Raw genomic sequence first — 57,671 nt, 5'->3', positions numbered from 1 at the left:
GCCATATTCGTGATGAACACGGCAATCACAACTCTGAGCTCTCAGAAGATAAACGCCCTCCAGCTGTATTAAAAGTGTTTTGCCCTGAGTGGCAGAGCGAGCCAGAAAAAGACTGGCTACACAAAAATCACTCTGGCACGGCCGCCGTTTACCGGAGCCCTACCATTATATGGCTTACGCAAAAAGTGCTAAGAGAGAAAGGCGGGTTGTATTTACCGGATTGTGCTCGCCATTTGATCGAAAGCGTTTACAGCCAGGCTGCGCTAAACACCAGACCAGTAGATCTGGATTGCTATCACAGCGAGTATCAGGCGCAAACACAAGCGATGGAAAATCAGGCAACGCTTCAGAAACTGGATTGGCAAAGAGGGTATTGCCGGCAGGCGGGTAACGTGTGGATGGGGGAAGAGCTTGAGATCAGCACGCGATACAGCGACAGAGTTAGTATTCAGGTGGTGGTATTAAAGCTAAACCAAGCTGGAGATATGACCTTTTATGCTGAAGGCCGCGCCGAAAAACACCTGCTACAGCATAGTGAAATACGTGTAGATCAAAGAAGTATAGCTGAAAAGCTGGCCCCAATTCCGAATGAATACAGTGAGCAACTGGAGAGGTTGCAGGAGCGCTATCCTTCACTCAAATATAAGCAATGCTGGTTGCAAGGAAGTGATGAACGATTTTTATATGATGCATTTAAAGGGCTAACAGAGGTTGGTGAATAGCCTATTTTAGGGGCTTACCCCCATTTCAATTAGGGAAAATGGTATGAATAATTTAGTACAGGACCCTTGGCTATATTATCGGTTCAGGGATAACTCTATCAGGCAATTGCCTTTGTCGGCGATAGCAAACCCCGATGTGGTTGACTTTGCTTTGCCACGCGCCGATTTTTACGGGGCAGCTTATCAGTTTGCCATTGGTTTATTGCAAACCTGTTGCTCTCCCGAGGAAGGAGAAGACTGGTACAACTGGTATGAATCACCTCCTTCAGAGCAGGCGCTGTCAGAGTCGTTCAGTAAAGCAGCACACGCATTTAATTTGTTTGGTGATGGCCCGCTGTTTATGCAGGACTTAGATCCGTTACAAAGTGCGGGCACGCAGAACGTCAACACCTTGTTGATTGAAACTCCGGGTGACAACACGCTTAAAAATAATGTAGATCATTTTATAAAACGTGGCCAGGTTGAAGCAATGAGCCCAGAAATGGCGGCGCTTGCATTGTTCACCTTGCAAATTAATGCACCAGCTGGGGGCGTTGGTTACAGAACGGGGTTACGCGGTGGTGGGCCACTTACAACCTTGATATTACCCAATGAAGAGTCGGCCAGCTTGTGGCATAAACTTTGGTTGAATGTTTGTATTGCGCCTCAGGTGAGCGATGCACAGTTGCAATCAGGGGCCATTTTTCCTTGGCTTACAGATACCAAAGTCAGTAAAGAGAAAGGCACAGAAGTGCTCTTTAAAGATGCCCATTTTCTTACACATTTTTGGGCAATGCCGAGGCGCATACGGTTACGGCCAGAGGAGTCGGCGGGCACTTGCTCACTGACTGGCCATCAATGTGAGGTGTTCGTTAAGTCTTTTGCCACTACGAACTATGGCAACAACTATGCAGGGAGTTGGTGGCACCCGCTCACGCATTATCGCAGTAACCCTAAAAAACCACATGAAGATAATCTCTCCAGTAAAGGGCAGCCCGGTGGCATTCAGTATAAGCAATGGCACGCCTTGTGTTTCGCCAATGAAAGCGAAGGCAACCATCCAGCCAAAGTGATAGACGAGTTTTACGATATCAAAATGGACTATATTGATCAGCAACCGAGGCTCTGGGCATTTGGTTTTGATATGGACAATATGAAAGCCAGAGGCTGGTATGACAGTCAGTTCCCGGTGTTTTTACTGGATGAGACTAAACGCGCAGGCGTGGTCCATGACCTTAATCAGGCCATTCAGATTGCCATGGAATTTAGCAGCATGATGCGTACCTTGATTAAAGAAGCGCTGTTCGACAGGCCAAAAGATGTAAAGGCAGATCTGGCCCAGCATACGCTGAGTTACTGGCAGCGCAGCGAGCGCGACTTCTTTATTGCAGCTCAGGCTATTTGTGTTGAAGGAGAGCTACGAAGTGAAGACGCAAAGCGCTGGTTCTATCGTGCCCTCAATACCGCGTTAGATATTTTTGACGAGGTGGTATTGAGCACTTCCATGGATAACAAAGCCATTGCCAGAAAAGTAGCAGCAAGACAGAAGCTGACCGCCTGGTTACATGGGAAGAAAATAAGTAAAGACTTTAAACGGCGTTACAACCTAAAGACACAAGACAAGGAGGCACAAGCCAATGACGCTTAATTACAAACCGAAAAGTCAGCTGTTCAATACAATTAGCTGGGATGCATTTCAAACAGTGTTTCGCTGGTGGCTTGCTATGTCGGATGACGAAGCAACTCAGGCTGAGTTAAACATTAGGCCTGCGCCAACAGTATTTCGTGCTCAGCTTAAGCGTGCTTCCAGGTTGGACGACGTTTATCTCACTCAGGGCTTTTCGGCACTATGGCAGGCGCTACCCGCCGAGATACACAATCATAAAAAGGACTGGGTGATGCCCTGCTTTGCTGTAATAGCCAAAAGCCTCAGTATGGTGCGAAGCCATCATGAGCGTGGCACCTTTGCCAGAGACTTAGGGCATGTGGAAGAGGGTGCAGATAAGCCTGTAGTCAGTGAGTTGCGATTTCAGAACCTTCAGGCTGCAAAAAACGAGCAGGAATTTGTTACACAATTGAGCCGTCTTTTGGCCCAGTTGAACAATAAAACAAACATTTTAAGCCTGGCAGACGACATTGCCTGCTGGTTTGAAGAACACAATTATCAGGCGCCCAGACGGGCAGACAAGCGGATCGCCGTACGCTGGGCGATGGACTATTACAAAGATGTAGCGAACAAGGCATAAATAAGGAAAATACCATGAGCAAATTTATTCAGATCCACACTCTTACTTCATACGCACCCGCAAACCTGAACAGGGAAGAAACCGGTAGACCGAAAACTGCCAAGTTTGGTGGTTTCGAACGCCTGAGAGTCAGTTCGCAAAGTTCAAAGCGCAATTGGCGGGTGAGTGACGTATTTCAAACGAGCTTAGCTGATCACATTGGTACCCGAACTAAAAAGTTGGGTGTTGAGGTTTTTAACTACCTAACCGAAAAAGAAGTAAAAGAGAAAGACGCTAAAGCTTGGGCAATTGAGATTGCGGGCGTTTTTGGCAAAGGTAAAAAAGACTCGCTGGAGATTGAGCAGCTGGCGCACATTAGCCCCAGCGAAAAAACAGCGGTATTTGCATTGGCAGGTCAACTAGCAGCAGAAAATCGCGGACCGCAAAAAGACGAGTTGCAACTCCTTAAAGCAGAAAACCAAGCCGCAGATATTGCTTTGTTTGGCCGCATGTTGGCATCGAGCCCAGAGTTTAACGTTGAAGCTGCTTGTCAGGTTGCGCACGCAATCAGTGTTGAAAATGTCACGGTAGAAAGTGACTACTTTACCGCGGTGGACGACCTCAACGCAGGAAAGGGAGATCAAGGTGCTGCGCATATTGGTGATAGCGGTTTTGCTTCTGCGGTGTTGTACAACTATATCTGCATTGATAAAGAGCAGCTGGTAGATAACCTTTCTGGTGATTTAGAGCTTGCCAACAAAACCATCGCCTCATTGCTGGAGTGTATCGCGAAAATCTCGCCAAAAGGCAAACAAAATAGTTTTGCATCTCATGCTTATGCCTCATACATTCTGGTAGAAAAAGGGGAGCAGCAGCCGCGCTCACTGGCAAGTGCTTTTGTCAGCCCTGTAAAGGCCCTTGACGAGAGTGAGAACGTGACGCAAATCGCAGTTCAGCGTTTAGAAAGTCAAATCAAGAACTTTGATTCTGTTTATGAGTCTTGTGCAGATAGTCGTCAGTCTATCAATGTATTAACTGGTGAAGGCAACTTTAAGTCTTTGCAGGCTTTTGCAGCTGATTAATGAGGTCTCTATGAAAACCAGTAATTATTTGGTGATCAGACTATACGGTCCCTTAGCCAGTTGGGGAGACGCTGCTGTGGGTGGCGACCGGCCCACTCATATCCGTCCAACACGAGGCGCGTTGCTTGGTTTGGTTGCTGCTGCGCTTGGTATTAAGCGTGAAGAAAAAGCCAACTTAAACGCGTTAAACGAAGCGCTAAGCTGCCATGTTAAACAGTACAATGCGGGCAGCTTGCTCAGGGACTTTCATACAGCGCAAGTGCCAAGTGAAGATAAAAAAGTACGGCTATACACACGGCGTGACGAACTGTTCAAGTCGAAAAAAGTAAACACGGTACTATCAAACCGTGATTACCGGGAAAGCGGACTGTGGGTTGTTGCGCTAGAATCGAGCTCTTCAACGTACTCGTTAGAGGTGATCCGCGCTGCATTGTTGCGGCCTAAATATATGTTGTACTTGGGACGTAAATCTTGCCCATTGGCAGCACCGCTGTGCCCGACCTTGGTTGAAAACGTATCGCTAAAAGCGGCATTAGATCACGAGTTCCCACCAATACTAGGTACTGAGCAGGCCGATTCCATTTGGCTTAAACCGGATAAAACCGTGAGTTACTACTGGCAGGGTGACAGGGCAGATCTCATCGCCGAGCAGGCAGAGCGAATTCATACTCTGACTGTACGGGATAATCCGATAGACAGAAAAGAATGGCTGTTTGACTTGCGCACTGAGCATCAGCTGGTGGTTGAATATCAAAGGTAAGGAGGAGCCAGTGTTTTTAAGTCAGATAAAGTTGTTGGGTAATGCCATGGCCAGAGAGGAGCGTCAAAAACTCGCTGTGAATGGTTGCTACGCCAGCCATCAGTTACTCTGGAAGCTGTTTGCCGGTGAACAAAAGCGCAGTTTTTTATATTGTACCGTCAATGATGCGCTCGATCAGTTTATAGTGCTCTCGGCACAGGAGCCGAAAAACTACAATGATATATTTGCTATCCAAACCAAGCAATTCAACCCTGTATTACATCAAGGGCAAAAGCTCGGCTATCAAATTACGATTAATCCGACGGTGTGTAAAAACAACCGTCGCCATGATGTGGTGATGAACACACAGCAAAGTTTATTGCTAAGCGAGCTTGAAAAGTTAGGGGTTGCTCCTCAAGTGAGCAAAAAATCTCGGCTTAAAAGCCAATTGTTGGATTTCGCTGATGATGGTGTTGTTGCTAATTGGAAAGCGGAATTGCAACTTACCGAGCAAATAGCACGCAGCGAGTTGCTGGCAATGTGGTTAAGGTTTAAAACTGATTTAGTGTTGTGCCAGTGGTGGAGTGAGCGGTTGTTGAGTCTGGGTGCCAAAGCTGAGTTAGCTGATTGCGATATCTATGCTTATCAACAGCACCAGGTTGCAAAAGGGAAAAACCAGATCCGCTTTTCTACTGTCGATATAGCCGGTCAGCTTGAAGTGACAGATCCCGAAAAGTTTACCGAGGCATTATTCAACGGCATCGGTCGTTCCAAAGCTTTTGGCTGCGGGCTGATGTTGATTAAACCGTTGTAACCAAATTTGTAAGGCGGGGCGACTCGCCTTTTTCTTAGCTAATTTTTTATTCAATTTAGGAGTGCAGGGAATGGCATTTCTTCCTTTAAAGCCTATTCCAATCAAAGATCGTAACTCAATGATTTTCATCGGTATGGGGCGTATTGATGTGCGCGATGGCGCGTTTGCTGTGATTGATGAAGTAAACGGTGAGCGGATGCTCATTCCGGTGGGCTCTGTGGTGTGCATTATGCTGGAACCGGGTACCCGGGTGAGCCATGCGGCGGTCAAGTTGGCTGCGACCACGGGCACTTTGCTTATCTGGGTGGGCGAAGCGGGAGTACGGCTTTATTCGGCAGGTCAGCCCGGTGGTGCACGCTCCGATAAGCTGCTCTATCAGGCCAAGCTGGCGCTTGATGAAAACCTGCGGCTCAAAGTGGTGCGCAAAATGTTTGAACTACGCTTTGGCGAACCGGCACCTGAACGACGTTCGGTTGATCAGCTGCGGGGCATTGAAGGCACGCGTGTACGCAAAACCTATGAATTGCTTGCCAAGCAGTACCCGGTCAGCTGGCAGGGCCGACGCTACGATCCCAAAGACTGGGCGAAGGGTGATGTGATTAATCAGTGTATCAGCGCCGCTACGTCTTGCCTGTATGGTGTTACCGAAGCCGCTGTTTTGGCCGCTGGCTATGCCCCGGCTATTGGCTTTTTACACACGGGTAAACCATTATCCTTTGTATATGATATTGCAGACATTATTAAATTCGATACCGTTGTACCTGTGGCGTTTAAAATTGCCAAACGGCGGCCGCAATCCCCCGATCGGGAGGTACGAATTGCTTGCCGCGAAGCGTTCCGTAAAGACAAGGTATTACCACGTCTCATCCCGCTGATTGAAGAAGTATTGGCCGCAGGGGAGGTAACACCGCCCGAACCCTATGCCGATGCACAACCGCCCGCTATCCCGGAACCCGAATCCATTGGCGATGAAGGTCATCGCAGCGGAGGCCCACTATGAGTATGTGTATGGTTGTGACGGAGGCTGTACCGCCAAGATTGAGAGGTCGTCTGGCAGTATGGCTGCTGGAGATCCGTGCAGGCGTGTACGTAGGTGACGTAAGTAAACGCATTCGCGAAATGATCTGGTTTCAGGTAAGTGAGCTGGCGGAAGACGGCAATGCGGTTATGGCATGGGCAACCAACACCGAGTCGGGTTTTGATTTTATTACCTATGGTGAAAATGCTCGAATGCCGGTGGATTTTCAGGGGCTAAGGCTGGTGAAGTACACCCCAAGAGCCGATGACAATCAGGGAGGGGGTTAGCGAATTATTTCGCCATTCTATCTGTGATTTACTGCTCTTTAACAAGTTGGATATTGAGATTTAAAGGCTCAATAATAGATATGTTTGTACCCAAAAGTTTCGGTAGATTTTAAAGTGTGTTTTTTCTTTATAAAAAACAAGTATATAATTTTAGAGTGTTCCCCGTACGCATGGGGCTAAACCGGTAGCAACGCCAGAGAGCGTTGGCATCCATTGGTGTTCCCCGTACGCATGGGGCTAAACCGTCTGTTCAGTATTATCCGGGTAAACACCCCTGGTGTTCCCCGTACGCATGGGGCTAAACCGAGCGCACACTGCAATAGGTATTTCACACCAGAGTGTTCCCCGTACGCATGGGGCTAAACCGTGACCTGAACCCCCGCCTGTTTGTTGTTTTCGGTGTTCCCCGTACGCATGGGGCTAAACCGCGCCCCCCTTTTGGGAGTGCCTGCGCCAAGTAGTGTTCCCCGTACGCATGGGGCTAAACCGCTTTACCCTGCTGTTGCAACTGATGATGCAACGTGTTCCCCGTACGCATGGGGCTAAACCGTGCAGCGTTTTTATGTAGACGCATTATATTTGGTGTTCCCCGTACGCATGGGGCTAAACCGACGAGACCACCGAGGCATTCGATTGTATTTCAGTGTTCCCCGTACGCATGGGGCTAAACCGCGACTGCGCTGTCGGGTTGTTGCTGATGGGCCGTGTTCCCCGTACGCATGGGGCTAAACCGCGAGCAGTTAGCTGATGAATTAGAGGTATTAAGTGTTCCCCGTACGCATGGGGCTAAACCGGTGATCGAGAAACTGCTGTTTTGTGTTTACCAGTGTTCCCCGTACGCATGGGGCTAAACCGAGTTGAAATCAATTAAAGAGCGTCTAACTAAGGTGTTCCCCGTACGCATGGGGCTAAACCGATGACGCACTGAGCATTGACTGGTCAGAAACAGTGTTCCCCGTACGCATGGGGCTAAACCGAATTGACCAAACTTAATTTAGATGGGTTAGCAGTGTTCCCCGTACGCATGGGGCTAAACCGCGCAGAGTGACATAGGAATAATTGAGCTGGGCGTGTTCCCCGTACGCACGGGGCTAAACCGAATGCAATAAACAAACGCATTAGGCAGCTGAAGTGTTCCCCGTACGCACGGGGCTAAACCGGGCTTGGTCCGTTTCTGTACTGCGATGCTCTTGTGTTCCCCGTACGCACGGGGCTAAACCGGGCTCAATTTCGGTGGGGGATAAATTTGTACGTGTTCCCCGTACGCACGGGGCTAAACCGAGCATATAAAATCAGGCTTTATGCCAATAAATGTGTTCCCCGTACGCACGGGGCTAAACCGGCCGTGTGGCACTTTTCGTTCATTTCCATTTAGTGTTCCCCGTACGCACGGGGCTAAACCGCTCTCCACTGTAATTGTGATGTCCAGCAGAGCGTGTTCCCCGTACGCACGGGGCTAAACCGTCTGGTAACAGGCTGAATTTAATGATTTTTACGTGTTCCCCGTACGCACGGGGCTAAACCGTCCATTAGATGGGCGTTTGGCGACCCTTACACGTGTTCCCCGTACGCACGGGGCTAAACCGTGTGCCAAAAATACCCCGTAATTGTATTACGGGTGTTCCCCGTACGCACGGGGCTAAACCGAGTACGCCGCCATTCAGCACTTTGGTGGTAAAGTGTTCCCCGTACGCACGGGGCTAAACCGGGACAACGGGCTATTATAAATGGGTTTCCTGTGTGTTCCCCGTACGCACGGGGCTAAACCGAAATAATATTGACAGTTATATTTAATTAGGCTGTGTTCCCCGTACGCACGGGGCTAAACCGTATCTTACGTTTAAATTGCCTACCGAACCTTAGTGTTCCCCGTACGCACGGGGCTAAACCGCCCCAGTAATTAACTAGGGCTAGTATAGCGTAGTGTTCCCCGTACGCACGGGGCTAAACCTGAGTTATTCACGTCTGAATCATGTGCTGTAATTCGTCCATGAAGCAGCATCCTTCACGCATCCATGCGCTCACCTCAGCAGGCTGCGAAACGGTGATGACTCCAGACTTCCTGTCTTTCGCCCTTCGGGTCAGCAGAGCTGTTCAAAAATATTCCAGATATTTTTGTCGGTCCTACTTCGCCCCCGTACGCACGGGGCTAAACCTGAGCTATTCAGTTCTGAATCATGTGCTGTAATTCGTCCGTGAAGCAGCATCCTTCACGCATCCATGTGCTCGCCTTAGCAGGCTGCAAGACAGTGGTGACTCCAGGTTTCCATTCGGGCCAGTGGAGCTGTTCACAATATTCCAGATATTTTTGCCCTTGCCTGTACTCTCGGAATTAAGCTGCTTCGATCCCCCTCTGCTGGTTATTTATCTACATGACCTAAATCACGCTCAGGATCTAATAAGTCTCTTACTCTTCTTTTTAGCACTTTGGCTTCTGGGAAACCATCATCAGCTTTGCGGCACCAAATTAACGTATCATTGTAGTAGATTTCGAATACACCTTTACTGGCTGGTGCAAGTGCAACTTGTTGTAGGTCATCGGAGAAAGTTGAAAGCAACTCTTGTGCAAGCCATGAGGCTCTCAGCATCCACTGGCATAACACGCAATAACGAATAGTGATGATGGGTTTTTGCATAGGATAGATTGTTACAATTTGAGAAACGAGTGTTGATTCTAGCATTGGGGTTTATAAAGTGGCTAGATAAGGAGAAAAAAACGGGGGTCACCCCCCGAAATTATCCAGGGAGACCTCAATGTTAAGGTCAGATTTTAGATTACGGGTTATTTACAAACTAACAACCTATTTGTGGCAAGTTGAGTGGTAATGGTGATAACATTTATGAATTCTGTGACCGGTTTGTATATTTAATGAGTTTTTCTCGTAAACTGTTAATCCATTCTTGCCTATATTTAAATTCTGATTGGATTGCCTGACGATGAGATAAAGTCAAATTTGGATGCCAAATTGAAAAAATAAGCACAACTCTGTCCCTATCTCCGCCGTTATGCGCCATATGCAAATATGAATCATCGAAAACAGTTAATTCGTTTTCTTGCCATAGCGTTCGTTCTCCGTTGACCTCCAAGTAACAATTTGGGGGAATATCTATCGCTAAATGTACGGTAAGGCTGTGGTTTGATAAGCCGTAATGAGGGGGGATCGTTTGGCCTTTGGCGAGTTTGGAGAAAAAGACCTCATAAGGTGCGTCAGTTAACCCATAGCATGGCACGCTTTTTAAGGCATTTATTAAAACGGGGAAGTGTGTAGTAACAGATGTATCTTCAAGCCCTTCTTTAAATAAGGAAAGAGCCTGCCACCTATCATTATTAGCAAGAGTGGGGAATGCAGTTTCATATTCCTTGCCCGACAAATAAGGAGCTAAGTGTGAAGCTGCAGAATCAAAATTGTGATAGAACTCATTAATGATCTCAGGAATAGCAGCTTTAAACGCTTGCACCCAGTCAAGTGTCTCAGCTTGCCATATTGGCATTGCGTTGAGCTCTGACACATAAAAAAGGTGGGGAGCCTGAGCTGTTTTAAAAGGTTTGCTACTATATTGAACCCAGCGTGCTGTTTCGATATTTTTTGCGTTGGCTAAATTTCGCTCCATACATCGCCAAGCTTGTTGAAAGCGTTCAAGTGTTTGTGAAGCTGTTGTGCTTGCAAGCTGGAGCTGTTTAAAATTGCCAGTCAACATTTCACAAAGCGCGTAGCAAACTAACGCGATTTCCTCGTTACCTGTATTTTCGAGCAAATGACCAAGATAAAGGTAAATCAAATAGTTGTTGGGTGCTAGCTTCAAGCAGTGGATATAGGCTTGTTCGCTCGCTAAAAAAGCACCTATTTGTTCTAAAATCACCGCGATGCGGTAGCTGAGTTCGGCGTTATCAGGGTGGGTGAGTCGTAGATTGGATAATAGTATTGGCCAGTTACTTTTAGGCTCTGAGTGGAGAATTGGCTGTATTAGAGCGTCAATATTTAGTGGCTGTTTTTCTTCTTTTGTCATTGTGCTCTCGCCTCTGATTCATTTTTTACAATGCCGATATCAAGTGGTAATGTCATTCTGTAGCTATTTTCTGTCGCCGTAAATGGCTGAGTACCATGCCAAAAGTAGGATGGAAAGATAACGATTTGGCCGCGTTTGGGTTTTACGGTTCTAAATGGTTGAAAATCGTAAGGCGGGGCTAGAGGAGGTCTGCCGAATTCGATAACGCCGTTTTCCGTGTCGTCTTCTGGTGTATTAATGTAGAGCACCACACTTATCCAACCAGCGGGATGAATATGGCTCACATGAAAACCTTGTTCGGTTAATTTTACAGACCAGGAGCCAGTTATTTGTCGCTGTGTGTTTAAGTGTGCAAGAAAAGGGTGTTCAGAGGTGGCGTTTAACTGTTTGAGAGATTGCTCAATATCATGAAGTAATTGAACTTTGGTTTTAGTGATTATCTCTATGTCCCGGTTTAACAAGCCGCCAGAAACTTGAGAGCCGTTAACCAAAGTCTGTTCGCTGGGCGCCTGCTTACCTTGGTGCAGTGTGAGTAAGCAAGACTCTAGCTCTGAGATGAACTCTTCGCGGTTTGTGTAGCCATCAGGCGTTTGTAACTCGGTTGTAAGAATAAACTCAGGGTTGCACAATTCACGATGCTTTTTTTCATCGGTAGCTTGATAAACCACGCTTAACCAAGCCAGCGCAAGTTGTGAGTTGGGGTTAGTGTGTAGCACTTTCTCAAGCAGTGCACTTGCGTTGTCAAACTTACCAAGTTGAATGGCAAACTTTGCTTGTTCACACATTCTATCTTGCTCCGCAACAATCTTATTTGCTTTGTCTAGATACTCAAAGGCTATGTCAAAATCACTTTTAGTTGCTGCTAGGCGACCTTGTAAAGTCAACATAACGGCGGATGAATCCGCATAATTAGACTGTAAAATACATTGTTTGCACGCCTCGTATTGACCCGTATTCCAGTATAGCTCAGCAAGGCACTCAATTAATGGTAGTTTGTTATTTGCAGTTTCTAAAGCAGATAAAAGGCTTTTGGCGAAGCGCTGTTGTTGGCCATTTTGCCAGTAGAGTTCATTAAGGCTTTGGTGAATTGTGGTGTTATATGGCGCTCGCTTTAATGCAAGTTGATAAGCCTCTTGAGCTTGTTCAAACTGACCTTTTGCAAAAAAACAGTCACCAAGGTTATACAAAGGTTCATATTGTTCAGGGCTTTGCCTATGAACTAAATGAAAGCATTGAATTGCTTGATCAAATTTAGCTTGTAACTTATAACAAACCCCTAAATTATGGACTGCTCTATATGCAATTGGTGAGTGCTTGGGGACTGATAAGTAAAGTTCAATGGCTTTGTCTAGGTGGCCTTGGGCTTTTTCGATGTCTCCAAGAAGCTTAGTAAATTGGCCTGAACTATCTTTAGTATGTCCTTTCGATGACCATGATGCAGCGGATTCAAAGTGATTCTGTTCAAGATGCAACAGCGCTAAATTTTTAAATACTTCAATATGTTGAGGCTCTACTTCCAAGATTGCTAAATAGAGATCCTCAGCTTGCTTAAAATCCCCTAATTGCCAGTAACACTTTGCTAAGTGGCTTTGTACTTCTACTCGTGGCGCAAGGTTGTTTGCTTGTTGTAAAGCTGTTATTGCACTCGACCAATTATTTAGGGCTTTATGGCAAATGCCAGTTAAATATTGTAAGTCTGGGTGCTGTACATGAGTAAAAGGTTGAAGTAACTCTAAGGCACTTTGTTCCCGTTTTTGTTGGATAAGCCTGAAAGCACTTTGAATAGCGTCGTTTATTTCATGCGTTTGCTTCATATTGTTATTTTACTTAAACGTTTACAGGTAAAAGCAGAGCTGTTGATTTTATAATCAGGCTCTGTCTGCGGTATTTATCTTTCTTAATCTTAGTCAAACTATATAAAACAGCGAGTAGAGTTATTGTTATTTTCTCACACTCTTAGCCTTTCCCCATCTATTGATAGTTCTATTTAACAACCAAAATGCTTGGTTGTTAGTTCAACGCTAGCAGGGTTTTAGCTATGCCTCAGTTCGAGGAGTTATGGTTGACTCTTTTAGGTTATGACCTTACGTATTGTCATCAAAAAAACAAAAAAGGGAGCCGAGGCTCCCTATTAATTTAGAATCAGCTGATTAGAAGGTATAAACAGCACTTACAAAGTAGCGAGGACCAATTACGTCGTATAGTTCTGGGAACGTATTAGCTTGTTGTTGAGCATCACCTAGCGGTGTTGGTTCAGTATCTAACACATTCTTAATACCAAACGTTGCTTCAACGTGGTCAGTAAAGTGATAGCTAGCGCTTAGATCAAGATACCACTCAGCTTTAGAAATCGGAGCGATTTCGTTTTCTCCAGTGTCATCATCCACTTCACTCATATAGCGAACTAGCGCTGAAAGTGTCAAATCACCTGAAGTCCATGTAAAGCGGTTGTTACTTTGGAATTCTGGGCGAGGTGTTCCACAGGTATTACCAAACTTACCTTCACAATAATTAGTCTCAGTAAAGCCAACGCTCGGTGTTTCAAAGTACTCATCTAAAATAGTGTTCTTTGAACTAATATTCAGTGTCGAACCATTTCCGCCGATACCAAAGCCAAGTTCGGTCGTCCAGTTGAAATTGATGTCATAACCTTTAGTACCTAATTCCGCAATGTTTGCATTAAGTGCAGTTACAAGGTCTACGTTACCGTCCGGACGGCGGGTGATCGCTTGACAAAACTCAGAGTTAGGATCTTTTAATTGGTTATAACAAATATCAAGAATATTATTTACACCACCACCTAATACATCGATAGCATCATCAATTTGAATGTCGAAATAATCAATTGTAACGTCGAAGTTTTCAGTTGGTGTGATAACAAGACCAAGCGTTATTGCTTCAGAGGTTTCTTCTTTCAGGTCTGGATTACCGCCAAAACTACCTTCGATTTGAGCATTCGCTTGCTCAAATACACCAACCTGAGAAGCTGCAACACCATGCGCCTCACATAGAGCTCGATCCGTTTGACCTTCTACAAAACCAGCCACACTACATGGATCGGTTGCGCTTGGGAAGCCATTTGCTGCACCTTGGAATAGCTCTGAAATATTAGGCGCACGCACTGATTCTTGATAACCAGCACGGAACGATACATACTCGTTCACTTTCCAGTTGATTGTCGTTGCGAAAGAAGAAGCGTTACCAATGTTTGAGTAGTCAGACAGACGACCCGCGAACCATAACGTGATATCTTCTGCAAATGCCGCATCTGTCACTAATGGAATGTCGATTTCCGTGAAGATTTCATCAACACTGTAACTACCAACAGTTGGTTCACCAGCGTTAAAGCCAAGTACATCACCAGATGCTAAGAACTCGTCAGGGCGGAAGCTTGAGTCATCGAAGCGGCTTTCGTAACCGATTACAAAGCCTACTGGCATATCAGCAGAAGGAACAGTAAACGGCAGTTCTCCAGCAAAATCAATGTGGAAAATCTCTTGTTTGATATTCGTTACGTTCGATGCACCAACGTTAATAAAGTCGATAGCTGCTTGTGAAATATTACCTTCACCAAAAATGTTTAGTGGCGCACAACCACCAGAGGTATCCTGACATGCAGTGCCATCGTCGTTAACCAAGATTGCTTGTCTGAAACGTGTTTCAGAAACATCGTTATTTAGTAGGTTTGAGCGATCTAGCTCTGAACGGCTGTAGTAAGCATTGTATGCCCAATCACCAATAAAACCATCAACCCCTACCAGTAATCGCATAGCGTTTCGAGTGTCGACTACTTGGCGAGGGCCATTTTCAACCATACGGCGACCGATGAATGGTAAAACATAATTGCCGTCAGCGTTAAGTGCGCTGATCATATTACCTGTTGGCTCACCATCAGCGTCAAGTTCAGGTACTAACGCATTCATTGCTGCTTGAACATCAGCACCAAAGAATGGGCTATTAGGGTTCACTTCTAAATTGCCCACAAACGCAGGAGTTGGAGCCAATTGCTGTGGTACTTCATTGCGAATGAATGATAACTCGCTATATAAGCGGGTATCATCATTAATGTAATAATGTGCAAAGGAGTTAAGTGTTAATCGCTCTTGTGGCAATTGAAGGTAGTTATCCGGCGCATAGTTAAATGCATCTGCTGATGTGTAAGGTAGGCCTTCACCATTAGGACCAAAACGACCTAATGTAGTGCCGTTAGGCAGTGTTGGGCCAGCAAAAACACGAGTGCCTGGTATACCAGAAGAACCACCTGGGACTAGGCTATTTTCGCCTTCAGTTAATGTTACGCTCGTAAAGTCCCTATCGCCTTGGAAGATGGACTCGCGCTTAGCATAACCTATATACACCGTAGCGTTACCTTTATCATCTGCAAAGTTACCGCCCAGAGTAAGATCGGTGTTGAACTTCTCACCATCACCTTCTTCGGTGATATCATATAGTGCTGAAATTTCTGCACCTTCAAAGTCATCTTTCAGACGGAAGTTTACAACACCCGCTAATGCATCTGAACCGTATACCGCACCTGCACCACCAGTGATAATATCTACACCTTCGATAAGCGAAGCTGGAATTGTGTTAAGGTCGACAACACCTGTTTGCGTTGCTGGTACCCAACGACGGCCGTTTACAAGTACAAGAGTACGCTCATTTCCCAAACCACGTAAGTCAACACGCGCTGTACCATCACCTGGGTTGTTTGAACTAGGGCCAAAAGAAGGCACTGTTAATGGAAGCTCTGCGAGTTTCTGCTCAACGTTTAAATTACCAGACATCGCAAATTCTGCGCCATCTAGTTCAATAACTGGTGTTTTAGCCGTTAAAGCCACACGCTGGATACGAGAACCTGTAATAGAAATTCTTTCTACTTCTTCAGTAGCCCCGTCTGTGGTTTCTTCAGCTGATGCTTGTAGTCCTATACTTCCGCCGATTAGGCATGCAGAAGTGATAAGCATACTTAACTTAGAACGCTTAAATTGTTTCATGATATCCCCTGATTGGTACATTTTATTTGGATACCTTTGATGATGAACATAATTTTTCATCACAAAGGCTTATTAGTATCACTGCGAGGCTATGACGGAAGTTAAGAATAAGCTAGGCGAGATACACAAGAAGATAGAAATGAGTGACGAAAGGAGAGAAAAAAAAGATCAAAATTAATTTGCACATTACATTGTGACAATCTATAACAATAATATGTTAACTATTGTGAAATGAAGAACAAGGTATTAGTATCTCTAAATACCTTATAGTTGTGTTCAAGGTGATAAATGAAAAACGTTACAATCCTTACCCCTTCAAGCGCTGTGAGCTTTGGGGCTGAAATAAGTACAAAGCTAAAAGAGTCACTTATTTGTCCCCGGTTTGTTTACTATGAAACAATTGTTGATATTTTAGAAACTATAGAGCGTGGGGGAATAGACTGTTTGTTAATAGATTCAGAATTGGCCGAGCTGGAGAAGTCACTCTTTTTAACATCAAAGCTATCTGCGGTGTCGATGATCAAAATCAGTAAGAATATAGATACTACAGACCAAACAAACTTGAGTTTTAAAGAGTTAGAGAGAAGAGATACACTACTGGCGAATCTTGTTTATGCAACATATATGATGGCTAATGAGAAAGATCAAACAGAATCACAATCCAATTACATACCAGAGCAACGTTTGATTGTTAAAGACTCAGGGCATATACATGTGATAAAGGTCGAAGACTTGGCATGGGTTGGTGGTGCTGGTAATTATGTAGAACTTCATATGATTAATCGAGAGCGTTCCATTTTGCACAGGGATACCATGTCTTCGATGGAGAAAAGTTTAAAGACGTTTGGCTTTTCTAGGATCCATAAATCATCGTTAGTTAATTTGAACGCAATTAGCGAACTCAAAACAAGAGATAACGGTGACTATGATGTTATTCTCGAAAATGGAGACTCTTTGCATTTATCAAGACGATATAAGCAAAACTTGTCATCATTATTACAGGCCAGTGCTAATTGAGCTATCCGTTAGCGAACGCCTTTGGCAAAATTTACAAATTCACTAAATATTGAATCCTTAATAAGCCTATCGGGCGTAAAAGCGTAGTAGTTTTGGTAAGTGCCTTCAATAACGCCAATTAGGCTTACATCGTAATGGCGATGTAGTTCTGATTTTATTGATAAAGGTGCAGGGAAAATACCAAACTCTTGCTGTCCCAAAGCCTTCATTAAAGCACTGTCGTCAACATGACCTGCAACCTTAACTTCAATACCCTGTTCCTGAAACCAAAACTGAATGGAATTGTTAACTGGGCTATTTTTTGCTGGAAGAATAATAGGTTCGTCCTGCAAAGAATGTGGATAAGCTGGGCGAAGGCGTAGAGCACTTGAAGCTGAACCATAGAAGCCAATTTGACTTTTGCCAATCTCATGGCAGAACACCTTAAACGGTAAGTTACTGTCTAGTGGCTTATCAGCAAGAACAATATCGAGTTTATGCATGGCCATTTGAGCTAGTAGCTCCGATTGTTGCCCGTCAATGCAATGTAGATTAGCGATCTGTTCGTTTTCGATTAACGGTGCGAGCCATTTAGACACCAATGATTTGGGAATGGCATCGGAAATACCAACCTTCAGTGTGCGGTGTATGGCTGAGGACCCATCTTGTGTTGTTTCTAGCCATTCTTTGGCTATCGAAAACATATCGTCCGCATACTGCTTAGTCAAAATGCCGAAGTCAGTTAATCTGAGTCCTCTTCCTTCTCTTACAAATAGAGGCTTTCCTAGTCTTTCCTCAAGACTAGACAACTGAGCACTAATGGTTTGAGGAGTCAGATGCAGTATTTTACTCGCACCTGCAATACTACCTTCATTACTAACTTGCCAAAAATAATACAGGTGATTAAAGTTTATGTTCATATGGTTCGTAAAAAACTTATAGTTAGTTAGATATAATCAGCTTTTATCTTTTTTTGAACATTAGTAGATTTAGACTTACAGCGCAAGTATTAGTTGGCTGACTGTTTAGACTAAGCTGAGCTTTCAGTTATTTGAAGTTTCCAAATTCGCAAAGCGTGTTGCGATAGATTGAGGTAACAATGAAATTGAATCTTGTTGGTGTGCATGAACCTATAACGGTGGCAAGTAAGGTTGCTTTTTCAAAAGCAGTAAATAGTGCATTAAGCTGTTATGCAACTAATATCCGCAAAATAAATGTGCGAGTCGAAAAGCTAGCCGACAGGCGAAAAGGCAAGCTGGCTCAATGTCAGGTAGAGTTGCAATTGCCTGGCTTACCAACTTTGAGAGTTAAAACAAAAGGTAAAACGCTTTTGCAAGCACTAAACAGAGCGTTGAATAATTGCAAACAGATTTTAAAGCAGAAGTATTTCAAACTCAGTTAGCTGAGTGATTCCATTCCCAAGCACTTGTAGCGGCAAGGAAGCCGCACAATTTTTTTAAAGATCTTCGATAAATTACCGATATGTTGGTCAAAGGAAGTCATATTGGTCAAAATTAATGAACGTTAACTTTTTAATTCATTCTCCAACTCAACTAGTCACTAGTCACAAAGAGCAGGAAACAAAAGCTGAAAAGGTGGAAGAGTTAAAACCACTTAGACTATCGGAAGAAGATCTGTCTAAACTGTCTGGGGAAGAAGTCAGAGAGGAACAAGAGGAAGCTGCATTACCTCCACATATTCAGCAAATGGTCGAAAAGCTTAAAGAGTTAAGAGAAAAAATAAAGGAAGAGCAAAAGTTACTCGAAGAGCTAAAAGCAAGTGATCAATACGCTGATGAAATGAAAGCTGAGCTAATTACTCAGAAGCTTGAATATATTTTACGTATGCAAAGTCAAGTCATAGAGTTGACCAAAAATATTCAAGAAGCAATGAAAGAAGCTGGCATTAGCGATCCCGGTGTATTGTTAAAAGCCTTAGCTTAGGAATCCGACCAGTAAGATATTGCCCTGTGCCATATTTGGACGTTGGCAGCATAAATCAATTCGCATATTGGCCGCCGATTTATAAAGCCGCTTTACTTTATTCAGCGGCTTTGTGATTAGCTGCAATGACTTTACTCTCAGGCTTCTTCTTGTTATTCCATCAAGGAAGGCATAAGAAGTAGAGTTTAATGCTGAGTGGCAGGCACTTAGCATCTGCTCTGTTATTAAGTTTTGATGTATTGCTTCATAACCTGCTTGCTCGGTCAACTCTCCCTTCGAAGCAGCTAACACACACACTGCATAAACATCAAATATGCCAATTGCTCGCACTTTTTGGCTGCTTGGATCCTCATACGCGACCATGACGCAAGGGAGGTTGTCCGGGTTATATTCCATTTGGTGGGTTTGATAGAGCCTAAGTTCCGTGTCTATGTGTTTGATCATTAACTTTTCTAACTGTCCGACCTGAGGCAAAGGGACGCCTTTGTGGATGGTGTGAATTTGTCGAGTTTTAGCGTTCTCTTCGGCGGCAACTACCAAAGGCATAATTTTGGTATGAAGATCGTCATCAGCAAATGGTTTAGATAATACAAACTCCGCTCCATGATCTAGCGCAAGCTTTATTTGCTCCCGATCATCAACCGTCGTCACCATGGCCATAGTAACATCAAGTTGCTTTTGCTTTATGGCTTTAACCAGAGCGAGTCCTGAAATATCAGGCATGTGCCAATCAGTCAGTACGATATCTGGATGCCAAGAACCAATAATTTTTAGTGCCTCTTTTGCACTTTGTGCTTTTTTTATCAACAGTTTACGATATCTGAAGCGGACTAAGCCGCGACGAATAATTTCAAGTGTTGCTGCACTGTCATCCACGAGCAATATCTTCACACATTACCACTTTATTGAAAAATATAGATTTATTATAGGCATGATTTTTAACCAATACTAAAATGAAAGTAAGAAATTAACGAGTGCATAATATGTTTTTAGGCAAATTACCAGTCGATGTATTTATCTATATGGCGGTGAATATCGGACTACTGATATTAGCTTTTTGGTTTTATATTCTGTTGTTAATTCTGCGAGAGTTTAGGCTGTTTGCAAAGCAAACCGGTGGAGCCGGGACGTCAAACCCAGATCAGCAGTATTTACTTCAGCATTGTCGCGACGCAATTGATAAAGCGATGAAGTTTGTCGAAGACAATCAACACACCATACAGGATTTGGCTACCTTACAAGTCCATTTAGAGCAGCAGCTATCTGAGATCAAGCGAGCAACGCAGGAGCAGCTATCTCCGGAAGAGCAAGTAAAGATGGATGATCTGAATAGTAAGCTAATTAAATCTCATCGTTTAATAAAGAAACTTCGAGGTGATTTGTCGAAAAGCCTAGATCGACTTAAGCAAACAAGAAGAAAACTATATGATCAATATGAGTCTACGGAGGAATTACAAAAAGAAAATGACACACTAAAGCAGCAGCTAGAAGCTTCTAAATCTATGGGAGGTCCATCCGAGCAAGAAGTAGAGCAATTAGTCGCAACTTTTGAAAAGGAGCGTCAAGACATGTCTAAAACAATTGACGAATATAAAAAGCAAATCGCAGAACAAAGTCAGGCTTTGCAACAATTAATGGTGCAAGAGCAAGAAGTAGAGGATGGTCCGAAGCTTCAAGCTATCCAGAAAGAGCTAGAGCAAACGCGAGATGCGTTAGCGCATTTATCCAAAGAGAAGAAGTTTATAGAAAGTCGCTACTTGGAAGTTGTCAAAAATCAGAATCAATAGTTAACAAAATGTTTTATTTTGTCGTGACATTGTACTTTGCTTTGTGTAAGGTTTATTCACTCACATTACCCGCTTTGCAACTAGTTTTTTGAAATTTACGTTACTTTAAATGAGTAATTAAGACAATCGGCAACGATTTTTATGCTTCCACAAAGCGACGTAGTGTACAAATACCAAACAGTTTATGTTCAACATCATGAAGTGGCACAGTTTCAAAAACTAAGGCAGTGGTAAAAGGATTATTTCATGGCCTATATTCCAGATACGAGCGCTCAAGACTCGGTGGTTGAAAGACCAAAAAAAAACAAGTTGGTGATTTTAGCAATAGGCATTGTTGCTCTCATTTCTATCTACTTTATGTTACCCATAGCCACTCAATGGCTTAGCGGTCAAACCGCTGTTTCCAGTGATAAGATTCATGTTTCATCGGTGAAGCGCGGTGATTTCGTTCGTGATATATCTGTTCAAGGAAAAGTCGTTGCTGCAAGACGTCCCACCATTTACAGTCCGGCTCAAGGTACCGTTACCTATCTAGTTGAATCCGGTGACAGTGTTGTTGAGGGACAGGCGCTTGCTGTTTTAGATAGCCCTGAACTAAAAAGTGAATTTGCACAACACCAAGCTGAGCTAAGTCGGTTAGAAACAGAGCTTCAGCGACAAATTATTCAAGCTAAAAAGCAAGATTTAGCCCAAGAAAACTATTTGGGTAAAGCAACGGTGGTGTTAAATGCGGCAAAGCGTGAAATGCGCCGCTCTGAAAATGGACTGCAAACACAGGTGGTTAGCGATATTGACTATCAAAAAGCGAAAGATGACCTTGAAAATGCAGAACGAGAATATCGCTTAGCAATCAAAGAGGTTGAGTTACTAAAAGAAAGTCAAAAATTTGAGATCCGCACTAAAGAACTTGAATTTGAAGCGCAAAAGGTGAAGGTTGCTGAGCTTGAAAGACAGGTGGATGCTTTAAAAATAGCCTCACCAGTCAGTGGATTAGTTGGTAACTTAGCGGTAGAGCAGAAAAATACCGTAGCAAAAAATCAACCGTTGTTAAGTGTAGTTGATCTCTCTAAATATGAGATAGAAGTGCAAATACCAGAAAGTTACTCAGATGATTTAGCCCTAGGAATGTTAGCTGAGGTGAACCTCAATGGTGATGTTTACACTGGTGAAATAGTTGCCATCTCCCCTGAAATTGAAAATGGTCGTGTTGCAGGGAAAATTCGATTTAAAGATGAGTCAATCCAGGGGCTAAGACAAAACCAGAGATTAACTAGCCGGATTGTAATTGAGCAAAAACAAAATATCGCCTATCTACCGCATGGGCAATATCTAGATGCTTACAATGGACAGTTTGCATACGTAGTCAAAGAAGGCTCGGCAATAAAAACACCAATACAAATCGGGCTAAGAAGTATTGGACAAGTAGAAGTACTATCGGGGTTAAATGTTGGCGATCAGGTTATTACCTCTGACGCACGAATTTTTAAAGACGCTCCCAGTGTGAAAATCATTCAATAAGGAGTAGCAATATGCTATCCATGCGCCATCTATCAAAAGCGTATTATACAGATACAATAAAAACTCAAGCCTTGCAGCCATTTGATTTAAGCATAGAGCAGGGAGAGTTTGTTGCTGTGATTGGACCTTCAGGTTCAGGAAAGACAACTTTTTTAAACATTACCGGGCTGCTAGAGAATTTCTGTGATGGTAGTTACGAATTGGATGGCGTCAATGTTGAGAAGTTAAGCGATAAAGCTAAATCTAAACTACGCAATGAAAAAATAGGTTTTATCTTTCAAAGCTTTAACTTAGTTCCTGAGCTGAATATTTACGATAACGTGGACATGCCACTACGTTATCGTAAATTATCTACAAAAGAACGTCATCAGCGGATCATGGATGCACTGGATAAAGTAGGGCTAGGGTCTCGTAAAAATCACTACCCGTCGCAGCTTTCTGGTGGTCAACAACAACGAGTCGCAATTGCTCGTGCTATTGCGGGCAAACCCTCATTTCTACTTGCCGATGAACCTACGGGTAACCTAGACAGTAAAATGGCTGACGGTATTATGGAACTACTCAAAGAGATCAATGCGCAAGGCACGAGCGTTGTGATGGTAACGCATGATCCACAACAAGCAGCAAAAGCACAGCGTGTTATAGAGATCCGTGACGGCGTGATAATTGAGCGGAGCCAATGTAATAAGGCGATAGCTTAGGGATAAATTATGTTCAGTTATTACCTTAAATTAGCGCTCATCTCACTGCGGAAAACGCCGTTTTTATCATTTTTAATGATAGCAACTATCGCAATAGGTATTGGCGCTGCAATGACCACCTATACAGTTAGCTATTTGCTGGAAAAAGACCCTATTCCATCAAAAAGTGACAAGTTATTTAATGTTCGTCTAAATAGTTATGGGCCGGATAAGCCTTTCAATATCTCTCAGGGCAAGGAAGTGCCGCCTTATATCCTAACTTACCAAGATGCAATCAATTTGCAAAATGCCAAGCGAGGCGTACAACAAACACCCTTAGGAAACTTCAAGATGATGACCCGCTCTACGGAGCAACCTATTACTGATGCAAAAATGACGTCAATTAGAACCGCTTATAGAGATATGTTTAGTATGTTCGAGGTACCATTTAAATTTGGTGGTGCTTGGGATGAATCAGCGGATAAAGACGGTCTAGAAGTGGCAGTAATAAGTAGCGATTTAAACGATGAGTTGTTTAACGGAGAAAACTCAATCGGTAAATTGTTACTGATAGGTGATCTGCAATATCGCGTTGTGGGAGTGACTGATGACTGGTATCCAGTCCCTAAGTTCTTTGACTATAGGACGCGAGCGTTCAATAAGCCAAGAGATATCATCATTCCATTTCAGGCTCAGATAAATAATCAACACTGGACTAGTTCGGATATCTCTTTTCAATGTTGGAAGGATCCTGAGGACGAATCTTTTACCGCAGTTTTAGCCTCTGAATGCGTTTGGGTCTCATACTGGGTTGAATTGAGCTCGGCAGCAGAGCGCGATAGTTACATGGACTTCTTGGTCAATTATTCAATGGAGCAAAGACAGTATGGTCGCTTTTTACGGGAGCCATTTCATCGTCTTTTTGACGTGAAGGAGCAATTAGTAGAAAGAAAGATTATAAAAGACGATGGTAATGTAGCTGTATGGCTGGCCTTTGCATTTCTTATCGTGTGTTTGCTTAACTGTATGGCCATGATGGTGGCAAAGTTCCATAGCAAAGCCGGTGAAGTTGGGCTCCGCAGAGCGGTTGGTGCTTCTAAGCAAGATATTTTTGCTCAATTTACCGTTGAAACCTGCATTATCGGGTTGCTTGGTGGGATACTTGGATTGGTGTTGGCTCAAATTGGGCTGAGTGTGACAGCTCAGCTTTATAGTCACCTATATGCTGAGATGTTAGAGATGACGTACAGTATTGTAATGATGACGATTGTATTGGCTGTAGTCAGTGCGGTTATTTTTGGTTTACTACCGACTTTACATGCGGCAAAAGTGCGGCCATCTAGTCAGCTGAAAAGTCTGTAGGAGCATAACAATGAGAGATTTATTGCCGATTTTAAAAATCTTGAACAACAACAAAGCATCTCCATTACTGCTCGCAGTACAGATTGCACTAACATTTACGATTTTGGTTAATGCGATTTATATGATGGTGCTAAAAGAGCAAGAGTTAGTGCAACCAACAGGGCTCACAGAGCAGCAACTGTTCAGCTTCAGCACGAACCTTGAAGGTACTGATGACGAAAAGAATGCGGCACTTGATACCGACCTTGCGGATATCCGAGCTCTAGCTAGCGTTGAAAGTGCAAGCACAATTACCAGCATGCCGCTAACCAATTGGGGACGCTCTCTCTATGTTGGTTTAACACCCGATGAAAAAGAAAGGATTATTCACGCTGGTTATTATGGCGCTGATGAAACGATTGTCGATACGCTTGGGTTGCGCGTAGTAGCTGGAAGAAACTTTCAACATAACGACGTGATTCACAGATACTATGACGGTCATTCAGAGTCTGCAAGTGTTTTAATTTCCCAAGATTTAGCGGGTAAGATCCGGCCTAACGATTGGCGCAGTGTCGTTGGAGAGACCATTTATGTTCAGTCAGTACCGCAGAAGGTTGTGGGTATCGTTGAAACCATGAAGTCTCCTTGGCGATTTTGGTATGCCTACGATATGACGGTGATCGGATCTGTTAGAGAGCATTATATCGAAACCATCATTGTAGTCAGATCGAAACCAAATCAGCGAGACGCTGCAATGGCAGAAGTTCAGGCGTTATTGCTTAACAAGCCTGGCCGTCAAGTGGATGCATTTAAATCATTTGAGGAAATAAAGACGGAGAATTTGCAAGCTGATTACGCGGTGAGCCAAACACTGAAGGCTGTGATTGGGGCATTGGCATGTGTGACTATGCTGGGTATATTTGGTCAGGCCAGATACACCGTCTATAAACGCAGAAAGCATATAGGTACTCGTCGTGCACTGGGGGCGACTCAGGCTGATATTCTACGTTACTTTATGATTGAAAATGCAGTCGTGTCACTATTTGGTATTGTACTTGGGGTGATTATCGCAGTTGTTGTGAATGTTTACTTAGTCAACTATTTTGGTCTTACCAGCGTACCTGGTGATTATTTGATTGCAGGTGCTGTACTGATGCTAATTGCTGGTCAGTTGGCAGTTATTTACCCCGCTCTGATTGCTGCTAAAGTGCCACCAGCTATCGCAACTCGCACTGCATAGCTACTATTTCAAGCCTTCAGTTACTTTGCTAAAATGGTGGCTGGAGGCTTGAAATTATTATGCTTAAAATCTCAAATAACGTCACACTAGCTGAGTGGGAAATCGATATTTCCGCAATTCGCGCGCAGGGTGCGGGTGGACAAAACGTCAATAAAGTCTCCAGCGCTATCCATCTTAGGTTTGATATTAATCGCTCAACACTGCCCGATTTTTACAAGACACGCCTGCTTGCACTTAAAGACTCAAGAGTGACAAAAGAGGGGGTAATTGTGCTCAAAGCACAAAGCTTCCGTACCCAAGAGCAAAATAAAGAAGATGCCTTGGAGCGGCTAAAAACACTGATCCTAGCGGCCACCAAAGTTGAAAAAGCACGCAGAGCAACCAAACCAACAAAAAGCTCGCAAAAAAAGCGCTTGAATCAAAAGACGAAACGTGGCCAAACCAAATCACTAAGGGGCTCGGTTAATTGGTAATGAGCTTAGCCGTTGATAACTTTGTATCCTGTATTCGCCCACCTGAACTGTGAATATAAAGTTTATTCGATTCAAAACCGGCATTAATAAGGAGTTGATCGGATATATGAATTTAGTTCACCTGATCTTAGGATAATTAACGTCTTTCTCGCTGCTATTTTTAATCGCAATTTAGCCATGTTAGTTGGTCATGCAAGGTCTAAATCTGCTTAGTCGACTTTCCTGCAAAATAAGTTTCTTTTAGCCGGGTAATGACCTCAGTGCTTACCCAATAAATGTTTGATACATCACCGGGTTCATTATATCTGCCGAAAAACAGATATTTACCATCAGGTGTAATTCTTGGGACGGTTTCTGAATAAGGGGTATTGACCCCTTCACCTAAATTTATAGGACGAGACCAAGTGCCATCCTGCTCCTTAAAATAGACATATAGGTCGTTATCTTTTCGACTTTTATCGCCTCTGTGACGACTATTAACCAATAGGTAATCGTTAGCGGGCGAAATAAAACCATGAAATCCAAACTCAATATCAATGGCTTTGGGAGTCGTAAGCGCGCCGTTTTTATTTTCTGCGGTATACATTTTGCGTTCTGACATATTGGAAAAAACAGTGTCGCCATTCGCGCTTTGGTTGAAGTCTGAAAACTTACCCGTATTTATTGCCGAATCGAACCTTTTAGCCTCACTCCAGCCATCTTTGCTACGGGTAACGTACCAAATTCCGGACGCTTTGGGGTCATCTGAACGCGCGGTAAAGTAAATCCGATTGCCGTTCAAACTTACATGGGGGACCAGTTCATAACTCATTCTTCCACGAGTAAAATTTGCGGCTTGAGGTTGAGTCCACTGTGCATTTTCTATTTTTGAATACATGATCCGTGGGCTTGAATCGACATTTTCTTGCTCTTCGAAGGCGGTAAAATACACCTCTGTAAGGTCGGGAGAGAACGACACGCCGAATTCATAACGACCGTTAATCGAGATGATATCGGGGGCAAAAAGCTGCGCGGTTAACCCCGGAGGTGTCTGGCCGAGCCAAGGTCCTTTTAGCCTAGGAAAGGCTTCGTTAGCATGGGCATGATTGGTGAGCATGGCGGCTGCAAAAAGTAAGGGGGTGGCGGGTTTTATCATATTCATCCTGTTCTCCTTAAGCGCTTGATAAACCTGCTTAAAGTTGCTGGTATTATACCAATTGAATTAATTCTCTAATCAATTTGAAGGGTGAAATAGCATATTAGCTTCGTTAAAAATTTCTCATTTAGAACAACTAAATAGCAAAATTTTTGCCTTGCCTATATGGATATAGGTACCTTAGCGGTAGCAGGACGCGAGAGCGGTGCTACTAAGCGATTTCCCCGCTTCAAGATAGATCATTTACTTAATACAACTGGTATTAGCGCTTCACATTATTATTTTTAACAGAAAGCAGTGTATCAGCAAAGAGGGGGAAACCGTGTGTAAAGTAATGTAAAACAATGACTAATTAGTTCTCAACTTTCATTGTGAATGTTGCTACACAGCGGTTATCATTACCAGTATTAAATACAGCTATATCCATGCTCAATTTTCGATGGCTTTAGCTGTATTTGTCGTTAGGATGTCGTCTTTTTAACCACAAACACTAGCTCGGTGTTAGCGCACTAGACTTTTTGCCAAGTTTTCAATCAGTAAAAATTGCTTGGCGATATCTTCAGCCCAGCTGGGATCGTATTCCTTTGCCAATTTTTTTGGGCTGAATAAGTTGGCTCCATAGTCAAGAGAGATCAGTATATCGCTACCCTCTATAAACATTTGGGCTTTTACTTCGGGGATTTTTAACCCTTTTGGTAGGTTACCAGATGAGAAGAACGTTTTGACTTGCGACAATTTCGCCATATATTCTGGCGTGAGTACTTCGCGGCAAGTTTCTTCGTCTTTAGCATAGACTTGATACTCTTTTTCAAAGTCTTCTTTTTCAAATTTAACTCGCTGTAATCCTTTTAGAGATTGACGTCGACTTATCAGCATGTTCCAAAGTCCCGCATCTTGTAATACCACGATTGGAGTATCTACAGGTTCAGGCATACTCAATTTTATAACTGCACCATTAAACAAACGTTTACTGTCATTGTTCTGATGAAGCGTGCGTACATGCACTTCAGTAAAGTAAAAATGAATGCCATTTACTTTGCCGTTAAATCCATCCTCAGCTACAGCTCGTCCTCCTTTGGTTAATATACCTGCACTGATAGCTTCCTCGCAGATAAGTAAATTACCACCGACTGAATATTCTAAGTTAAGCGCCGAAGCAATTGGCGCCACCATATAAGCTCTAGTTAACACCCCCTTAGTGAAAGACTTAAGAGAGCGTTTTAACAAAAAGTAGATAGGAATTATTGAGATTAGGAGAAAAGGCGCAAGAAATAGTAAGGGGATTGCAATACCAATCGCCCACCATTTATAGCGTTTAAACGACTTCTCCTTGTTGTCGAGTTCTGTATCAAAGCCAGAATTTGTTTTGTCTAAATTGTAATAGGCCTCTTTTAACTGCATCTCAACGCCAGCTAGACGCTGATCAATATGATGGAGAGACCTTTGTTCTAATAATGGCATAAACTTTCCTTGTAAGTCGCAATGGTAATGGAGAAAAATTGTACCTTGTAATAAATTATAAAGTAAGAGGTATAGAGTAGGGAATATTATAAAAGGCGAATACAGCTTTCTGCGTGACGCCTTTTGCTAATTTAGGGAATTGTTTACTCTTGAATCGCGTACTTAATATTAGCCTTGAATGCTTCTGCTTCGAGTGGTGCATTTTCGTATCCGTACTTTTGCATATCCGAGATGTGTTGGCGAAGTACATCTGCAAAATTAGCGCGTTCGATTTGCAGGACGTGAACCAGTTCGTGCGCAAGTTTTGGCCTATTTAACTCAAATCCATGGCGAACGTAAATTGAGTACCCGAATACCTGAGCGTTGTTTACTATTCCTTCGCCAATAAAGCCCAGAGACTCACCCATTGCCTTTAGTGCTTTGTTTTCAATAGGAAATGGAACAGTATCAAGATAAATGATGCGAACTTTTTCTGGGTGCTTAATCCCGATTTCTTTTGCCAATGCAATGCCATTGGCGTCAAGCGGTATACCTACCTCTCTACCTTGCGACTCAATTTGTTGAGCCCAAGAAATGTATTCTCCCAGTAATGTCTGCATATCCATGGGGGGTTCTTTTGCTAACGTGATGGTGCTAAGCAAGATGGTCGTGCTCAAGCATAAAGACTTTATAGTCATTTTTTAATACCTTTTTATTATTATCAATGGTCAAGTAAGATTTGATTTTGTATTGCGTTATAGGCAACGAAGTTTATGATCACAAAAGTATCGAAAAAAGTCACCATTTTACATTTGTATACGAGTTCTAAGATCATTATTTTTCTTGCTAATTATTGTTAAAATCGCACTGATTTTAATCTTTTATGATTTATAGAAACGTCGTGGTAAATGGCCAAAAATTCATATTGAGATATTAAAAGTTCGCATAATTTTAGGCGTGTCTGGCTTTTAGCTTATTTAGGTAAATTGAATATTGTTAAGAATGATAACTGACAGGTACCTTGGTGTCACTAGCACTATTATCAAGGCGATGGTGTCGCTCGAATACTAGAGTAGTACCTGTGAAAAATACTGCGCAGCATCCCACTTTGACTTGGATATGCTACTTATTTATCAAGATCGGCTGCCAAATTATCGCTTATTGGACAGATGTGCTGAGCATTTCAGTCTGAATAGCTCCTGCTGTGGATAACGAACTCATTTATAGCCGCCTATTATGGACAAACATCGAAGTTTGCAATACCTCAGATGAGTTCCCGAGACTGTGACTGAACGCCAGAGCGAAGCTATGCCTGGTGTAAATATCAGGTCGAAAATTGTAGTTTTTAGAATTTTTTATTGAGAATGATTTTTATTAGTGTTAACTTCTTGGGGAACATTACTCAGAATTTGTTTTTATTACCCTCAATTTATTAATTGTTAGGATGTTGAGGGTTTAGAGTGGGTTTGTCCGTGAAATTGTAATTAACCTGCCAGGTTTATGTGGAGTATCTGCAAGATAAATAGCGCGGTACTGACTGAGGTTAACCGGATCATTACTAACAAAATTTAAAAGCAACTTTTGAACGCATTCTATATTTCACTTGAATTGAACACTTAGCTTTTCTGAAGCGGCTAATAATGAGTAGTGAAATGCATAGCCAGATACAACTGAATAAAACATGCGCAATACAGGCGAAAACCATGCTCGCTTGGTTGGTATGGTAAAGCTTATATTCTTTATAGGCATGTTGAAGTTGTGTCTAAAGGAAGTATAGCTACAGATGCCAGAGTGATACGGGGATTGGAAGGGGGTTAAAAAATGACTGTGTGTAGTGACATTGGGATAAGTACAGCGAATAAACAGCAACAGATCGACAACGTGGTTGGGCAGAATTTTGTGCAGTTGATGCCCGGTCTTTCTGTGAGCATATCTTCAGCGCAAGATATGGGTGCTGCAGATACTAAACACATATTTCCTGGCGATGATCAATACATCCACATCAATAATGTTCTTGCGGGAAAGTTTGAAGCGACGGTTGGTAATACGCTGTTACAATGTGAGTGCGGAGACTTCAATATTGGTTTTTCGGGTGGGGAGAATTTCTGTGCTTATCATAGTAATGATTTTAGTAACCTAGAGATCATGATAAAGCCCGAAGTGCTTAATGAGCTTGCTGGTGAAGAGCTCAGCGGCGTAGATCTTGGGAAAAGTATGTCGTTCTTTGTGAAGCAAAGTGGCCCCAGTAGAAAAGTCAGCACATGTGCGAATCGTATTCATAAGCTGATAAAAGATCAAGAAGCCAACCCTCTGCTGCTACATTCCGCTACATTAGACTATTTATATTGGCATCTTACTGCACTGAAATCAGTTGATACTGGTAGCCAACTCCCGCTTCGAGAGAAAAAGCAGCTTATGGCAGCAAGAGATTTTCTATTATCCGATCTTAGTTGCCCACCTACCATTTCAGATGTCGCTAAGGTGGTTGGATTGAACCAGTGTAAGTTAAAAAAAGGCTTCAAGGTGCTGTTTAACAATACAGTTTATGGCTGTTTTCAAGAAGAAAGAATGCACAAAGCAATGAACCTATTAAAAGACAATAACGTAACTGAAACAGCCATTTCGCTGGGTTATAGCAATGTGAGCCATTTTAGCGTAGCTTTTAGAAAACAATTTGGGGTGCTGCCTAAAGAGGCGAGACTGAACCTAGCTCCTAGTATTGTTTGTGGTTAATCACTTTTGAGAGTATGCCCTGCGGGCCTAGCCCGCAACACATAAATCTTTCTTCGTCGTCTTTTTCTGCTAGCCCACGGCCTGAAGCGTTAGCGCTTTATTCAAAGTGATGTCAACAACACCCTCACCTTTAAAGTTCCAAGTTATGTTCAAATTACTCTGACTGGCTAAAAAGGTTAGTGCTTCTTGCTCCATCTCTCTAACCATGTCAGCAAGCTCAGGACAACCGAGCTCTTTAAACATAGCTGCATACGCACAGTCGGTGATAGAAATGCAAATTGTTGAGGCATCAACCTTTGATTCGCTTAGTGTAAATAGGCCAAGTTTGGCGTAGTTTCTAAGCCAAGTGAGCCAGTACTCTAAAATCACATCTTCTTTGTTTTCAAACATATTAAAGGATTCGGGATTAGGCCATAGCCAGCGCATTTCCATTTTGCCTGTCTCTAGAAACATGTCACGATATAATCGGTAGGCTTTATCCTGCCCTAGTAGCTTCCTCGCGTTGCCATAACCTGAGCTAAACATACTCATGTCTTTAGTGATGGATCTCCAAATTTCGGTATATTCTCCTTGGTGCCTATCGCGCCAGTGCTGTAAACTTTTATTATCTCGACGCCATGCTAACAGCGTAGTAATTACAAACTTTGTGAAGCTATACCTATTAGTGGCCCCTTTTAGTTCTCGCCATATCTCTGATTTATAAAGATATTCTTGTTGCCTTTTTGCCATTTTTGGGTGTTGCTTTGTTACTGTGTACCAATTTAGCCCCAAGTTTCTGAGACTATTAATGTCTGATGATACGCTGTCTACCCAGCCAAACTCTTGATCTGCTCTATGTGTGTTCTGAGTGTTTGCTGGTTTTGCCGTGACACCATATAAAGCCAATGTTTGCAGTAGCTTTTGGCGCGTTTTATAAGACAAATGCTCTACGGCTTTGACACCATAGCTGTCAAAAAACACATTGTTCAGCCAACACTCAACTACAACACATGCCATCTTGGCGGTAAGTTCATAAGAAGAAATAACCCCATGTAACATTAGTCCTGATTGCGGGTTATTGTCTGGGTAAACCCATAAACAAGTATCGGGATCTGACTCTTTTTTGGTTTTGAGCTTTTGCCCATTGTTAAAAAACATCTTGGAGAAAAATGTATTTTTACGCTCGCCTAAGCGATATTTACTCATAAACTTTGCAAATCCAAGCGTCAGGTGTTGGATATGATAACGACTATCTAGGTGCTTTATGTCAAGGTCTTCAGCAACATACTCACAACTAAGTCCTGCGACTTCGGGTGTTGCAAATGGAATAAGGTCAGCTGGCTTTTTCAATGCAGGAAAAGCAAACTGGTGTTGTGCGTCTTGCCAAGGAGTGTCAATTTGCTTGCGAGTTCCTTCTCGCCAGCAGGTTAAGGTATTGGTGAAGCTTGCTAAAATCGCTTGTGGACTGGTCTCGCCACCACCATAGGCTGCGCCCATATACAAACGGCATTGATAATGGCCGGTTGCAGATGCTTTTTTATGCGCAAGCTCAGTTAATAGTAATGTTGAAATACCAGGGGAGAAGCCCATACCTGTGAGCAGCAAACATTGTTTTGATTGGGCCTCAGTATTCAGTGCGTGTATTTGATCTGCAGCCTGTAGGCTGTCATTAATGTCGAGGGCATCTATATTCGCGTTCAAGCACAGTTGATGCGCCTGTAGGGCAAACTTATCCATTGGGCCTAACGCAATCACTGCTAAGTCAAACTTTTTGAGTGTTTCAATGCTTTTGGCTTTGTCATTTATATCAAAAGGAACAAAGTTAATATGCTTTGGCAATATACCTGCTTTTGGTGTTCTCCTTGCCGCACAGCTTATTTTTAAATCTGAGAGTCGTTCACTGAGCAAGTTGATAATGCGCCTGCCCGACTCACCAGTACCTCCCAAGACGATGATATTTTTACTCATGCAGCCTCCTGCTTGGTGTTGTTGTCTGATTTAGAAAGAATAAGCCCTGCAACGACACCTGCTTGTTCGAGATCTTTTATAAAATTATTGGCATCAACAGCTTCATGTAGCATCATTGGACCTGTTTTGGTGATTTGATTGTTTAATAATTGCTTAGCCGCTATACCGATGATAAAGCCTGTAGCCTGATAGGTATCTTCTAGAATGATTTGGCCATGGTGTACGCGGTTGTCAGCACATTTAATTTGGGCATCGACGGCGTAAATTGGGTCAAGCTTACGCATATCTTTAGCTGAGGCCTTACATAACCACCGCGCCGCACGAGCGATAGTTTTATGATTTTTGTACATCTTGAATATCTTGGCAATCATGCAAACAAACATAGCGCGGGGCCCGAGATTAGCACCGTAGACTTTAGCTGTTTGTATGTCATGTTCGTTGGCGAGTTGCACTATTTCTTCTGCGTAAATCAACATAGTAGATGCGGTGCCTATAGGAGCGGGAAAGTGTGCTTTAGTACCAGCCTTTGAGAACTTTTCACGTTTAACTTGCTGGTTTTCCAAGTAGCAAAAACCACGCTCGTGACCAAAGTCTCCCAACCCATTTATGATGTCCCATGCCGAATTGTAGCTCCAAGCGTCTCGGCCAACGTATTGCACTTCTAAGGATTTGATGTCCGCTCCACAACTACATTGTTGAATAAGATAGGCAGGGAATACGCCAGATAAGCCCGGTAGCAAACCGACGTTGATGATGAGCGGTACTTTACTACTATACTGCTTTTCATGCTCGTGTAGGGATGCGTAAACTGGATCGTAGCCACCGGCATCAATAATTGGTACGCCTAACTCTTTACAGGTCAATACTATTTGATCGCCGATAATGCCCGAGGGGCCAACACAGGCGACGACCAGATCTGTATTCTTTAACTGGGCTTTTAAATCGTCGGTGTTTTGGACATCTAGTTGTACAGTATTTATTCGGTCCTGATGTTGCAAAATTGCACTGGGCAATGAGGCTTTTCTACGTGAAGCAAACGTAAGTGCGGCTTGTGTATGCTCAAGTAAATACTCGGCTGCTTTTAAGCCTACTTGACCTGTACCACCGAGCAATAACACGGATTGAGCTTGCATGGTAACTCCCTTAATAAGCGTATCAACGCATTGATATTATTTATACAATGTCATAGTGGCGCTTGATGCGTGCGCCACTTTCCACTCGTTATTGGTTTAGAAATTAGTACCTATGGTGAGGCCTATGGTTCTCGGGTTTCCTGCTTCTGCCGTAACACCGAAACCAAAGTTAAATGCAACTTTTGAGTAATATTCATCGAGCGCATTCTTCACCCATAGGTGCGCGTACCAGTTTTCGCTTTCAAGGCCTATTTTGGCATTTAAAAGGTGATATGCTGATTGCTTCATTTGGTTACCTGCATCAAAGTAGTGATCACCCATATAAATGTTTTCTAACTGCGTGAATAAGATGAAGTCGCTGTTGAGTTCTGTACGATTGCTAATGGACAGGTTGGCGCTGATCTTAGGTGTATTTGGTAAACGATTATCGGAATAGTCTTCTATTGCACCAGTTGCAAAGTTCACACTTTCATACTCACTATAAGTGGCGTCAACATAACTACTTGAGAAGCCAATGGTCCAATCCGGGTGAGGCTGGTAGCGCGACTCAAACTCAATACCCCGACTGGTACTTTCGCCAGCGTTATCTGTGATAATGGTGGTGTTTTCTAACATCTGTTGCACTTGTTGGTCGTCTAAAGAAACGTAAAATGCAGTGATTGAAAAGCTCAGTTGGTTTTCTAGCGCTAGTGCTTTATAGGCAATTTCATAGTTATTACTGTATTCAGGCTCAAAGCTAGGCTTGCTTAAGTTGGGATATAATGTGTCAAATCCTCCCGCTCGGTAACCTTTACTCCAAGACGCATAAACAAGGTCATTATTGTTCGTTTGATAAGAGAGGGCTAGTTTGGGTAGAACTTCGCTGAATTCTTCCTTGCCACCGTATTGCGAGGTAACTCCAGTGGATTGAGAATCGATATTAATATCAGCTTCTCGCTGCTCTTTATGGTAGCGTAAACCTGCAATGACGGTAATATCCTGAGTGATTGCGTAATCAACCTGACCAAATACCGCCCAAGCTTGGTCATCTTTCCCGATAATCGAACGATCAACCATGGGTCCACTACCTGGGTACATAGAGGAGAAGTTTAAATCATTTCTTGTCGTATTCTGGGTATCTGATTGGTAGCCATAAAACCCGACTAGCCAGTGGTAGTCTTCAGTATTTTTAGAGCTCCAACGCATTTCATGAGAGAGCTGATCAAAATCTTCCTGAGAGTGACTATGGAACTGATATCCTGCGTCATTGCCTGTATCTTGATCCGCGGTGTTCAGGTTATCCCAGTCACGCCAACTTGTGATCGAGATGAAGTTTACATTATCACCGCTATAATCCAGTGTAACCGAAGCCCCAAGTGCGTCGCGATCGTCAACTCCTTCAAAGTCATGTTCTATGTGATCTGGATTGGCTTTGATACGCTCAAGTTGCCCCATCGCATACGAGTCTCCACGAAAACGTTCATAATCTACTACAAAATTGGCTTCAAGATTGTCTGACGCGACCCATCTAAGTTTAGCTCTCGCACTCAGATCGTCGCGAGCACCAAAGTCCTTGTCTAAGTAGGTATTTTCAAGATGTCCATCGGTGTTGTATGCCGAAGCTGATAAGCCGAGAAATAGATTATCTGCAGTTAAGGGGGTATTTACACCTAATCTAACTCGCTTTGAGCCAAAGTTATCTGCAGAAAAGGTGCCTTTGAACTCCGGCATTTCGTCTGGTTGTTTGGTGATGATATTAATAACACCAGCCAGAGAATTACCCCCGTATAGTGTGCCTTGAGGGCCCCTTAGGACCTCAACACGCTCTATATCCACAAGGTCCAAATCAAAAATACTATTGCTACTATAATTCACGCCATCGACGTAAAAACCTATGGTGGGTTCGGTGAATAAACCCGGGCCTATGCCACGAATAAATACATTGCTGTCTCTTCGGCCACCCCAGCTATAAACGTGAACGCTCGGGATCGCTTGTCCAAGATCTGTGATGGAATAGGCTTCAGAGTCGGCAAGTTCTTGTCCAAAAATAGCAGTTACGCTAGAAGCAACTTCCATAATATTCACGGTACGCTTTTCAGAAGTGACTTCGATTCGTTCCAAGTCGATATGTTTGGCTTGATCATCTGCAAATACTGCTGAAGAGGAAACACCTAGACTCATTGCTAACAAGGTACGTGAAATATAATAGTTGAGTTTAGAGGTGGAGAAGAGAGGGTTGGCCGCAGACGTCAGCTTATAACGAAACATAGTAAATTAGCTCCTAGTAACAACGAATAGTAGAGTAGTTGGGCATTGAGTTATGCTGCGCTAGAAATGTGTTTTTAGGCTTACTTCTTGTCAGCGTTGACCATTTGGTCGGCCCTGTTTTTATTGTTCGTTATTGTCTGAATATGCAAGGAGAGCCACTACCCGAAAGCGGCCATTACCCCTCTGTGCGGTTTTTTTTAAAGGTAGAGAGCAAGGCTGGTAGTAATTAGGGCGCTTATGTGGCAGCCCTAATCGTTTGTAATGGGGGTTTACAGAGGTAGATTTTGCACGTTTGCGTCACGCAGCGTCATTTGGTGAAATAATATATTTAGTTGTTTTTCATGTTTAGGCTGATTTACGGCTTGCAACAGCTTCAGGTACAACTGTTGTGCCGATATGGGCTGTGAAGCACTCTGTACTCGATAATGCGCTAGGGTATCATTGATCACATTGCTAAATTGCTCATTATCAATGAGCTGTGACACTTCATAAACAACAAGCTGCGATTTACTTTTAGCGTATGGTTGGTGCGTCAATGCTAAGGCGTTTTTCTCCACACCGGACTCTTTAGTACGTGCTAATAAGTAGTCATTTTTAATGTTAGCCAATAGTTGTTGTGTTGCTTCGCTACTCAATCTTGATTTGGTCAGCGCAAACCAAGTTGGCACTCCCTCAGACAGTATGGGATAACCTGCGGTGTTTGCGATTGCGATATTCTGCCACCAAACCTGAGCAACTGCATCGTGTACGGTGTATTCTAACCAATCGGAACTGGATGGATCATGATAATTGTGTTGCCAAGCGGACATTTCGGGGATAAGCACCAAATTTGCGCTAACCGTTTGTTCTCCCATACCCTGAGGTAACGCTGCTATTTTTAAGCTGTTGTATGGGTAGGCTCCAAATGTTGCTTCGCCTTGTTCAAGTGCATGTTTTGCTCGTTGTATCATGGAACTTAGGATTACTTCATCGGTGTTAAGATAAAACAGTTCTATGGAAATTTCTTTGCCGGTTTTTGCGCTTGTCCATGTAGACTGGTGAATTTTGTATCCGGCGCTCACAATGACAGGATCCCAATGACTCGCTGTCATTGTTTGAAATTCATAGCTGTGGCGCTGTCCTTGTGTTTGCTGTTTCAGCAGCTCCCCCGGCGCCACAACTATTTGATTGCTCGGGGCGTCAATTTTTAGTTTATAGGTGAGCAGATCTGCATCATCGTGTTGATACAAGTCTAGTGTTTGTGACTGACTGAAAAAGTCTGGTGCCAGCGGATCGAGTTTAAACTTCTCTCGTAGCGCGTTGTCTTTGATGATGTTGTTTTTCTCGAACCCAATGGAGGGCCAAAAACTTGCATCAATATAGCTGGCATTTTTTGTCACTTTGCCAATGTAATCAGTTGCATGATTACTATAGCCCTGATATTTGACTGAAGCCGCAAAACTGAGCTGACTTTGTTGCTCATGAGTGAGAGGTGTATTCAAGCCCCAAACCGAGGCATGATGCGCTTTGTCTAAAGCGATCTGTGAAAGCGCTTGACCAGAAAGTAAGATTTCATCAACAGCGGTGTAGTGATTGGTGTTGAGCAGCAACTGCTCGATTGCATTCTGGTGTGAATTAACCAATGTTAAGTTGGCCATGTATTTTATAGCGCGCTGATTTGGGTAAAGCGATATGGCAATTTCAGCGTGGCGAATTTTAGGCTGTGGTTGTGTATCGAATTGCCGGTATTGCTTTTCATAGTCGGCTTGCACAGCATAACCATCGGCTTGTGTTTCAAATTGACCGTTAACGATCATCTCTTGATGAATTGAGTTGGCTTGGTAGCCAAAAATTGTCCCTGACAACAGCATAATTGCCAGCGATCGCGGTTTAATCTTTTTTGGCAAAGCGGCGAATCTTTCCTTAAAAGACGCAATCATACCTCGTGTCCACAGCCAACTGCTCAATACAAGCAACACACAATAAAAACTGAGCCAGTAGAGCATAAGGTTGAGATCTCTGATGATAAATTGCTCTGTAGATGCAATTTCGGAAAGCTGAGCAATAGATGGCCATGCCCATAAATACATAAAGTTCTCTATCGCATGAGTTTCATTGAATATCGCGGGAGAAATACAGAGCACCACGGCACATATCTGTGCGGCAATTTTAGACTGCAATAGCCCGTAACTAATGATGGCTATAAACACATAAGCGAGCATTAATGGCAGCAAAACAAGCATGCTCAAATGCAATAAACTTTGCCAATCGGGGTCAAGATAACCTTGTATTAATTGTGTACCCAATAAGCCTGAAATAGGCACTAACATTAATACGACTGCAACAAGAGTAGCGCAGATTATATGGCTTAGAGGGGGTTGCCAATCTGGCGTTGGGCACACAGCAACCAGCTGTGCGGTATTTAGCTGGTGGTCTTTGTGGCACTGATCAACTATAAAAAAAGCGGCGGCAAGCATGGTAAAAATCAAACTGGGATAAATCAATACAGGAAGCAGCGTGTGCGTTCTTGGCAAAATAGCTGCGCTGCCCTCCATGCCTGGTAAACGGTAGCTTAAACCGGCGATGATCAGCATTAACGAAAGCGTCAACATTGATAGGTAAAACGCCTTATTAGTAATGATCTGGCGAGCCTGAAGGTAACCGGAATAGACGCTGAATTTAAGCCAATAGACTGTGTCTTCGTTGGTTATCAAGGTTAATGGGTTCATATTTAGTTTGCTTGAACTGTGCGTATGTTGTTGCACTTTTGCAACGGGCCTTGCTGAGGCTTTTTTGCTGTTACTGGTTCTAAATTGCATTAAATCGAAGCGCCACCATGCAAATGCCAGCAAAGACAATGCGAGCGTTAAGTAGAGCAAACGATTGTAGAGTAACGCTCCATCTAAACTTAAAAACTGGGTCATTCTTTGCTGTGCTGTCCAGTAGAAAATTTGCCCTTCAACTGTAACCTTACCTAGCGGGTCAACAATTTGTAGCCAAGTAGCTTGTGGTGCGCCGTCACCAAACAAAGCGGTGATAATGACGAACGAGCCAACGGCTATCATCATCGCTGCATAAGCTGGTGTAGCGCGTCCAGTAAGTGCTGTGAGCGCAAACGGAATAGCGGTATAAACTATGCAAGCTGGGAGTACCCAAAGCAGTATAGCGTGTAAAATATGGGGCCATGAAGTTGCGATAAAATCACTATCTGGGTAGAGTCCAAAGAGGCTTGAGATCAGGGGTAAAGTCACCATAGCGATGACAACTGAGCTCATTACTAACAGCACGATAGCTAAACTCGCTAAATATTTACCGATAAAATAGTGTTTGCTATTGATATTAAAACTATATAAATAGTCTGCAGTTTTAGAATTAAGATCCCTGAGTAATGTTGGGACTACCAGTGCGCTACCCACCGTGGCAGCCCAAAATGTGTAGTACATAAACAAGTAGTAGATTGCATATGGCGAGTTGCGTGCAACCCTGCCACTTTGCATCAGTGCATCCCACTCACCGCCTAACATTTCTCGGTAGCCCATGGCAATCATGGCTATTAAACAACCCCATGTGGCTACGGAGCGTAGTCGATATTTTAACTCAAACAAAAAACTTGTGAAAAACATACATGCTCCTTAAACCGCAAGTTCAGGGACGTAGCTGAAGTAAAAGTCTTCTAGGTCCGCTGTGCTTTGAATAAAGCTTGCGGTGGGTGCGGTTTCGCTTTGAATAGTGGCTTGGATGTTACCTTTGACGATGCGCGTTGAAATCACTTTGTAATTGTCTCGTAGTGTTTTCAACTCATTTCTTGATACTGATTTGTGCCAAATCTGGTGCTTTATTGAGGCGACGAGCTCATCGGGCTTGCCGCGTGAAAGTAGCGTTCCTTGGTTGAGGATCCCCATATCATCACAAAGGTTAGTGACGTCTCCTACAATATGTGTGGAGAGGATCACGATGGCACTGTCAGTGAGTTGGTGCAAAATACTATAAAAGCGGTTGCGCTCCGCAGGGTCTAGTCCCGCGGTTGGTTCATCAACAATGATGACCTTAGGGTTGGTCAATAAAACTTGTGCTATACCAAAACGCTGCCGCATACCACCTGAGTATGTATCTACCGCCTTATGACAATGCTCTGTGAGGTTAACTAGTTCCAACAATTCATTAATTCTATTTTTTCGTTCCTTGGCATTGTGAATACCCTTTAAACGAGCGAAATAGTCCAGCATATCGGTGGCGGATGCATTAGCATAAACACCAAAATCCTGAGGCAAGTAGCCCAGCTGGCGACGAAACTCAGCAGGGGTTGCGAAGATATCTTGTCCATCAAAATATATTTTGCCACTGTCGGGCGTTTGTAGGGTGGCAATGGTGCGCATAATGCTGCTTTTACCAGCTCCGTTGGGACCAAGCAGGCCGAACATACCCTTGCTTATGGTTAAATTGATATCTTTTAGTGCATGAACACCGTTTGCATACGTTTTTGATACGTCACGAATTTCTAATTCCATTTCACTAGCTTCTGTTGTTGATTTTAGATTGCGGCACTGCGCAGTGGCGCCGCTGAGTTAGAGGTAAATTGATCCACTGTTCCAATTGGCAAGCACAGCGGCTTAGTTATCTGGCCATAGCACTGAGACACAATTGCAACATCAATATTGAACAGCCGTTTAATGATTGGCTCTGTGACGACTTGTTGCGGTGTGCCATCAGCTATTATCGAGCCATTTTTAAGAGCGATAATTCGGTCACTGAATTGACTGGCTTGATTGATATCGTGTAGCACCATCACAATGGTTTTGTGTTCATGAATTTGTAGCTGTTTGAGTAAGTCTAAAAGCTGAAACTGATGACCTAAGTCTAGATAAGTCGTGGGTTCGTCTAGGAGTAAAATTTCAGATTGCTGTGCCAAGGCCATTGCTAACCATGCTCTTTGGCGCTCACCACCAGATAAATGCTGTAACGGCTTATGTTGCAACGCTTCAAGTTTGGTCTTTTTGAGCGCCCAAGTAATGGCATCCTGATCATGTTGCGATAATGTCTTGAACATTCCTAAATAGGGAAACCGACCATGACCAACAAGCTGTTTAACGAGCATACCACTTGGAGCTTGTGGACTTTGGCCAAGTAATGCGAGTTTCTTTGCTAGCGTTTTAGGGGACCATTGGTGAAGCGGCTGTTGCTCCAAAGAGATAGTCCCTTGCTGCGGTTGAATGAGTCCGCCAAGTAGTTTAAGTAAGGTGGACTTACCACTGCCATTTGGACCGACAATTGCGGTGATCTGATGACGTGCAATAGAGACCGACAAGTCTTTTAGCACCGGCCTATGTTGATAATGTAAGGTTATTTGATCTGCATTTAACATGATAAATCCTAATTTTGGCGGCGGATCAATAACAGCAAGATGGGAATGCCCATCAAGGTGGTTAGCGTGCCTGTGGGGATCTCCAAAGGAGAGATAAGCGTTCGGCTTGCAATATCTGCCGCCAGCGTTAACGAGGCTCCAGCTAACATGCAGACTGCCATCAGGTGGGGGAGGCTGGTACCCAAGCCGAATCGGTTAAGAAGCACTTTGGCGAAATGGGGTACAATTAAACCAACGAATCCGAGTGGGCCCGAGATTGCGGTGGCGCTGGCCGCCAATGCCACCGCTATCAATAAGCTGATTAAACGCCACCTAGTGACGTTTAGCCCTAAGGTTCGTGCGGCATCGCTATCTAATTGCAGTATCGACAAGTACTTTAATAATGCGAAGCAACCAAGTACGCCGATAAATGTCCAAGGAAGAAGCAAAAACACGTGGCTAAAATCTCTGCCATACAGACTACCTGCTAACCAAATCAAACTGGTTTCTGTACGATTTCCTCCCCATGCCAAAATGGCCCACATAACTAGAGCATTTAGCACCGCGCCTATTGCGACCCCGTTAAGTGCCAATTGATTCGGCTGTAGTTGCTGTCGCCAACTAAGTTTCAAAACCAAAGCAGTGGCCAACACCCCACCGAGCAATGCTACAACGGGAAGCCAAGCAAAGTTAAAAATGAAATCACTGAAGCCGAATACATGAAGTTGAATATAATCCACCACAAGTAAACAAAGTACGATGGCTAGACTCGCCCCACCATTGACCCCTAAGATACTTGGGTCGGCAAGAGGATTGCGGATCACGGCTTGTAAAATTAGTCCAGCCAGCGCGAAATGGATCCCAACCAACATGGCTAACAGTGAGCGAGGTAAACGTAGTTGCCATAGGATGTTCGAATCAGTACTTTGTGGTATTGAGGTGATCAGTATCTGCCAAACAGATTGTATCGATAGTGGTACAGACCCCATACATAGCGCGGTAAAAAATAAGCAAATAAGTAGCGCGATGAGTGAGGTTAATAGACCATAAAAAGGCCAAGGCTTAATTTCTCGGCAAGCGTATATCGTCATTGTTCGATTCATATAGACGCCTGCTGATAGCGAGATTGGATAAGCCAAACTAAGCTTGGTCCGCCAAACAGCACGCATAGTATACCCACAGGGATCTCCTGATAATTTGCCAATAAGTCGGAAAGACTGACAAGCACAGCGCCGCTTAGTGCGCTGCCAAATAAGACATAGCGGTACTCATAAGCCAGGTGTTTGGGCAGTAAAGTGCGGCACAGGTGAGGGGCAACCAGCCCTACAAAAGCGATGGGGCCTGTAACAGCCACGGTCGCAGAAGTTAGCACTACGGCAACAGTGAGCGTTTGAATACGCCAGCGCTTTACATTTCCCCCAATACTTTTTACGACATCGCTATCGAGTTGTAAAATGGTGAGCGGGCGGGCTAACAGTGCACATAAAATAACACCGAGTAATGCGATAGGAGCCAATAACGACACATGCTGCCAAGTGCGATTTGCAACGCTGCCAAGCAACCAATAAAACAACCCTCTAGTGTCAGTGCTTACCGAGATTAGTAGCAAAGTTGTTGCGGCGGCGCAAAACAGAGAAACGCATAAACCAGATAGAATAAGATTCACAGGCTCTAGTTTCTGTTTCCAAGAAAGCCATAATGTGACTGACATCGCCAAAGCACCGCCAAATATACCCGCTATAAATTGGAAGTAGGTACTTAAACCGGTAAAAGTGAGAACCAGTACAATAGCCAATGCGGCACCAGAGGAGACGCCAACGAGGCTTGGGGATGCGAGCTCATTTTGTGTTACTGCCTGAATAATGGCTCCTGCTATGCCAAGTGTTATACCTGCAATGATGGCCAATGTTAAACGAGGTAGTCTCAGCTCCCAAACGACAAAACTAGCCTGTGACTTTGATGGGTCAATAAGTACTGACCAAACTTCCTGTAATGTGAGCTGATAGTCGCCGATTGTTAAAGACAGCAGTAGACTGAGTAGTAACATACACACACCGAATAGAAATAAGCCAGTGGGCGTTGTAGCGACGCGAAGTCTTTCTAAGTAAATCATAGCGTGCTTACATTACCTGCTATAAATGACCAAATTGCATTGGTGTGGCCCGTGCTTTATTGGCCAGATCGCTTGGGGGGGCAAATTGCTCAGGGTGCAATAGGTGCGCTAATTCTTGTAAGATGAGCTTTCTTGCAATTGGGCCATGGGGCATCACGTAATGGTCTGCAACTCGGTAGGCGCGGCCATTGGTAACGGCTTTGAGTTGCTTCCAAACTGGATGTGATTTAAAGGGCCCAGGTTCGCCTTTGAAGGAAATAATTACATCAGGGTTAAGCTTTAATAACGACTCCATCGAAATCGGTGCGGAATCAAGCTTTTTTAAGTCCGGCAGTGGAGAGGTGCCGACGCTATTTTTACCTTTGAGAGTCGCCATCATTTCAACGGTAAAATGATGGTCGTAAAATGCATAAGGTACATCTGACCAATGCCACAAAAACACCACAGATTGTGCTTTTAGAGGTGCAGCTGCAAAATGCTTGAGCTGCTCTGCAAATACTCGATTTAATTCAGCACCTTCTGCTTCCTTGCCCAGCGCTTTAGCCGCAGAGATTATTGCCCGATCTGAGTCGGATTTGGTGACCAAGTCATAAGCTAAAAAGGGACTGATCTCCTCAAATTTGGCTTCAAATGGTTCGGTGTAGGTACGCAGTCCGATGGTGAGATCGGGTTTTAGCGCAGTCAACACTTCCAAGTTCGTCTCATGAATTTCACCAAGATCTAGCATATGTTTAGTTTGCTCACCGAGGTAGGGTGACATCTGATGATTGAGTGTTGAGATCGCTACAGCCTGCATACCTAGAGCACTGAGTAAATCAGCACCAAATACTGAGACAGCGGCGACCTTTTTGGGTGAAGTGTTAATAGTAACAAGTTTGTCGCGGTCATCTTTCACTACGACAGGAAACTGAGCATTAACGCTGAGAGACGATAATGTTGATAAACATGCACAAAATAGCAATATGAAGCGACGCATTAGCGTTTCCTTGCGAATAATTGAGTTGGTTTAATAGGTACATTTTGCAATGCTTAAAAACCCAGCACTACCCAAATCGGATTTGTAACCCCCAAAAGAGATAATTTTTAACAGCGCTGGAAGAAGGAGCTGGGGGGCAGCTCCTAGTTTGAACAAACTTTACCCTCAAGGGGGATTGGTTACTAAGGAGCACACAACCATGTTTTTTGCACTGGGAACAGCGTGCCCAAATGGGTCAAAATAGCCTCAACATGATTGGCTAAGTAGAAATGGCCACCTTCGTAGACCTTAATATTGATGGGCTGACTACTCACTTGTTGCCAAGCTTGGGCTTCTTCATAGGTGAGTTCGGTATCAGTTGACCCGAGCATCACGGTGATTGGGTATTGCAATTTTGGTGCATTGAGGTTTGGTTTATAAGTCTCAATTAACTGGTAATCATTGCGCAGCAACGGCAACATCATTTCTAGCAGCTCTGGAAGGGCATTGAGATCAACCTCCGTACCATTAAGACGTTTAAGCTCATTAAGCATGACTTCATCAGGGGCTTTGTGTACTTCGGTCGCATGGTGGCAACTAGGCCCTTCAACAGCAGACACCACCAGTTGAGTTGGAGGCGGGTAGCGATAGGCCTGAATGCGCATGGCAAGTTCGTAAGCGATACCGCCGCCCATACTATGTCCAAACAAGATATAAGGCTTGTTGAGTATTGCTTTAAGACCTGTGGCCAAGTTGCTGACCAAACGATCCATGTTCGAAATCAAAGGCTCAGCCATGCGGTTTTCACGACCTGGGTATTGTACAACCACGACTTCTAAATCTGAGTCGGCGATATTAGCCCACTGACGAAAGTAGCTTGCACTCCCCCCTGCATGAGGCAAAATGATTAACCGTTTAGAGGCATTGGGGCGTGCTTTAAAAATGCGGTAACACGCACTGTTGTTGGTGTATGTGGTATTAAGCATTGTTGTACTTCTGTGTAAGTGGCTTGAGGTAATCGCGGCTGACCGCAAAGTTTGGGAGACTGAATTGGGCCAATATGGATTTTAGGTTATCTGTGGCGTACTGGTGGTGACCACCTGAGTCCATACCTTGCTTGAAGTAAAGCTCAACAAAGCTGCGCACAAAGTTGTCATTGAGTTTGTCTTTCCATGTTATAAAATCAAGTGGTTGAATATCGCAACCGAGTTCGTTAAACCAATTATAGATCTGTGCAACATCGGTACTTTGGTCTGACACTAAGTGGAAGTTACTGTTTTGGCCCGTCGCACCTTTCACTATGGCCGTGATGCAGGTTGCCACATAGTCTACGGGAACAATGTTTACCGCCAGCTCGGACGCAGGATAGGCGTGAATATTCAAGCAAGCACGATAAAATTTTAAGAATGCATCATCATTAATAAAGGGTGTTTCTGTGGTTGCCCAAGTGATGGTTCCGGGACGTAAAATATTGACTGGTACGCCGTGTCTTCTCGCTTCAGTAAATAAGGTTTCAGCCATAATTTTTGACTGCTCATACGTTAACTCCACTTCACGCCATGGCACCACCTGGGTATGTTCTACCACAGGCTGAGGTACATCACTTGGTAACGCGTGGTGTACTCCGATAGTAGAAATATAATGCACTGGCTTCACTTGATGCGAGCTTGCTAAGCGGATAATTTCACGGGCGCCTTCGACGTTGGTTGGGTAAAGAGCAGAAAGCGGATCCATGAGGTTAATGATCGATGCATTGTGAACTATCACATCCACTTGTGCACTTAGAGCTTGATAGTCTGTATTGCTTAAACCAAAGTAAGGCTCGGACATCGTACCGCTGATTATCTGAATACGCTCGTGAGGTATAGCTGTAGGCAGGCCTTTTTCTGCTGCGGCCTGCTCCAAGCGCGAGAATCCATGCTGAATATCATCACAGCGCATCAAGCATAGAATACGATAATCCGTAGTATCCAATATTTCGCGCAAAACATAGCTACCCAAATACCCCGTGCTGCCAGTCAATAATAGGGTTTTTGGCTCGGAATTCGAATCATACGGTAGGGCATCAGCAAGGCCTTCGAGTGCTTCAGTAGCCATGCTGTTTAAATCAATGCTCTCAAGCCATGCTTGTTTTGCTTCATTTGCTTTTGCCAGTGCTTCGGACATTTCGCTGAATACGGCGTGATTGAAAATCAGGTCAATATCTGCATCAAAGCCTGCTGCTAGAAATGCGCTTAGCAGGTTGATGGCATTTAAGCTGGTACCACCAAGTTGGAAAAAATCATCGTGGCGCGATACCTCCGTCACGTTGAGTAAATCACGCCAGATTTGCGCCACAGTTCGCTCAACATGATTGTCAAATGGTGCTTCATATTGTGTTGTCAGTTGCTGCTGTAATTGCGTCAATTGTACTTTAAGCTGTTTTCTATCAACTTTACTGTTCTGACTAAGAGGAAGTGTGTCTAAGGTAAAGAAATGCGTCGGTAACATGTATTTAGGCAACTTGTCATTAAGTAAGGTGCCCAACTCACTGAAGATGATTTCGCTATTGGTTACTTCTTTGACAACCAGTGCCGCAGCTAAGTTACCATCAGTAGATAGATTGACCACCGCGACGCCTTTTACAGCTGGGTGTGCGGCAATAGTTGACTCTATTTCGCCCAACTCAATACGATGACCATTGATTTTGACTTGGCCATCTTCGCGCCCTTGAATGGCAATGATGCCGTCATCCATAATGCAGCCTAAATCGCCAGAGCGATAAAGCCTTTCACCTGTTTGTGGATGTTTAATAAATAGCTCAGCAGTTTTTTGTTTATCGTTTAAATACCCTAATGCCAAACCATCACCTGCAATATACATTTCGCCGGTGACCCAAGTTGGGCAAGGCTCTAGTCGGTCATTTAAAATGTGAATTTGGTGGTTCGCTAGTGGCTTACCATATGGTACTGAAGCAGCATCATCCGCGATGTCTTTGACAGTGTGCTGGACACACCAAATCGCAGTTTCTGTAGGGCCACCTTGGCTGTTCAGGTCAATATGAGGCAGTTGTTGGATTACTTGCTTTGCAAGTTGGACAGGGATCCAATCGCCAGAAAGCATGGCCAGCCTAAGTGTACTGAGCGTCTGATCTTCCGCCCATGGCAAACTGGTCATCAGCATTTGCATTTGCGCAGGCACCGAATTCCACAGACTGACTTGGTGCTTGGCGATCACTTGATGCCAGTGGTTTGGATCTCCCCGTAGCTCTTGAACTGGTAATACCAGAGTCGCCCCTGCTGAGAGAGTGCCAAAGATATCCCAAACTGAGAGATCAAAGCCGTAGCTCACCAGTCCTAAGGTTTTATCTTTCGGGTTGACATCATACAGGCGATTAATTTCCAGCACGGTATTCAGTGCTGCGCCGTGCGATAGCTGCACCCCTTTTGGCTGACCTGTCGTACCGGAGGTGTATATTACATAAGCTGGCGCTTCGACAAAAATTTGCTGCTGTCGACGTTGCGTGAATATTTCCAATAAACCTTGAAGGTCCTGCTGCGGAATAGCCGGTAGTAATTGATCAAATGCAATAACAGTGACATCAGAGCCAAAGTCTAGGTTAGCATATTGCAACTCTGTGAGTACGATTTTGGCGCCTGAGTTAGCGATGATTGATTGCTGGCGAGCAAGCGGGTGTTTTGCCTCAATAGGCACATACACACAATCGGCAAACAATACTGCAAACACTGCTGCAATTTGTTGTGTGCTTTTGTCTGATACGATTGCAATATGGTCGTTCGGTTTTACCGAGTCGACAAAGGTGAGCCTGATTTGAAGTGCCAACTGTGCAAGTTGTTGGTAACTCATTTCGCCGTTTTGGTCGATCACCGCAATTTGATCAGGGGTATCTAGAACATGTCGAGCAAATCCAGAGTGCAAATATCCTCTAGCTTGTTCTGTTTTGGTGTCGTTTAGCGCGGTGATGTGTACTTGCGTTTGCTTTGGTAAACTCACCGGGCTGGTGGACTGCCATAGTGCTTCATTATTAGCCAGCTCGTGTAATAGTTCACAAAATGCTTGATGTGCTTGCTCAATCACACCGGCTTGGAAAATCCCTTGACGGATATCCCAATCTACGATCAGCTCTCCATTGCGCTCCGTTGCTTGACAATCAAGCCAGACTTGCGGCGTTTGAGTAATTCCGTAACGCAACTGTGCATCATGCATAAATTGGTTGCTGTCTAACTCATCACCTGATAAACCAAGGGTGCTAGTATAGACAATTGGTACTATGGTATTGCTTTGCTGTATTTGGTTCATAGCTCGTAATACTTCAACGCCAGTAAAGTCACTGTGTTCCAAATCACGCCAAAGTTGTTGCTGTAACTGACTTGCCCGCTTGGCGAAACCCGCTTGCGGATCTGGCGATACCCCTAGCACGTTTACTGCGATAAAGTCGCCAACCACGCCACGGACATCTGGGTGCACATTGGCGCGATTCAACATAGTGAGGTTTAAACAAAAATTAGGATGGCGAGACCAGCGTCCAATTACTTCTGTAAATGCGGCTAATACAAGGCTAGAAGGTGTTAGTTTGTGTCTTGCTGCTCGCTCGCCAAGGCGCTGCCAAAGGGTGGGATCTAACTTAAAATTCAAGCGAGAAAATGCGACGCTTTCCTCGTTGCCCGTACTTTTTGCTCTCGGTAGTTCGGGAGGGGCTGGTAGCGTTTTAATGCGCTCTAGCCAATAGGCTTTGTGCTGTTCATAGCGCTGTGCTGTTTTAGGGTGCTCTAACAAGGCTTTGCGTGCAATGACAATATCTCGGTACGAAACCCCCAAAGGCGCAAGAGCACGCTCTGGATGGTTATATAATTCACCGAGTTCGGCGAGCATAATTTGAATGCTAGCAAAATCGGCGATAAGTAAGTCGATAGAAAAATGTAGAATTGACCCTTCACCGGTTTGGCTAAGGTGTAAATCATATTGTGGCCATTTATCCGGTTGATAGTGGCGGTGAGCCAACTGTTCACGCAGGTCTAATAGTTTTTGCTGACGAGTTTGCTGGTCAAGCGCTGCAAACTCATGCACGCGGATCGCTTTTGGCGTAACCTGTGCGATAATTTGTTGAGTACCATCAAGGTTTATAATAGCGCGCAGCATATCGTGGCGCTCAACTAACTTGTGCCAAGCCGTTTGCAGGCGTTTTGCATCAATATTCGGTAGGTCCAACTCAATGTAACTATGGCAGCCAACACCGCCATACTCAACGGCATTGTTACGGCCTACTAAGTAAGCAACCTGTAAATCGGTTAGCGGAAACGGCTGATAGCGGTCTGCATAGTTAGGCTCTATAGCTGCCATTACAGGGTCGCTTAAATAGTCGATAAGCGCTGCCTTATTGTCTTGTAATTGTGTTTTTAGTGCTGGTGTCAATACTCCAGCAGGGGCCTTAAATTTTAAGTTGCCTTGATCGGCCCACAGGTAAACGCCGCGGCTTTCAAAGTCAGCGATAATACTGGCGATGGTCATATTGTACCCTCTTCAAATAGTTCATCGGTATCACAGGTTGTGTCGCCTAGATCACGCCAAGCTTGAGTTATAGCAGCAGCGAAGCTGGCAATACTTGGGGCGCTAAATAGTGCTGTAAGTGACACAGATGTTGGAATAATGTGTTGTTGTTGCAGTGTTTGGATAAGCTGTGTTGCGCTTAAGCTATCACCACCGATGGCAAAAAAGTCGTCGTGACGAGAGAGCTGAGGGCGCTTTAAAAGTGATTGCCAGATTTTTGCAAGTTGTTCTTCAAGCTCACCTTCAGGCGCCTCGAACTCAGCTTGCATTAGCTCCAATGCCATAAATTCATTGAGCAATTGCTTTCGGTCAATTTTACCGTTGGCGCTTAGCGGTAATGTCTCAAGTTCTACTAAATGGCTGGGCACCATGTATTCTGGAAGTTGCTGTTCCATTTGTGCAGTAATTACCTGTGTATCTAGCGTGGCTTGGGCTTCCTTAACAAAGGCGGCAACGAGCTTTTTCGGCTCACCAATTGTTAGTGCAACACCGCGACTTAAGCCTTTAACCTGAGCCAAGGCGGCGTCGATTTCACCGAGCTCAATGCGATGTCCGCGCACCTTAACTTGGTGATCAATTCGGCCTAAGAACTCGAGGTTGCCGTCCGGCCAGTAACGACCGCGGTCACCAGTGCGGTACCAACGCTTACCATCGGCCATCACAAAGCGCTGATCCGTTAATTTTTTATCTCCTCGATAGGCAGTGGCAAGGCCCACGCCTCCGATCCATAGTTCACCTGCAACCCAATCTGGACAATCACGGCCACATGGGTCTACTACACGATATGTTTGGTTCGGGAGCGGTTTACCGTATGGAATAGATGACCAATGTTCTGGCAGCTCACCTTTTACCTCACAGCTGTTTGACCAAATGGCTGCTTCAGTGGCACCACCCATGGCAATTAATGGGATCTGTGAGTGAGTCTTGGCTTGTAATCTTGGCGGTAAATCTAGGCCAATCCAATCACCCGATAGCATCACTTGCGAAAATGGTAGTGGGCGTGCATCGTTTTCAGCGACGACCAGTAGCATATCGAGCAATATCGGCACTGAGTTCCAAGTAGTGACATGATGTTGATGAACTAGCTCAAGCCACGTAGATGCGTCTCTGCGGCTCGCCTCATTAAGTAATACAACACTGCCACCAACGCTCAACAAGCCAAATAGATCGTATACCGAGAGATCAAAATCTAATGCAGAAACAGCAAGTACACGGCTATTACTGTTGATAGCATAGTGTCGATTTAGCTGGTCAATGGTATTTGCAGTCGCTTGATGACACATTTCGACCCCTTTGGGTTCACCGGTAGAACCTGAGGTAAAGATCACATATGCGGGTGCATCTGTTGCTACTGTCAAGGGGGTTGCCAGCGGCGTTAAGCCCTCTGCATCCGCCACATTGAGACGAGTGACACCCTGCTCAACGTCTTGGTTGATGTGTGCTTCGTTCGTAAGTACCCAACGGATCCCCGCAGTGCGATGAATTTTCGCTTGACGGCTGGTGGGTTGATGAATACCAATTGGCACATAGCAGCCTCCGGCGGCCATAATGCCAAATACGGCAGCAACCTGATCTACCCCCCTTGGCAAGCTCACTGCCACCGCTTCACTCAGCGATAATCCTTGTTGAGTAAGTAAGTGGGCGATACGCAGTGCTTTGTCTGCCAATTGGCCATAGGTTACTATTTGCTCATCAGCTATCAGCGCAACGGTATCGGGGTGTTGACGGGCATAGTCAAACATCGCCTGATGTAAAGTACGAGGCGTTTGTTCAGCGTAGGTGCTGTTTACTCGGTCTCGCACCAACTGTTGAGATTTAGGTAATGCGTGGCTAAATGCTGTATCCGTTGAAATGGATACTTCGTCCAGTAATGTTAAGAAACGGCTAAACATATTGTCTAGCAACTCAGCTGGAAACAGTGCATCGACGGCATCCCAAGATAGAATTAGCTCGCCTTTGAATTCATACATTTGATGATCTAGCCAAACCTGTGGAGTTGCCGACAATCCGCCATCGGTAAATTGTGGTAAATCTTCATTGAAAGCGTCTGCCAGTAAGTCGTCAGCCATTCCTAATGTACTGGTAAAGACAATGGGCAATGCAGCTGCGGTGCGCCCCATAGTTCGGCTGCGCTCTCTTTGCACCCATACTGATGAAACTGCTCGATGATCAAGTACATCAGCAAGTTGCTCTTGCAGTTGTTTTGCATGTTGAGCAATTGTGATGTGCTCGTCAGGGTGGTAAGCAAGGGGGGCCAGAGACGTAAAATCACCAACAATACTGCCAACTTCTGGGTGTACATTTTGACGATCAAATAGGGTCAAATTTAAGGTATGTGGATGGCCACCACTATACTGACTGAGTACTTCCGCATAGGCACTCAGCACTAAAATACTTGGTGTTACATTTTGTGAGCGAGCCGCTTTTTTAATGGCTTGCCACTTGGCTTTTGGCAATCTTGCACTGCGACGAGAGAATTCGCTGTGTTCAATTTGCAGTGGATCTTGTGCCAGTGGTAGTGCTGCCGCATCCGGCAAGGTAGGCAAACGTTCTAGCCAGTATGCTTGGGCTTCATCTATTGCTTGCTGGCTATGTTGAACTTGGGTGACATAGTCTCTAAAGGTTAAGGAAAGTGGCGTTAGCTCAATATCTGGTGCTTGATATAAAGCAGCGAATTCGCGCAATAACAGCATGATGCTATAGCCGTCTAGTGTCATGTAATTAAACATCAAAGCAAGACGCGTACGCTCAGTTTCACCCGCTTGATATCTTGCAACTTTAATCGTTATCGCATCATGTAAATGTTGGCTATTTTTAGTTTGCCACCATGCGTGAATTTGCGTTCGTGCTTGGTCTAAACAGGTGTAAGTTATTGGATCGATATCCAATTTTGGTATGCCGCTTTGCTGCAACACAAGCTGTTGGTTATTATCGCTCACCTGGGCGCGCAACATATTATGGCGTGCATACAGCTTTTTCCATGCAAGCATCATTCGCTCGGTATCAAGCGTTAAACTATCGAGTTCGAGTAAGTAGTGAGTGCCACAATTAAGCGGGAAGCCCGGCGTTTGGCCTAACCAATAAGCACTTTGTACTTCAGTCAGTACAAATGGTTCAAACTGATGTTCGGGTTTAGCTACAATTTGCTTGCACTGTGTGGCTTCATGCATCTCAAGTGTTGCTGCAAATGCACCAAGCGTTGGGTTGGCAAACAAAGTGCGTAAAGGTTGCTTGGTCGACAACCCACGGTGGGCGAGCTGAGTCAGGAATTGGGTCGCCAGGAGCGAATCGCCACCGAGTGCAAAAAAGCTGCTTTCTAGGCCAACATTGGCAACCCCCAGTAAGTCTTTCCAAAGCTGTGCAACTTGAAGTTCGTTATCTGTTTGTGGCGCTGTTACAGGCACTTCAACGCTAATTTGGTCGTCAAATTGGGTAGCAAGTTGTTTTCTATCTACCTTTCCATTAGCGCTTAGCGGCAGAGCAGCTAAGGCTAAAAAGTGACTCGGTACCATATAATCTGGCAAAGAAAGAGCAAGTTTTGTTTTTACTGCATCGAGATCCAGTTTCGTGCTTTCATCCATTACTAGTGCAGCAACCAACATTTTAGGCTCGCCAATGGTCAATGCCACTCCACGAGAAATACCTTCGATACGGGCGAGAGCCGTATCAATTTCACCCAGTTCAATACGATGACCGCGTACTTTCACTTGGTGATCTATACGCCCTAAGAACTCAAGGTTGCCATCTGGCCAGTATCTACCTCTATCGCCGGTGCGATACCAACGAGTACCTTCGTGGCTGACAAAGCGCTCAGCTGTGAGCTTTTGATCACCCCGATACGCGCTAGCAAGACCAACACCGCCTATCCAAAGCTCACCTGCAACCCAATCTGGGCAGTCGCGTCCGTAGGCATCGACGACACGGTAGGTTTGGTTCGGTAGTGGTTTACCGTAAGGAATTGAGTTCCAGTGAGCTGGAATGTCGCCCTTTACCTCACAGAAATTCGACCAAATAGCTGCTTCTGTTGCGCCACCCATAGCGATAAGTGGAACTTCGGCTTTATTTTTGGCTTGTAAACGCGGTGGAATATCTAGGCCAATCCAATCACCTGACAACATCACTTGTTTGAAAGGCAATTGTCTGTCATCTTGCTCTGCAACGATGAGCAACATATCCAGCAGGACGGGTACAGAGTTCCAGACATTGATATTATGTTGGTGCACGAGCTGTAACCATTCGCTGGCATCGCGGCGGTTCTCATCACTGAGCAACACAACTTGCCCCCCTACACTGAGTAATCCAAAGGTATCGTATACCGACAAGTCGAAATCCAGTGCAGACACCGCTAGTACGCAACTACGTTGATCAATTTTATAGAGTTGATTGAGTTGATCTATGGTGTTTGCGGTTGCCTGATGGCACATTTCCACCCCTTTTGGTTCACCGGTCGAGCCCGAGGTAAAAATAATGTATGCGGGTTGTTCTGGTGACACTTCTATAGGCTTTGCTTGTGGTGTACTTGCTGTAGCGACGTCCAACCTTATCACTGACTCGATGGATTCGACTTCTAAGTGATCACTGTCAGTAAGCACTAATCGGATCCCTGCTATACGATGTATTTTTGCCTGACGACTCGCAGGCTGATGGATCCCGATTGGCACGTAACAACCGCCCGCAGCCATAACTCCCAATATAGCTGCAATTTGATTTATGCCACGTGGCAAAGTGACTGCAACAGGTTCTGCTGGTGCGAGCTGATGTTGCTGCAATAGCGCTGCAATACAGAGCGCTTGCTCACATAGCTGTGCATAACTGACATGCGAGTTTTCAAATACCAGTGCCGTGTCGCCGGGGTTTTGCTGTGCGTGCGCAAAAATAGCATGGTGCAAAGTGCGTGGTGTTTGTGGGCATTCGGTGGTATTTACTGCGAGACGTGTATGCGCTTGTGCATCAGGTAATGGTAAGGACATCTCCTCTTCCCAGCTGCTATGACACAGCCTTTCAAGTGCACTAACATAGCTGTTGAACATGTCATCAATCATACCGGCTGGGAAAAGTGCATCCACCGCATCCCAAGATAGAATAAGTGAACCATCAAATTCGTATAATTGATGGTCAAGCCAAACTTGCGGTGTTTGTGATAAACCTCCAGGTACAATCTTGGGGAAATCGCCGTTTGAGTTTTCAAACAAGCCGCCGCCAAGGCCCAAGGTACTGGTAAACACCACAGGTAGCGCTGCTGATGTGAGTGTGCTTTGGCGAGCTTGCTCGCGCTGGATCCAAATAGAGGAAATTGCTTTGTGTTCAATAGCCTGTGCAATTTGCAGTTGCGCTTCCTGTGCTTGTACCAGTAAAGAGTCACCAATATTTTTACGAAATGCAATGGGGGCTAATGTGGTGAAGTCACCAAACACTTTATTGATATCCTCGTGCACATCTTGGCGATCAAACAGGGTTAAATTGAGCGTGTGATCGCCTTCGCTCCAGCGCCTCAGGACATTGCTGTAGGCCGTTAATAGTAGTACTGAAGGGGTAATGCCATAGGATCTCGCTTTATTCTTAAGTGCTTGCCAAGTACCTGTATCGAGTTGTGCTTCGCGGCGCACAAATTCAGGCTTAGTAATACTTTGCGGGTCTTGTGCTAGTGGTAGCTGTGGCGCAGGTGGTAAGGTATTAATCTGTTCTCGCCAGTATGCTTGTGCTGCTAAATGCTCCGCATCATTGTGTTGCACTTGGACTACGTAGTCTCTAAACGAAACATTAATCTCCGGCAAGTGATAAGCGGGATCGTTATAAAGGCTTGCAAGCTGATCGAGCAGCAATTTAATACTAAATCCATCGAGTGTTAAGTAATCAAAAATGATCCCTAAACGGGTCTTATTAGCACCATAATTTACGGCGCAAATACGGTGATTAGGTAATGTCGTTGACTCATTTTGGTCGTGGCTTTGTAGCGCTTGTTGACAAATTCTACGCCAAAATTGGTGGAGATGATCCCTCGCGGCATTGGCGTGATTATTGGTTTCTGATTTCAAGCTCACTTGTGCAATAGACACCGCAGGTAAATGAGACAGCAGTTGTTGCTGACCGTCTGGTGTGATCACTGCACGCAGCATCTCATGGTGCTCAACCAGTTGGTCCCAAGCTTTTGCTATACGTTGAATATCGACATTTTCTCCCTCCAACTCTAGCAAATACAAAGTGCTGCAGTTAAGCGGTAATCCCGGTGTTTGGCCCATCCAATAAGCGCGTTGTACCTCGGTGAGCGGGAATGGCGCAAAACGATTATCTAGATCTGGCACTATTTCGAGTTTTATTACCGGTTCGGTGCTTTCTAAGCGCGCTGCGTAGGCGCTTAATTGAGGAGATGAGAATAAGTCAGGTAGTGGTTTTGGAGATGCCAAACCTTGTTTTTTAAGTTTTGCGATAAGCTGAGTCGCAATTAAGCTGTCTCCACCTAACTCGAAGAAGTGACTTTGCTGACCGATTTGCTCAACCCCCAGTAAAGACCGCCATATATTGGCAAGGCATTTTTCATTGTCTGTTTGCGGCGCGGTTAAACTCAACGCACACTGCTGCTTGGCAGCTAGCTGGTCGACAAGTGTCTTTCGGTCTATTTTACCATTGCTACTGAGTGGCAGCTGCGGTGCAAATTCGATATGGCTTGGCACCATATAATCTGGCAGTAGCTTGTGTAATTGGCGTTGTATGGCGGCGCTATCTAACGTGCTTTGAGCAGCTAAGACTACAACACTCGCTAGGCTTTTGGGCTCGCCAATCGTCACGGTAACGGCACGCTGAACACCATTAATATTGGCAAGGGCTGTATCAATTTCACCCAACTCAATACGATGCCCGCGTATTTTGACTTGATGATCGATGCGTCCTAAAAACTCGAGGTTGCCATCAGGCCAGTAGCGACCTTGGTCGCCAGTGCGATACCAGCGCTCGCCATGTTGCTCAACGAAGCGTGCTGCCGTTTGCGTGCTATCACCACGATAACAAGTTGCTAGACCAATACCGCCAATCCATAGCTCACCAGGAACCCAGTCTGGGCAATCTCGCCCGTGTTTATCAACAACGCGATACTTTTGGTTTGGTAGAGGTTTACCGTATGGGATTGAGTGCCAATGCAGTGGCAGTGGTGAACGAACCTCACAACGGTTTGACCAAATAGCTGCTTCCGTTGCGCCGCCCATTGCAATGATAGGTGGGTTGGTGGCGCTGATATGTTGTAGCCGAGGAGGAAGGTCCA

Annotated in this window: 39 protein-coding genes and 1 CRISPR repeat array (2 of these 40 cut by a window edge); of the genes, 18 read left to right on the top strand and 21 right to left on the bottom strand. The window is 44.4% G+C overall.

The window, feature by feature from the left end:
- From cas3 to cas2e, 8 genes are all read left to right on the top strand, one after another.
- On the top strand, positions 1-722 hold the final stretch of the coding sequence (cas3, locus tag DRB05_RS06135) for a CRISPR-associated helicase Cas3' (RefSeq protein ID WP_128726140.1). The gene continues 2,131 nt to the left of window position 1, outside the view; 722 of the gene's 2,853 nt are visible here — the last part of the coding sequence; its start codon lies beyond the left edge, outside the window; the stop codon is at positions 720-722.
- Positions 723-765: 43 nt separating this feature from the next.
- Entirely contained in the window at positions 766-2,349 is a 1,584-nt protein-coding gene (casA, locus tag DRB05_RS06130) for a type I-E CRISPR-associated protein Cse1/CasA (protein ID WP_128726139.1), read from the top strand.
- Positions 2,339-2,947, top strand: coding sequence for a type I-E CRISPR-associated protein Cse2/CasB (gene casB, locus DRB05_RS06125; protein WP_128726138.1), 609 nt, complete (start codon positions 2,339-2,341; stop codon positions 2,945-2,947). Before casA ends, casB begins: the two co-directional genes overlap by 11 nt.
- A 14-nt stretch (positions 2,948-2,961) precedes the next feature.
- On the top strand, positions 2,962-4,008 hold the full coding sequence (gene cas7e / locus DRB05_RS06120) for a type I-E CRISPR-associated protein Cas7/Cse4/CasC (RefSeq protein WP_128726137.1): 1,047 nt from the start codon (positions 2,962-2,964) through the stop codon (positions 4,006-4,008).
- Positions 4,009-4,018: 10 nt separating this feature from the next.
- Positions 4,019-4,768, top strand: coding sequence for a type I-E CRISPR-associated protein Cas5/CasD (gene cas5e, locus DRB05_RS06115; protein WP_128726136.1), 750 nt, complete (start codon positions 4,019-4,021; stop codon positions 4,766-4,768).
- Positions 4,769-4,778: 10 nt separating this feature from the next.
- The gene (gene cas6e, locus DRB05_RS06110; protein ID WP_128726135.1) at positions 4,779-5,561 is read left to right on the top strand and encodes a type I-E CRISPR-associated protein Cas6/Cse3/CasE; all 783 of its coding nucleotides are present in this window, start codon (positions 4,779-4,781) and stop codon (positions 5,559-5,561) included.
- Between the two features lie 70 nt (positions 5,562-5,631).
- Positions 5,632-6,561 (top strand): type I-E CRISPR-associated endonuclease Cas1e, encoded by a 930-nt coding sequence (cas1e, locus tag DRB05_RS06105; protein WP_128726134.1) that lies wholly within the window; start codon positions 5,632-5,634, stop codon positions 6,559-6,561.
- The gene (gene cas2e, locus DRB05_RS06100) at positions 6,558-6,866 is read left to right on the top strand and encodes a type I-E CRISPR-associated endoribonuclease Cas2e (protein ID WP_128726133.1); all 309 of its coding nucleotides are present in this window, start codon (positions 6,558-6,560) and stop codon (positions 6,864-6,866) included. The genes cas1e and cas2e overlap by 4 nt, the downstream gene beginning before the upstream one ends.
- A 155-nt stretch (positions 6,867-7,021) precedes the next feature.
- A CRISPR array of direct repeats spans positions 7,022-8,818; the repeat unit is 29 nt; unit sequence GTGTTCCCCGTACGCATGGGGCTAAACCG.
- A 408-nt stretch (positions 8,819-9,226) separates the two neighbouring features.
- Here the strand turns inward: cas2e and DRB05_RS06095 are convergent.
- The 4 genes from DRB05_RS06095 to DRB05_RS06080 form a co-directional block, all read right to left on the bottom strand.
- On the bottom strand, positions 9,227-9,502 hold the full coding sequence (locus tag DRB05_RS06095) for a SelT/SelW/SelH family protein (RefSeq protein ID WP_128726132.1): 276 nt from the start codon (positions 9,500-9,502) through the stop codon (positions 9,227-9,229).
- Between the two features lie 202 nt (positions 9,503-9,704).
- Positions 9,705-10,874: an aspartyl/asparaginyl beta-hydroxylase domain-containing protein gene (locus DRB05_RS06090; RefSeq protein WP_128726131.1), complete on the bottom strand. Its 1,170-nt coding sequence runs from the start codon at positions 10,872-10,874 to the stop codon at positions 9,705-9,707.
- The gene (locus tag DRB05_RS06085) at positions 10,871-12,688 is read right to left on the bottom strand and encodes a tetratricopeptide repeat protein (RefSeq protein ID WP_128726130.1); all 1,818 of its coding nucleotides are present in this window, start codon (positions 12,686-12,688) and stop codon (positions 10,871-10,873) included. Before DRB05_RS06085 ends, DRB05_RS06090 begins: the two co-directional genes overlap by 4 nt.
- Positions 12,689-13,024: 336 nt before the next feature.
- Positions 13,025-15,868, bottom strand: a complete 2,844-nt coding sequence (locus tag DRB05_RS06080; RefSeq protein ID WP_128726129.1) for a TonB-dependent receptor — start codon at positions 15,866-15,868, stop codon at positions 13,025-13,027.
- A gap of 288 nt (positions 15,869-16,156) precedes the next feature.
- Here DRB05_RS06080 and DRB05_RS06075 point away from each other — a divergent pair, with 288 nt between their 5' ends.
- On the top strand, positions 16,157-16,885 hold the full coding sequence (locus tag DRB05_RS06075) for a LytTR family DNA-binding domain-containing protein (protein WP_128726128.1): 729 nt from the start codon (positions 16,157-16,159) through the stop codon (positions 16,883-16,885).
- Between the two features lie 8 nt (positions 16,886-16,893).
- Here the strand turns inward: DRB05_RS06075 and nhaR are convergent, their stop codons facing one another.
- A complete protein-coding gene (nhaR, locus tag DRB05_RS06070) occupies positions 16,894-17,784 on the bottom strand; it encodes a transcriptional activator NhaR (protein ID WP_128726127.1) in 891 nt (296 codons plus the stop codon).
- 179 nt (positions 17,785-17,963) lie between these two features.
- Between nhaR and DRB05_RS06065 the strand changes: the two genes are divergently transcribed.
- Both DRB05_RS06065 and DRB05_RS06060 read left to right on the top strand, forming a co-directional pair.
- The gene (locus DRB05_RS06065; protein WP_128726126.1) at positions 17,964-18,266 is read left to right on the top strand and encodes a hypothetical protein; all 303 of its coding nucleotides are present in this window, start codon (positions 17,964-17,966) and stop codon (positions 18,264-18,266) included.
- Between the two features lie 115 nt (positions 18,267-18,381).
- Positions 18,382-18,807 carry a hypothetical protein gene (locus tag DRB05_RS06060; RefSeq protein ID WP_128726125.1) on the top strand — a complete coding sequence of 142 codons (426 nt, stop codon included), beginning with the start codon at positions 18,382-18,384 and terminating at the stop codon, positions 18,805-18,807.
- Here DRB05_RS06060 and DRB05_RS06055 read toward each other — a convergent pair.
- Positions 18,799-19,698: a response regulator gene (locus DRB05_RS06055; protein WP_128726124.1), complete on the bottom strand. Its 900-nt coding sequence runs from the start codon at positions 19,696-19,698 to the stop codon at positions 18,799-18,801. The genes DRB05_RS06060 and DRB05_RS06055 overlap by 9 nt on opposite strands.
- A 92-nt stretch (positions 19,699-19,790) precedes the next feature.
- On the opposite strand from DRB05_RS06055, the gene DRB05_RS06050 reads away from it, so the two are divergent.
- From DRB05_RS06050 to arfB, 6 genes are all read left to right on the top strand, one after another.
- Positions 19,791-20,594 carry a chromosome partitioning protein ParA gene (locus DRB05_RS06050; protein ID WP_128726123.1) on the top strand — a complete coding sequence of 268 codons (804 nt, stop codon included), beginning with the start codon at positions 19,791-19,793 and terminating at the stop codon, positions 20,592-20,594.
- A gap of 246 nt (positions 20,595-20,840) precedes the next feature.
- Positions 20,841-22,112, top strand: a complete 1,272-nt coding sequence (locus DRB05_RS06045) for an efflux RND transporter periplasmic adaptor subunit (protein WP_128726122.1) — start codon at positions 20,841-20,843, stop codon at positions 22,110-22,112.
- Between the two features lie 11 nt (positions 22,113-22,123).
- Positions 22,124-22,813, top strand: a complete 690-nt coding sequence (locus DRB05_RS06040; protein ID WP_128726121.1) for an ABC transporter ATP-binding protein — start codon at positions 22,124-22,126, stop codon at positions 22,811-22,813.
- Positions 22,814-22,822: 9 nt separating this feature from the next.
- Complete coding sequence (locus DRB05_RS06035; RefSeq protein WP_128726120.1) at positions 22,823-24,154, top strand: FtsX-like permease family protein; 1,332 nt, start codon at positions 22,823-22,825, stop codon at positions 24,152-24,154.
- Between the two features lie 10 nt (positions 24,155-24,164).
- Positions 24,165-25,373: an FtsX-like permease family protein gene (locus tag DRB05_RS06030; RefSeq protein WP_128726119.1), complete on the top strand. Its 1,209-nt coding sequence runs from the start codon at positions 24,165-24,167 to the stop codon at positions 25,371-25,373.
- A 59-nt stretch (positions 25,374-25,432) separates the two neighbouring features.
- Positions 25,433-25,846, top strand: coding sequence for an alternative ribosome rescue aminoacyl-tRNA hydrolase ArfB (gene arfB, locus DRB05_RS06025; protein ID WP_128726118.1), 414 nt, complete (start codon positions 25,433-25,435; stop codon positions 25,844-25,846).
- A 199-nt stretch (positions 25,847-26,045) separates the two neighbouring features.
- Here arfB and DRB05_RS06020 read toward each other — a convergent pair whose 3' ends face one another.
- The 3 genes from DRB05_RS06020 to DRB05_RS06010 all read right to left on the bottom strand — a co-directional run bounded on the left by DRB05_RS06020 (position 26,046) and on the right by DRB05_RS06010 (position 29,119).
- Entirely contained in the window at positions 26,046-26,987 is a 942-nt protein-coding gene (locus tag DRB05_RS06020) for a PD40 domain-containing protein (RefSeq protein ID WP_128726117.1), read from the bottom strand.
- A gap of 495 nt (positions 26,988-27,482) precedes the next feature.
- A complete protein-coding gene (locus DRB05_RS06015; protein ID WP_128726116.1) occupies positions 27,483-28,442 on the bottom strand; it encodes a DUF3137 domain-containing protein in 960 nt (319 codons plus the stop codon).
- Positions 28,443-28,585: 143 nt separating this feature from the next.
- Complete coding sequence (locus tag DRB05_RS06010) at positions 28,586-29,119, bottom strand: hypothetical protein (protein WP_128726115.1); 534 nt, start codon at positions 29,117-29,119, stop codon at positions 28,586-28,588.
- Between the two features lie 1,123 nt (positions 29,120-30,242).
- On the opposite strand from DRB05_RS06010, the gene DRB05_RS06005 reads away from it, so the two are divergent.
- Complete coding sequence (locus DRB05_RS06005) at positions 30,243-31,154, top strand: AraC family transcriptional regulator (protein ID WP_128726114.1); 912 nt, start codon at positions 30,243-30,245, stop codon at positions 31,152-31,154.
- A 69-nt stretch (positions 31,155-31,223) separates the two neighbouring features.
- Here the strand turns inward: DRB05_RS06005 and DRB05_RS06000 are convergent, their stop codons facing one another.
- The 12 genes from DRB05_RS06000 to DRB05_RS05945 all read right to left on the bottom strand — a co-directional run.
- A complete protein-coding gene (locus tag DRB05_RS06000) occupies positions 31,224-33,101 on the bottom strand; it encodes a saccharopine dehydrogenase (protein WP_128726113.1) in 1,878 nt (625 codons plus the stop codon).
- The gene (locus DRB05_RS05995) at positions 33,098-34,234 is read right to left on the bottom strand and encodes an NAD(P)H-binding protein (RefSeq protein WP_128726112.1); all 1,137 of its coding nucleotides are present in this window, start codon (positions 34,232-34,234) and stop codon (positions 33,098-33,100) included. The genes DRB05_RS06000 and DRB05_RS05995 overlap by 4 nt, the downstream gene beginning before the upstream one ends.
- 96 nt (positions 34,235-34,330) lie before the next feature.
- Entirely contained in the window at positions 34,331-36,481 is a 2,151-nt protein-coding gene (locus tag DRB05_RS05990; RefSeq protein WP_128726111.1) for a TonB-dependent receptor, read from the bottom strand.
- Between the two features lie 269 nt (positions 36,482-36,750).
- Positions 36,751-40,083, bottom strand: a complete 3,333-nt coding sequence (locus DRB05_RS05985) for a hypothetical protein (protein WP_128726110.1) — start codon at positions 40,081-40,083, stop codon at positions 36,751-36,753.
- Between the two features lie 9 nt (positions 40,084-40,092).
- A complete protein-coding gene (locus tag DRB05_RS05980; RefSeq protein ID WP_128726109.1) occupies positions 40,093-40,968 on the bottom strand; it encodes an ABC transporter ATP-binding protein in 876 nt (291 codons plus the stop codon).
- A gap of 23 nt (positions 40,969-40,991) precedes the next feature.
- Positions 40,992-41,822 (bottom strand): ABC transporter ATP-binding protein, encoded by an 831-nt coding sequence (locus tag DRB05_RS05975; protein WP_205125723.1) that lies wholly within the window; start codon positions 41,820-41,822, stop codon positions 40,992-40,994.
- An 8-nt stretch (positions 41,823-41,830) separates the two neighbouring features.
- Positions 41,831-42,904, bottom strand: a complete 1,074-nt coding sequence (locus DRB05_RS05970) for an iron ABC transporter permease (RefSeq protein ID WP_205125722.1) — start codon at positions 42,902-42,904, stop codon at positions 41,831-41,833.
- Positions 42,901-43,848 (bottom strand): iron ABC transporter permease, encoded by a 948-nt coding sequence (locus DRB05_RS05965; RefSeq protein WP_161568675.1) that lies wholly within the window; start codon positions 43,846-43,848, stop codon positions 42,901-42,903. Before DRB05_RS05965 ends, DRB05_RS05970 begins: the two co-directional genes overlap by 4 nt.
- 85 nt (positions 43,849-43,933) lie before the next feature.
- Positions 43,934-44,890: an ABC transporter substrate-binding protein gene (locus tag DRB05_RS05960; RefSeq protein ID WP_128726106.1), complete on the bottom strand. Its 957-nt coding sequence runs from the start codon at positions 44,888-44,890 to the stop codon at positions 43,934-43,936.
- Positions 44,891-45,072: 182 nt separating this feature from the next.
- Complete coding sequence (locus DRB05_RS05955) at positions 45,073-45,855, bottom strand: alpha/beta fold hydrolase (RefSeq protein WP_128726105.1); 783 nt, start codon at positions 45,853-45,855, stop codon at positions 45,073-45,075.
- Positions 45,848-50,377 (bottom strand): non-ribosomal peptide synthetase, encoded by a 4,530-nt coding sequence (locus DRB05_RS05950; protein WP_128726104.1) that lies wholly within the window; start codon positions 50,375-50,377, stop codon positions 45,848-45,850. Before DRB05_RS05950 ends, DRB05_RS05955 begins: the two co-directional genes overlap by 8 nt.
- Positions 50,374-57,671, bottom strand: the 3' portion of a protein-coding gene (locus DRB05_RS05945) for a non-ribosomal peptide synthetase (protein ID WP_128726103.1). 2,452 nt of this gene lie beyond the right edge of the window; only the last 7,298 of its 9,750 coding nucleotides appear in the window; its start codon lies off the right edge, out of view; its stop codon occupies positions 50,374-50,376. The genes DRB05_RS05950 and DRB05_RS05945 overlap by 4 nt, the downstream gene beginning before the upstream one ends.

Origin of the sequence: Pseudoalteromonas sp. A757 (assembly GCF_004103285.1) — a bacterium.
In the GTDB taxonomy this organism is placed as follows: Bacteria; Pseudomonadota; Gammaproteobacteria; order Enterobacterales; family Alteromonadaceae; genus Pseudoalteromonas; species Pseudoalteromonas galatheae.
Note: the sequence above shows the minus strand (reverse complement) of the source record. Positions and strands in the feature narration are given on the sequence as shown.

Bases quoted from the DNA above. Each gene is read 5' to 3' on its own strand.
- DRB05_RS06005 (WP_128726114.1), top strand. From the start codon at position 30,243: ATGACTGTGTGTAGTGACATTGGGATAAGTACAGCGAATAAACAGCAA.
- DRB05_RS06030 (WP_128726119.1), top strand. From the start codon at position 24,165: ATGAGAGATTTATTGCCGATTTTAAAAATCTTGAACAACAACAAAGCA.
- cas1e (WP_128726134.1), top strand. From the start codon at position 5,632: ATGGCATTTCTTCCTTTAAAGCCTATTCCAATCAAAGATCGTAACTCA.
- DRB05_RS06050 (WP_128726123.1), top strand. From the start codon at position 19,791: ATGTTTTTAGGCAAATTACCAGTCGATGTATTTATCTATATGGCGGTG.
- DRB05_RS05990 (WP_128726111.1), bottom strand. From the start codon at position 36,481: ATGTTTCGTTATAAGCTGACGTCTGCGGCCAACCCTCTCTTCTCCACC.
- DRB05_RS05965 (WP_161568675.1), bottom strand. From the start codon at position 43,848: ATGTTACTACTCAGTCTACTGCTGTCTTTAACAATCGGCGACTATCAG.
- DRB05_RS06020 (WP_128726117.1), bottom strand. From the start codon at position 26,987: ATGAATATGATAAAACCCGCCACCCCCTTACTTTTTGCAGCCGCCATG.
- DRB05_RS06015 (WP_128726116.1), bottom strand. From the start codon at position 28,442: ATGCCATTATTAGAACAAAGGTCTCTCCATCATATTGATCAGCGTCTA.
- nhaR (WP_128726127.1), bottom strand. From the start codon at position 17,784: ATGAACATAAACTTTAATCACCTGTATTATTTTTGGCAAGTTAGTAAT.
- DRB05_RS06075 (WP_128726128.1), top strand. From the start codon at position 16,157: ATGAAAAACGTTACAATCCTTACCCCTTCAAGCGCTGTGAGCTTTGGG.
- casB (WP_128726138.1), top strand. From the start codon at position 2,339: ATGACGCTTAATTACAAACCGAAAAGTCAGCTGTTCAATACAATTAGC.
- DRB05_RS06010 (WP_128726115.1), bottom strand. From the start codon at position 29,119: ATGACTATAAAGTCTTTATGCTTGAGCACGACCATCTTGCTTAGCACC.
- DRB05_RS06080 (WP_128726129.1), bottom strand. From the start codon at position 15,868: ATGAAACAATTTAAGCGTTCTAAGTTAAGTATGCTTATCACTTCTGCA.
- cas7e (WP_128726137.1), top strand. From the start codon at position 2,962: ATGAGCAAATTTATTCAGATCCACACTCTTACTTCATACGCACCCGCA.
- cas2e (WP_128726133.1), top strand. From the start codon at position 6,558: ATGAGTATGTGTATGGTTGTGACGGAGGCTGTACCGCCAAGATTGAGA.
- cas5e (WP_128726136.1), top strand. From the start codon at position 4,019: ATGAAAACCAGTAATTATTTGGTGATCAGACTATACGGTCCCTTAGCC.
- casA (WP_128726139.1), top strand. From the start codon at position 766: ATGAATAATTTAGTACAGGACCCTTGGCTATATTATCGGTTCAGGGAT.
- DRB05_RS06035 (WP_128726120.1), top strand. From the start codon at position 22,823: ATGTTCAGTTATTACCTTAAATTAGCGCTCATCTCACTGCGGAAAACG.
- DRB05_RS06040 (WP_128726121.1), top strand. From the start codon at position 22,124: ATGCTATCCATGCGCCATCTATCAAAAGCGTATTATACAGATACAATA.
- DRB05_RS06000 (WP_128726113.1), bottom strand. From the start codon at position 33,101: ATGAGTAAAAATATCATCGTCTTGGGAGGTACTGGTGAGTCGGGCAGG.
- DRB05_RS05970 (WP_205125722.1), bottom strand. From the start codon at position 42,904: ATGAATCGAACAATGACGATATACGCTTGCCGAGAAATTAAGCCTTGG.
- DRB05_RS06090 (WP_128726131.1), bottom strand. From the start codon at position 10,874: ATGACAAAAGAAGAAAAACAGCCACTAAATATTGACGCTCTAATACAG.
- arfB (WP_128726118.1), top strand. From the start codon at position 25,433: ATGCTTAAAATCTCAAATAACGTCACACTAGCTGAGTGGGAAATCGAT.
- DRB05_RS05980 (WP_128726109.1), bottom strand. From the start codon at position 40,968: ATGGAATTAGAAATTCGTGACGTATCAAAAACGTATGCAAACGGTGTT.
- DRB05_RS06065 (WP_128726126.1), top strand. From the start codon at position 17,964: ATGAAATTGAATCTTGTTGGTGTGCATGAACCTATAACGGTGGCAAGT.
- DRB05_RS05950 (WP_128726104.1), bottom strand. From the start codon at position 50,377: ATGACCATCGCCAGTATTATCGCTGACTTTGAAAGCCGCGGCGTTTAC.
- DRB05_RS05955 (WP_128726105.1), bottom strand. From the start codon at position 45,855: ATGCTTAATACCACATACACCAACAACAGTGCGTGTTACCGCATTTTT.
- DRB05_RS05975 (WP_205125723.1), bottom strand. From the start codon at position 41,822: ATGTTAAATGCAGATCAAATAACCTTACATTATCAACATAGGCCGGTG.
- DRB05_RS06095 (WP_128726132.1), bottom strand. From the start codon at position 9,502: ATGCAAAAACCCATCATCACTATTCGTTATTGCGTGTTATGCCAGTGG.
- DRB05_RS05985 (WP_128726110.1), bottom strand. From the start codon at position 40,083: ATGTTTTTCACAAGTTTTTTGTTTGAGTTAAAATATCGACTACGCTCC.
- DRB05_RS05995 (WP_128726112.1), bottom strand. From the start codon at position 34,234: ATGCAAGCTCAATCCGTGTTATTGCTCGGTGGTACAGGTCAAGTAGGC.
- DRB05_RS06045 (WP_128726122.1), top strand. From the start codon at position 20,841: ATGGCCTATATTCCAGATACGAGCGCTCAAGACTCGGTGGTTGAAAGA.
- DRB05_RS06085 (WP_128726130.1), bottom strand. From the start codon at position 12,688: ATGAAGCAAACGCATGAAATAAACGACGCTATTCAAAGTGCTTTCAGG.
- DRB05_RS05960 (WP_128726106.1), bottom strand. From the start codon at position 44,890: ATGCGTCGCTTCATATTGCTATTTTGTGCATGTTTATCAACATTATCG.
- DRB05_RS06060 (WP_128726125.1), top strand. From the start codon at position 18,382: ATGAACGTTAACTTTTTAATTCATTCTCCAACTCAACTAGTCACTAGT.